Origin of the sequence: Streptomyces sp. NPDC006529, assembly GCF_040611795.1 — a bacterium.
Lineage (GTDB): Bacteria > Actinomycetota > Actinomycetes > Streptomycetales > Streptomycetaceae > Streptomyces.
In genome coordinates this window covers 1-50681 of record NZ_JBEXPB010000047.1, presented here as the reverse complement: position 1 = coordinate 50681, position 50681 = coordinate 1, and the positions used below count along the sequence as shown (strand labels likewise).

The 50681-nt window shown below is 72.4% G+C and carries 43 protein-coding genes and 1 riboswitch; of the genes, 28 read left to right on the top strand and 15 right to left on the bottom strand.

All coding sequences use genetic code 11. From position 1 onward, the window contains the following. Positions 1-24: 24 nt before the first annotated feature. From ABZY31_RS26090 to ABZY31_RS26080, 3 genes are read right to left on the bottom strand one after another with little or no spacing between them, the layout of a single operon-like run. On the bottom strand, positions 25-1338 hold the full coding sequence (locus tag ABZY31_RS26090) for a hypothetical protein (protein WP_356414587.1): 1314 nt from the start codon (positions 1336-1338) through the stop codon (positions 25-27). Further along, a complete protein-coding gene (locus tag ABZY31_RS26085; protein ID WP_356414584.1) occupies positions 1335-3074 on the bottom strand; it encodes a lipopolysaccharide biosynthesis protein in 1740 nt (579 codons plus the stop codon). Before ABZY31_RS26085 ends, ABZY31_RS26090 begins: the two co-directional genes overlap by 4 nt. Then, the gene (locus ABZY31_RS26080) at positions 3071-4276 is read right to left on the bottom strand and encodes a glycosyltransferase family 4 protein (protein WP_356414599.1); all 1206 of its coding nucleotides are present in this window, start codon (positions 4274-4276) and stop codon (positions 3071-3073) included. Before ABZY31_RS26080 ends, ABZY31_RS26085 begins: the two co-directional genes overlap by 4 nt. A 157-nt stretch (positions 4277-4433) precedes the next feature. On the opposite strand from ABZY31_RS26080, the gene ABZY31_RS26075 reads away from it, so the two are divergent. Continuing rightward, positions 4434-4931, top strand: coding sequence for an adenylyltransferase/cytidyltransferase family protein (locus tag ABZY31_RS26075; protein WP_356414581.1), 498 nt, complete (start codon positions 4434-4436; stop codon positions 4929-4931). On the opposite strand, the gene ABZY31_RS26070 is transcribed toward ABZY31_RS26075, so the two are convergent. Then, positions 4912-5634: a CDP-alcohol phosphatidyltransferase family protein gene (locus ABZY31_RS26070; RefSeq protein WP_356414578.1), complete on the bottom strand. Its 723-nt coding sequence runs from the start codon at positions 5632-5634 to the stop codon at positions 4912-4914. The genes ABZY31_RS26075 and ABZY31_RS26070 overlap by 20 nt on opposite strands. A 161-nt stretch (positions 5635-5795) precedes the next feature. Then, on the bottom strand, positions 5796-8126 hold the full coding sequence (gene glgX / locus ABZY31_RS26065; protein WP_356414575.1) for a glycogen debranching protein GlgX: 2331 nt from the start codon (positions 8124-8126) through the stop codon (positions 5796-5798). A gap of 156 nt (positions 8127-8282) precedes the next feature. Between glgX and ABZY31_RS26060 the strand changes: the two genes are divergently transcribed. The 8 genes from ABZY31_RS26060 (at position 8283) to ABZY31_RS26025 (ending at position 18064) form a co-directional block, all read left to right on the top strand. Beyond that, complete coding sequence (locus ABZY31_RS26060; RefSeq protein WP_356414572.1) at positions 8283-9512, top strand: Ig-like domain-containing protein; 1230 nt, start codon at positions 8283-8285, stop codon at positions 9510-9512. A gap of 133 nt (positions 9513-9645) precedes the next feature. Beyond that, a complete protein-coding gene (locus ABZY31_RS26055; RefSeq protein ID WP_356414569.1) occupies positions 9646-11841 on the top strand; it encodes a choice-of-anchor A family protein in 2196 nt (731 codons plus the stop codon). Between the two features lie 148 nt (positions 11842-11989). After that, on the top strand, positions 11990-12724 hold the full coding sequence (locus tag ABZY31_RS26050) for a L,D-transpeptidase family protein (protein WP_356414566.1): 735 nt from the start codon (positions 11990-11992) through the stop codon (positions 12722-12724). A 141-nt stretch (positions 12725-12865) separates the two neighbouring features. Continuing rightward, a complete protein-coding gene (locus tag ABZY31_RS26045) occupies positions 12866-14092 on the top strand; it encodes an Ig-like domain-containing protein (protein WP_356414596.1) in 1227 nt (408 codons plus the stop codon). An 82-nt stretch (positions 14093-14174) separates the two neighbouring features. Next, positions 14175-14942 carry an enoyl-CoA hydratase-related protein gene (locus tag ABZY31_RS26040; RefSeq protein WP_356414563.1) on the top strand — a complete coding sequence of 256 codons (768 nt, stop codon included), beginning with the start codon at positions 14175-14177 and terminating at the stop codon, positions 14940-14942. Between the two features lie 264 nt (positions 14943-15206). Then, the gene (locus ABZY31_RS26035; protein ID WP_356414560.1) at positions 15207-15710 is read left to right on the top strand and encodes an ATP-binding protein; all 504 of its coding nucleotides are present in this window, start codon (positions 15207-15209) and stop codon (positions 15708-15710) included. Between the two features lie 390 nt (positions 15711-16100). Further along, positions 16101-16880 carry a polysaccharide deacetylase family protein gene (locus tag ABZY31_RS26030; RefSeq protein WP_356414557.1) on the top strand — a complete coding sequence of 260 codons (780 nt, stop codon included), beginning with the start codon at positions 16101-16103 and terminating at the stop codon, positions 16878-16880. Beyond that, positions 16877-18064, top strand: coding sequence for a hypothetical protein (locus ABZY31_RS26025; protein ID WP_356414554.1), 1188 nt, complete (start codon positions 16877-16879; stop codon positions 18062-18064). Before ABZY31_RS26030 ends, ABZY31_RS26025 begins: the two co-directional genes overlap by 4 nt. A gap of 98 nt (positions 18065-18162) precedes the next feature. Here the strand turns inward: ABZY31_RS26025 and ABZY31_RS26020 are convergent, their stop codons facing one another. Beyond that, positions 18163-19395 carry a cytochrome P450 gene (locus tag ABZY31_RS26020; protein ID WP_356414551.1) on the bottom strand — a complete coding sequence of 411 codons (1233 nt, stop codon included), beginning with the start codon at positions 19393-19395 and terminating at the stop codon, positions 18163-18165. Further along, entirely contained in the window at positions 19376-20137 is a 762-nt protein-coding gene (locus tag ABZY31_RS26015; RefSeq protein ID WP_356414548.1) for a tRNA-dependent cyclodipeptide synthase, read from the bottom strand. Before ABZY31_RS26015 ends, ABZY31_RS26020 begins: the two co-directional genes overlap by 20 nt. A 253-nt stretch (positions 20138-20390) precedes the next feature. Between ABZY31_RS26015 and ABZY31_RS26010 the strand changes: the two genes are divergently transcribed. Then, positions 20391-20603, top strand: a complete 213-nt coding sequence (locus ABZY31_RS26010; protein WP_356414545.1) for an EF-hand domain-containing protein — start codon at positions 20391-20393, stop codon at positions 20601-20603. Between the two features lie 81 nt (positions 20604-20684). Here ABZY31_RS26010 and ABZY31_RS26005 read toward each other — a convergent pair whose 3' ends face one another. The 6 genes from ABZY31_RS26005 to gcvT all read right to left on the bottom strand — a co-directional run bounded on the left by ABZY31_RS26005 (position 20685) and on the right by gcvT (position 26510). Further along, positions 20685-21251: a PadR family transcriptional regulator gene (locus ABZY31_RS26005; RefSeq protein ID WP_356414542.1), complete on the bottom strand. Its 567-nt coding sequence runs from the start codon at positions 21249-21251 to the stop codon at positions 20685-20687. A gap of 379 nt (positions 21252-21630) precedes the next feature. Further along, positions 21631-21861 (bottom strand): hypothetical protein, encoded by a 231-nt coding sequence (locus ABZY31_RS26000; protein WP_356414539.1) that lies wholly within the window; start codon positions 21859-21861, stop codon positions 21631-21633. 127 nt (positions 21862-21988) lie between these two features. Next, on the bottom strand, positions 21989-23371 hold the full coding sequence (locus ABZY31_RS25995) for an L-serine ammonia-lyase (RefSeq protein ID WP_356414537.1): 1383 nt from the start codon (positions 23369-23371) through the stop codon (positions 21989-21991). Between the two features lie 238 nt (positions 23372-23609). Further along, positions 23610-24866 carry a serine hydroxymethyltransferase gene (gene glyA / locus ABZY31_RS25990; RefSeq protein WP_356414534.1) on the bottom strand — a complete coding sequence of 419 codons (1257 nt, stop codon included), beginning with the start codon at positions 24864-24866 and terminating at the stop codon, positions 23610-23612. A gap of 17 nt (positions 24867-24883) precedes the next feature. Beyond that, positions 24884-25267, bottom strand: a complete 384-nt coding sequence (gcvH, locus tag ABZY31_RS25985) for a glycine cleavage system protein GcvH (protein ID WP_356414531.1) — start codon at positions 25265-25267, stop codon at positions 24884-24886. A gap of 127 nt (positions 25268-25394) precedes the next feature. Then, the gene (gene gcvT, locus ABZY31_RS25980; RefSeq protein ID WP_356414529.1) at positions 25395-26510 is read right to left on the bottom strand and encodes a glycine cleavage system aminomethyltransferase GcvT; all 1116 of its coding nucleotides are present in this window, start codon (positions 26508-26510) and stop codon (positions 25395-25397) included. 194 nt (positions 26511-26704) lie between these two features. Continuing rightward, a riboswitch (glycine riboswitch) is annotated at positions 26705-26805 on the bottom strand. A gap of 199 nt (positions 26806-27004) precedes the next feature. Here gcvT and ABZY31_RS25975 point away from each other — a divergent pair. The 11 genes from ABZY31_RS25975 (at position 27005) to ABZY31_RS25925 (ending at position 39381) form a co-directional block, all read left to right on the top strand. Beyond that, a complete protein-coding gene (locus tag ABZY31_RS25975; RefSeq protein ID WP_356414527.1) occupies positions 27005-27745 on the top strand; it encodes an AAA family ATPase in 741 nt (246 codons plus the stop codon). Between the two features lie 61 nt (positions 27746-27806). Further along, positions 27807-28541, top strand: a complete 735-nt coding sequence (locus tag ABZY31_RS25970) for an enhanced serine sensitivity protein SseB C-terminal domain-containing protein (protein WP_356414524.1) — start codon at positions 27807-27809, stop codon at positions 28539-28541. Positions 28542-28623: 82 nt separating this feature from the next. Then, entirely contained in the window at positions 28624-29364 is a 741-nt protein-coding gene (locus ABZY31_RS25965; RefSeq protein ID WP_356414521.1) for an enhanced serine sensitivity protein SseB C-terminal domain-containing protein, read from the top strand. Between the two features lie 546 nt (positions 29365-29910). After that, complete coding sequence (locus ABZY31_RS25960; RefSeq protein WP_356414518.1) at positions 29911-30903, top strand: ABC transporter permease; 993 nt, start codon at positions 29911-29913, stop codon at positions 30901-30903. Positions 30904-30927: 24 nt separating this feature from the next. Next, the gene (locus tag ABZY31_RS25955) at positions 30928-32718 is read left to right on the top strand and encodes an ABC transporter substrate-binding protein (RefSeq protein WP_356414515.1); all 1791 of its coding nucleotides are present in this window, start codon (positions 30928-30930) and stop codon (positions 32716-32718) included. Positions 32719-32835: 117 nt separating this feature from the next. Next, positions 32836-33837 (top strand): ABC transporter permease, encoded by a 1002-nt coding sequence (locus ABZY31_RS25950; RefSeq protein WP_356414593.1) that lies wholly within the window; start codon positions 32836-32838, stop codon positions 33835-33837. Then, entirely contained in the window at positions 33834-34919 is a 1086-nt protein-coding gene (locus ABZY31_RS25945; RefSeq protein WP_356414512.1) for an ABC transporter ATP-binding protein, read from the top strand. The genes ABZY31_RS25950 and ABZY31_RS25945 overlap by 4 nt, the downstream gene beginning before the upstream one ends. Positions 34920-34933: 14 nt before the next feature. After that, positions 34934-35989: a dipeptide ABC transporter ATP-binding protein gene (locus tag ABZY31_RS25940; protein ID WP_356414590.1), complete on the top strand. Its 1056-nt coding sequence runs from the start codon at positions 34934-34936 to the stop codon at positions 35987-35989. Between the two features lie 148 nt (positions 35990-36137). Further along, complete coding sequence (locus ABZY31_RS25935; protein WP_356414509.1) at positions 36138-36794, top strand: trimeric intracellular cation channel family protein; 657 nt, start codon at positions 36138-36140, stop codon at positions 36792-36794. A 45-nt stretch (positions 36795-36839) separates the two neighbouring features. Then, the gene (locus ABZY31_RS25930) at positions 36840-37703 is read left to right on the top strand and encodes a thioesterase family protein (protein WP_356414506.1); all 864 of its coding nucleotides are present in this window, start codon (positions 36840-36842) and stop codon (positions 37701-37703) included. Between the two features lie 514 nt (positions 37704-38217). Beyond that, complete coding sequence (locus ABZY31_RS25925; RefSeq protein ID WP_356414503.1) at positions 38218-39381, top strand: cysteine desulfurase family protein; 1164 nt, start codon at positions 38218-38220, stop codon at positions 39379-39381. A gap of 68 nt (positions 39382-39449) precedes the next feature. On the opposite strand, the gene ABZY31_RS25920 is transcribed toward ABZY31_RS25925, so the two are convergent. Then, positions 39450-40076, bottom strand: coding sequence for an N-acetylmuramoyl-L-alanine amidase (locus tag ABZY31_RS25920; protein WP_356414500.1), 627 nt, complete (start codon positions 40074-40076; stop codon positions 39450-39452). 67 nt (positions 40077-40143) lie between these two features. Here ABZY31_RS25920 and mnmA point away from each other — a divergent pair, with 67 nt between their 5' ends. Further along, positions 40144-41271 (top strand): tRNA 2-thiouridine(34) synthase MnmA, encoded by a 1128-nt coding sequence (gene mnmA / locus ABZY31_RS25915; RefSeq protein WP_356414497.1) that lies wholly within the window; start codon positions 40144-40146, stop codon positions 41269-41271. A 38-nt stretch (positions 41272-41309) separates the two neighbouring features. On the opposite strand, the gene ABZY31_RS25910 is transcribed toward mnmA, so the two are convergent. Beyond that, positions 41310-42233: an NADP-dependent oxidoreductase gene (locus tag ABZY31_RS25910; RefSeq protein ID WP_356414495.1), complete on the bottom strand. Its 924-nt coding sequence runs from the start codon at positions 42231-42233 to the stop codon at positions 41310-41312. 122 nt (positions 42234-42355) lie between these two features. Here ABZY31_RS25910 and ABZY31_RS25905 point away from each other — a divergent pair, with 122 nt between their 5' ends. The 6 genes from ABZY31_RS25905 (at position 42356) to ABZY31_RS25880 (ending at position 50607) form a co-directional block, all read left to right on the top strand. Further along, positions 42356-43324 carry a helix-turn-helix domain-containing protein gene (locus tag ABZY31_RS25905; RefSeq protein ID WP_356414492.1) on the top strand — a complete coding sequence of 323 codons (969 nt, stop codon included), beginning with the start codon at positions 42356-42358 and terminating at the stop codon, positions 43322-43324. Between the two features lie 82 nt (positions 43325-43406). Then, entirely contained in the window at positions 43407-43751 is a 345-nt protein-coding gene (locus ABZY31_RS25900; RefSeq protein WP_356414489.1) for a DUF1330 domain-containing protein, read from the top strand. Positions 43752-43852: 101 nt separating this feature from the next. Next, positions 43853-44542, top strand: a complete 690-nt coding sequence (locus tag ABZY31_RS25895) for an SDR family oxidoreductase (protein WP_356414486.1) — start codon at positions 43853-43855, stop codon at positions 44540-44542. Beyond that, on the top strand, positions 44539-45525 hold the full coding sequence (locus ABZY31_RS25890) for a methionine synthase (RefSeq protein ID WP_356414483.1): 987 nt from the start codon (positions 44539-44541) through the stop codon (positions 45523-45525). The genes ABZY31_RS25895 and ABZY31_RS25890 overlap by 4 nt, the downstream gene beginning before the upstream one ends. Before the next feature lie 30 nt (positions 45526-45555). Further along, complete coding sequence (ligA, locus tag ABZY31_RS25885) at positions 45556-47832, top strand: NAD-dependent DNA ligase LigA (protein WP_356414480.1); 2277 nt, start codon at positions 45556-45558, stop codon at positions 47830-47832. Between the two features lie 399 nt (positions 47833-48231). After that, positions 48232-50607 carry an EAL domain-containing protein gene (locus tag ABZY31_RS25880; protein ID WP_356414477.1) on the top strand — a complete coding sequence of 792 codons (2376 nt, stop codon included), beginning with the start codon at positions 48232-48234 and terminating at the stop codon, positions 50605-50607. Positions 50608-50681 lie beyond the last annotated feature (74 nt).

The window sequence follows — 50681 nt, the reverse complement described above, 5'->3', positions numbered from 1 at the left end:
GCCGGTGGGGCCTCCGGCGGGCCCTCAATCGCCGGGCGGGCTGGATGTGGCGGGCCCAGGGGTTTGGGCGGGCGGGCTGGATGTGGCGGGCCCAGGGGTCTGGGCGGGCGGGCTGGGTGTGGCGGGCCCGAGGGTCGGGGTGGCGGGCTCCGGGGTCGGGAGGCGGGTGGCGCGGGTCCAGGCGGCCAGGGCTTTGAGGGCCGAGCCGGCCGCCAGGCCCCACGCGGCGCCCTGCGCACCCCCCACCCCGTACCCGCCGAGCATCAGCACCACCGACAGCACCGAGAAGACCACCTGCACGGAGAGCGTCGCCTTCGGCGCCAGCACCCGCAGGGTCAGCAGGGCGCAGGTGCCCAGCCCCATCGCCGCGTACTGCGCCCCGGTCGCCGGGAGCAGGGCGGCCGCCGAGGACCAGGTCTCGCCGAGCAACTGCCGCCCCAGCCGGTCCGGCAGCAGGTACAGCACCGCCGCCCACGCCGCGCCCAGCGTCGCCAGGACCAGCCCGAGCGCCCCCGTCGTACGGACCACCGCACGCTTGCCCCCGCGCCGCCCCAGCATCGGCGGCCCGAAGGCGTTGGCCGAGTTGTACAGGACGTTGAGCGGACCGAAGAGGGTGCTCGCACCGCGCAGCGCGCCCACGGCGAGCGGGGTGGCGAAGACACCGAGCCCGAGCACCGCGAGCTGGCTGGAGCCGTTGCCCACCGCGAACTCGACCACGAACCGCTGCCCGAGGTGCCCCCGGCGCAGGTACGGCCGCAGGTCGGCCCGCGCCCCGCGCACGTACGGCCGCAGCAGCCACAGCCCGAGCGCCAGCGCCGGAAGCGCCGAGACCCCCCACACGAGCACCAGCCGGCCCGGCGAGGCCCCCGACGGCTGGAGCAGCAGGGCGCCCACCACGCACACCAGCCGCAAGGCGTCGGCGGCCAGCGCCCGTTCGGGCGTGCGCAGCGCCGAGAAGCAGTACCGCAGCCCGTCCTGGACCAGGACCAGCGGCAGCACCGCGCCCAGCGCGAGGAACGCCCCCGCGGCCGGACCGGACAGGAGGAGGCCGACGACGGCGAGCGCGCCGCCCACGAGCACCGAGGCCGAGCCGGTGAAGGCCACCGCGGAGCGGCAGACCACCGCCCGCCGCTCCCCGTGCTCCAGGACCACGCTCTGGCCGACGTACGCCATGTTCAGCCCGAGCAGCACGCTGAAGGTCACGTAGACCATGGAGAAAGCGGCGAAACCGGCGGCCGAGGACAGGCGCGCGGCCAGCACCAGCACCAGGATGTTCGTGGCACTGGACGCCGCCTGGTCCAGGACCGAGGAGAGGGCGGCGAGACCGCGACGGCTCATCTGCGGCCCGTGCGGACCGTGCGCAGGGCGACCGTGTCGCTGCCGTCACCGGGGATCTGCTGGTCCGGCTCGGGCAGTTCGCCGCGGGCCGGGGCGGCGGGCGCGGCCGCGGCGGCCGGGACCGCCGACGCCGGCGCGGTCCGGGACGCGGACCGGCGGCCGGACCAGCCGCGCTTCTCGCCGGGCAGCGGCCCGTGCAGGACGGCGCCCAGTACGGTGCCGCCCGCGCCGCTGATCAGCTCGCGGATCCGGGTCAGGTCGGTGCGGTGCACGGCGCGCGGGTCGCAGACCACCAGGACGCCGTCGACCCGGTCGACCAGCGCGAGCGCGTCGGCGTAGGACAGGACGGGCGGCGCGAGCACGACCACGGTGGAGTTCGGGGAGTCGGCCTCCGAGATCAGCCGGGTCGCGCGCGGCGTGGTGAGCGCGCGGGCGACGTTGCGCACCCGCTCGCCGGGGATCAGGTCGAAGGCGCCGGACTCGCCGGCGTCCACGACGAGCTGGCGCCCGTCGGGCCACTCCGGCTCGGCGGGTCCGCCGGTCCCGCCCGGCGGCTGGCTCCAGCGGGGCCGCCCGCCCGCGTCGGTGGGCAGCTGGCTGGCGAGCAGCGGCGTCCGCAGGTCCGCCTCGATGAGCAGGACGTCCTTGCCGGTCTCGGCGAAGGACGCGGCGAGGTTCACGGCCACCGCGGCGGCGGTCTCGCTGCTGCCGCGCGGGGCGACCACGAGCAGGCGCCGGCGGTCGGCGAACCGGGAGTCGTAGGCGAGCCGGAAGGCCACGGACCGGTACTCCTCCGCGAGCCGCGGATCGGCCTCGCCGGCGGCGAGCAGCGGCCCGCCGCCGGTCTTGTCGCGGGGCAGGTTCCCGAGCACCGGGGCGCGCAGGGCCCGCGAGACGTCGCCGTCGGAACGCGGCGCCGGGTCGAAGACCAGCCGGACCCAGGCGGCGAGCAGGCCGAGGGCCAGACCGACGGCCGCGCCGAGCGCGAGCGACATGACGATGCCCGGGCCGTCGGGCCGGGTGGGCGGGGTGGCGGCGCTGGTGACCCGGCCGGGGGTCATGTCGAGCGCGTCGAGCTTGGCAATGTTGCCGTTGAGCTGGCCGACCTTGCTCTGCAGGTCGGTGCGGGAGGAGTAGGCGGCGTCGCGCGCGCTGCCCGCGGGCATGTTGGCTATCTGCTTGACCAGGTCGTCGAGCTGCTTGGCGACCGGGTCGCGCTGGTCCTTGTAGCTCTTGACCATCGCGTCCCGGGTGACGTCGAGGGCGTCGCGCCGCTTGAGCAGGTACGCCTCGGTCATCGCGTTGGCGCGCTTGGCGGCCTGCGCGGGGGACGCGGAGGTGTAGGTGAAGCGCAGCACCATGGTCTGCGGCGGGTTGGTGACCTGGAGCCCCGAACGCAGCGCCGCGAGACCGGTTTCGGGGACGCCGAGCTTCTTCGCGGCCTCGGCCGCGATGGAACTGCTGAGCGCGACCTGCCGCTCGGAGCCGATGTTGATCGCCTTGTCGGGCGCGATGCTCGGGTTGAAGGGGTCGTCGGTGGGCGTGCGCAGGACCACGTCGGCGGTGGCGACGTAGGTGTCGGCGGTCGAGACGCCCAGGTACACACCGCCCAGCAGACCGATACCGATGCCCGCGCCGATGAGCCTGCGGTAGCGCGTCAGCTGGCGGAACTGGTCCCTGAGGAGGTCGGGTTCGTCCTCGGCGGGGACCGCTGCCGGGCGGTTCGTCTCGATCACGGCCGGGGACCCCCAAGTGCTTCGTCCATCAGTGCGTCGATGCGGGCGAGGCCCGCCGCACGGCTCAGGTGAGCCGCCACGTGGCGCGGACCGGCCGCGCCGAGCGCGTCGGCCTCCCACGGGTCGTCGGCCAGCGCGCGTACGGCCTTCAGCAGCGCGCCCGGGTCCTCCGGCGTGACGAGCACACCGGCTCCCGAACGCTCCACCTCCTGGGCGGTACCGCCCCCGGCCGCCACCGAGGCGACGACCGGCCGGCCCGCCGCGAAGTAGGAGGTGAGCTTGGACGGCACGCTCATGTCGAGCACGCCCGCGTGCTGGGTGACCGCGAGCACGTCCGCCGCCGCGAGGATATCGGGGAACTCGCCGTCGGCGGCAGGGGGGATGATGTCCAGGTTGGGCACGTCGGCCGACAGGTCGGCCAGGGCCCCGCGCTGGCTGCCGTCGCCCATGAGGACGAAGCGGACGCCGGGGTCGAGGCGGGCCGCGTCGACGAGGACGTCGAGGCCCTGCTTGAGGCCCATGTTCCCGGAGTGCAGGACCACCGTCTGGCCGGGGGCCCAGCCCAGGTGGCGACGGGTCTCGTCGCGCGGCTTGGCGGGGGCGGGCACGTGCGACCAGTTGGGGACCAGGCGGATCCGCTCCGGGTCCACGCCCATGCCCACGACCCGGTCCACGAAGGTCTCGTGGATGACGCCGACCAGGGTGGCGCGCTTGAGGGCGTAGGCCTCGGCGCGAGCGGCGATCACGGCCGCCCGGTCGCCGCCGCTGATCCCGCTCTGCGCGGCGGCGGCGCCCATCAGGTCCTGGACTACCGGGACGAAGGGGACCTTCCACCGGGCCGCGAGCCGCGCCGCGAGCACGCCGCCCGCCAGGCTGGGCATCTGGGCGAGGACCGCGTCCGGCTTCGGCATCCGTGGCGGGGCCACCGCGCCGTGCAGCAGAATCGATCCTTCAAAAAGGGCCCGCTTGACGGCGGTCTGCCGCGCCGGGACGGTGTGCGCACGCCGGTGCACGGTCACCCCCGCGCGCTTCTCCGTGCGCCGGAGCGCCCCCTTGTACTCCGGTTCGAGCGACCAGGAGGGATAGTGGGGCATACCCGCGAGGACATGGGTATCGTGGCCGATATTCGCCCAGTGCTCCGCGATTTGTGTGGCGTACGGGCCGATGCCCGCGTGCTCGGGAGCGTAATTGGTGGATACCAGCAGCAGGCGCCGGTGACCGGATATGGACACTGAACGTCCCCTTCCCCCCAGGTCGATGCGCTGCACACCCTAATCGTTCACCCGCACGAGGTGGAACGCGCACGCTATTGTCTGCTGATCCGCCGCGCCGGGGGGCGCGGCTTCTGGGGGGTAACACATGACCGAGCAGGACACGTCCGCAGGGGGCGCGCCCGCACGCAGGCCGTACCGGGTCGGCTACGCGCCGGGCGCCTACGATCTCTTCCACATCGGGCACCTCAACATCCTCCGGCACGCACGGAGTCGGTGCGACTACCTGGTGGCCGGGGTGGTCTCCGACGAGATGGCGGAACGCGCCAAGGGGCGCCGCCCGATGATTCCGCTCGTCGAGCGGCTGGAAATCGTCCGCAGCGTGAAGTACGTCGACGCCGCTTTCGTCGAGACGGTCCCCGACAAACTGGAGACCTGGAAGCAGGTCCGTTTCGACGTGATCTTCAAGGGCGACGACTGGCGCGGCACGCCCAAGGGCCAACGGCTGGAAGAGGACTTCGCCACCGTCGGCGTCGACGTCGTCTACTTCCCCTATACCGTGCACACGTCCAGCACCCAGCTGCGCCGGGCCCTGGACGCGCTCGCCGCTCCCGCGCCGGGCCCGCTCAGCGCCGAACTGCGCTGAGTTCGCGGAACCACTTGGCGAGGAACGCCAGCAGGAACAGCGCGGCCACCGCGCCGAATCCCGCGTAGGCCCAGCGGAACAGCTCCCCGCCGCCGAGCAGCAGGAACACCAGGCTGAACACCCCGTAGTCCACGGGCAGCAGCGCCACCGCGCGCAGGGTGGAGGGCGCGGCGGCCGCGCTCCCCGGAGCCGGCCGCGGCTTGAGCTTCTCCGTCAACAGTCCGCCGAAGAAGGTCACCACGGCCGCGAACTGGAAGCCCAGCGGCACCAGCAGCCAGCCGTCCCCGGTGGTCCCGTAGGCCTCCGGGAAGCGGTAGAAGGCGATCAGCACGCAGGTGTGGAGCGCGGTCAGCTTGGCGCAGTCCACGACGTGGTCGAGCCACTCGCCCGCCGCGCTGCCGCCGCCCCGCAGCCGGGCGAGCTGCCCGTCCGCCGAGTCGAAGGCGAAGCCGACGGCGAGCGCCGCCCACACCGCGAAACCGAGCCCCCACGAGGGCCCGGCCAGCGCCACGGCGCCCACGGCGGCGAAGCTGAAGGCGGCGCTGACCAGCGTCACCTGGTTCGGGCTGAGCCCCAGCGCGTACGAACCGGCGGCCAGGTACCGCCCGGCGGGCCGGTTCACGAAGCGCGAGTACAGCGACACCCCCTTCGCCGACTTCTGCGCCCCGCGCAACTCCCCGAGCGCGGCCTTGACACTGGCCATCCGCACAGCCCCTTCGACGACCCCGTTGCCACGCGCGCAAGCGCACGCGTGTACGACGGCACATCATCGCAGGGCGCGCCGCGGCGGCCGCCGCCGCGGCCGGAAAGCCGCCACCGGACCGCCACCGCGCCGCCGCCACGCGGTCGCCACCCGACGCCCCCTCAGGACACCACCCGCAGCAGCACCACCGACCGCGCCGGAACCGTCATCGTCCGCCCGCCCCGGTACCGCACGCCCGGGGCCGCCTCCTGGTCCTCCCGCGAGGTGTCCAGCACCACCTCGTACTCCGCCGCCCACGGCGCCCCCGGCAGTGTCCACGCCACCGGCCGGTCCCCGGCGTGCAGCAGGGCCAGGAAACTGTCGTCCGTCACCGGGTGCCCCCGCTCGTCCCGCCCCGGGATGTCCCGCCCCGACAGGTACAAGCCCAGCGCGGCCGCGGGCGCGTACCAGTCCCGCTCGGTCATCTCCGCGCCGTCCGGGGTGAACCACGCCAGGTCCCGCAGCCCGTCCGCGCCCTGGGGCCGCCCCGAGAAGAACGCCCGCCGCCGTAGCACCGGGTGCTCCCGGCGCAGCCGCACCAGCCGCGCGGTCAGCGCGAACAGCTCCCGCCAGGCCGGGTCCTCCAGCAGGGACCAGTCCACCCACCCCGTCTCGTTGTCCTGGCAGTAGGCGTTGTTGTTGCCGCCCTGGGTCCGGCCGAACTCGTCGCCCGCCACCAGCATCGGCACCCCCGTCGACAGCAGCAGCGTGGTCAGCAGGTTGCGCAGCTGGCGCCGGCGCAGCGCCGCGATCCGCGGGTCGGTGCCCTCGGGCGGTTCCCCCTCGACCCCGCCGTTCCAGGACCGGTTGTCGTTGGTCCCGTCGCGGCCGTCCTCGCCGTTGGCCTCGTTGTGCTTGCGCTCGTAGGAGACCAGGTCGCGCAGGGTGAAACCGTCGTGCGCGGTTACGAAGTTCACCGAGGCGTACGGGCGCCGGCCGCCCCACGCGTACAGGTCGCTGGACCCGGACAGCCGGTAGCCCAGGTCCCGCACGTCGGGCAGCGCGCCCCGCCAGAAGTCGCGGACCGCGTCCCGGTACCGGTCGTTCCACTCGGTCCACAGCGGGGGGAAGGCGCCCACCTGGTAACCCCCCGACCCCACGTCCCACGGCTCCGCGATCAGCTTCACCCGCCGCAGCACCGGGTCCTGCGCGATCACCGCCAGGAACGGCGACAGCATGTCCACGTCGTGCATGGAGCGGGCCAGCGCGGCCGCCAGGTCGAAGCGGAAGCCGTCCACCCCCATCTCCGTCACCCAGTACCGCAGCGAATCGGTGATCAGCCGCAGTACGTGGGGGCGCCCGGCGTGCAGGGTGTTGCCGCAGCCCGTGTAGTCGGCGTAGCGCCGCTGGTCGTTCTGCAGCCGGTAGTAGCCCCGGTTGTCGATCCCGCGCAGCGACAGGGTCGGGCCCAGCTCGCCCGCCTCCGCGGTGTGGTTGTAGACCACGTCGAGGATCACCTCGATCCCGGCCGCGTGCAGCGCCTTCACCATCCGCTTGAACTCGCCGACCTGCTGCCCGGTGGTGCCCGAGGCGCAGTACCCGGCGTGCGGGGCGAAGTAGCCGACCGAGTTGTAGCCCCAGTAGTTGCGCAGCCCCCGGCGCAGCAGGTGGTCCTCGTGCGCGAACTGGTGCACCGGCAGCAGCTCCACCGCCGTCACCCCCAGCTCGGTCAGGTGCGCGAGCGCCGCCGGATGGGCCAGTCCCGCGTACGTGCCGCGCAGCTCCTCCGGGATCCCCGGGTGGCGCATGGTGAAACCGCGCACGTGCAGCTCGTAGATGACGGAGTCCGCCCACGGCGTCTTGGGGCGCACGTCGTCCGCCCAGTCGTCGTCGTCGTGGACGACCACCCCCTTCGGGACGAAGGGCGCCGAGTCCCGGTCGTCGCGCACGGTGTCCGCGATGTACTGCTGCGGCCAGTCCCGCACGTGCCCGTACACCTCCGGGGGCAGCGTGAAGTCCCCGTCCACCGCGCGGGCGTACGGATCCAGCAGCAGCTTCGCCGGGTTGTAGCGGGCTCCCGTCCAGGGGTCCCACCGGCCGTGCACCCGGAAGCCGTACCGCTGCCCCGGGCGCACGCCCGGCACGAAACCGTGCCAGATCTCGTGCGTCAGTTCCGCCAGCGTGCACCGGGTCTCGGCGCCGCCCTCGTCGAACAGGCACAGCTCCACGGACTCCGCCCCCTGCGCCCACAGCGCGAAGTTGGTGCCCGCGACCCCGTCGGGGCCGGTCCGGTAGCGGGCTCCCAGGGGGTGCGAGGAGCCGGGCCACACGGTCGGCCCGGGGAGCGGGCGGGCCCGTACCCGGCCCGCGACCGCCTTGGCGACCTGGGCGCCCACCTGCACGGACACCTGCCCGTCGGCGTATCCGCCGCCCCGGCCGTCCATGTGGCCGTCGGTCCTTTCGGGGGCGTGCGGAACGGATTCCACCGCCTCGTCCTCGGCTGCGCTCGTCACTGCCCGCCTCCACGGCTCCTCGGTACCTGCGGGGGGAGGGAAGGGGGCTGCGGCGTCCCGGCCGCAGCCCACCCCCGTCCGGTCCTCCCCACTGTTCTGCCCGGAACCTGGGCGGCACTCACGTTTCCCCTGGACGGGACGGTCGTTGGACGCACCGTGAGACTTGTGAAGAGGCGGGCGCGGGCCGGGATGGCCGCCGTGGCGGCATGGGCGGGCCTGATGGGCGGAGTCGGCGGATGCACCGAGGGGGGCGGCTCCCCGGTGGAGATCCAGCTCCCGGGGAAGGCCAGATCGCCGCAGGAAGCCATCCGGGTCACCCCGGAGGACAACGCCAAGGGCGTGCCCGCCGAAGGGCCGCTGACGGTGCACGTGCCCGAGGGGCGCCTGGAGCGGGTCGTGGTCACCAAGGTGGAGGACGCGCAGGAGGAACAGGTACCCGGATCGATCGATCCCGACGGCCTCGGCTGGCACCCCGACGCGGGCGCCGGACGGCTCGCGCTCGCCGCCAAGTACACGGTGGACGCCGTCGCGGTCGACGGCCACAACCGCCGCCAGGCCCGGCACACCAGCTTCACCACCTACGTCCCCGAGGAGCGGTTCATCGGCTACTTCAAGCCCGAGAACCGCTCCACCGTCGGCACCGGCATGATCGTCTCCTTCACCTTCAACCGGCCCATCAAGAACCGCGCCGAGGTCGAACGGGCCATCACCATCACCGCCGACCCCGCCGTGGAGGTCACCGGCCACTGGTTCGGCGACGAGCGGATCGACTTCAGGCCCAAGGAGTACTGGAAGCCCGGCACCGAGGTCACCGTGGACATGAAGCTCCGCGACGTCGAGGGCGCCCCCGGCTCGTACGGGGTCCAGAGCAAGCGCGTGAGCTTCACCGTCGGCCGCCGGCAGATCTCCACCGTCGACGCGGCCGCCCACACCATGGAGGTACGCCGCGACGGCCGGCTGCTCTCCACCCTGCCGATCAGCGCCGGGGCGCCGAAGAACACCACCTACAACGGCAAGATGGTGGTCAGCGAGATGTTCGACGTGACCCGGATGAACGGCCAGACCGTCGGTTTCGGCGGCGAGTACGACATCCCCGACGTCCCGCACGCCATGCGGCTCACCGCCTCCGGCACCTTCCTGCACGGGAACTACTGGGCCAGCCCCGACACCTTCGGCGCCAGCAACACCAGCCACGGCTGCATCGGCCTGCGCGACGACAAGGGCGGCGGCTCGGACACCCCGGCCGGCTGGTTCTTCGACCGGACCCTGGTCGGGGACGTCGTCGAGATCGTGAACTCCCAGGACAAGACGGTCGCTCCGGACAACGGCCTGAGCGGCTGGAACCTCTCCTGGCCGGACTGGGTCGCGGGCTCCGCCCTCGGCTGAGCGCGGACCGATCGAGTGATTGTCCGACCGGGATGGCCCTGGCCGGGAGTGTCGGTCCGCGCGGCTCGCCGGACCCCGCGTCCAGCCTGTCAGCGCACACAGCGCCGACAGCGGCAGCAACGGACGGAGCGTCATGTCAGCAAGGAAGTGGACCCTCGGGCTCGCGATCGGGGCCGTACTGGCCGCCGGGGCGCCCACGGCCCTGGCGGCCGGACCCGGCGGTTCCGGGGGCTCCGGCGGCGCCGCGGGCGAGCGCCCGTCGGCCGCCGTGCGGGCACCACTGCCGGGCGGGCTGGGTCCGTGCGTACCGGGCGACTGTCCGGACCCGTACCCGCCCATCGGTGTCGACGGCGTCGCCAAGGGCCGCGACAACGGCGTCAACATCTTCGTCGGCGGCGACTTCCTGGTCCGCGAGCGCGCCGCCGAGGCGGAGGGCCGGGTCGTCGTCCTCGGCACCTTCGACCAGGACAAGGCGGCCGGGGCGAGCAGCGCGTACAACATCGGCGTCGTCGGGGCCGGTTCCCTCGTCCCGCCGCCGGTCGGCGCCGACTTCCTCACCACCGGCCGGGACGTGCACATCGCCGCGGGCGAGCGGCTGATCTCGGACGGCGGCGTGGTGCGGCATGCGGGCGCCGCGCCCGGCCCCGGCACCATCACCGGCCCGACGGTCCAGGACCCGGCCGCCGCGACCCCGTACGCCCCGCTGCGCGACCGGCTCACCGCCGCCAGTACCTGTTACGCGCACCCCGGCGGGCAGCGCCGTCCCGCCACCGGCACCGTCCGCAATCAGAACGGCACCTTCGTCTTCACCGGCGACGACACCTCGGCCCTCCAGGTCTTCGAGGTCGACGCCGACCTGGTCGGACGTAACAACGGCGCGATCGGCGTCCGCTTCGCGCGGATCCCGGCGGGCGCCACCGTGCTCGTCAACGTGTACGGCACGACCCGGACCATCAGCACCTTCAGCGGCAGCATCAACGACACCGGCCCGGGCGCCGACGCGTGGAACGCGCTGCGCACCCGGCTGCTGTGGAACTTCCCCGACGCCACCGCCGTGCACCTGAACGGCAGCGGCCAGTTTCAGGGCAGTGTGCTGGTCGGCGCGCAGGCCTCGGCCACCGAGGTCACCCTGCCCGGCATGAACGGCCGGTTCTTCACCACCGGCGACCTCACGCACACCGGGATCCGGGGCGGGGGCGGCGGTCAGGAGTTCCACGCCTATCCCTTCGACGGCGACCTGCCGGACTGCGCGCCCCCGGTGGTGCGCGGCGCGACCTCCGTCCTCAAGCAGGACGCCGACGGCAAGCCCCTGGCCGGCGCGGCGTTCGAGCTGTGGCACGAGACCAACGGCCGCCCGGGCGCCCAGTTCACCGGCCCGGACGCCGACACCAAGGTCGAGGAATGCGTGACCACGAGCACCGGGCTGTGCGAGCACACCGGCCCGCTGGGCACGTACTACTGGCGCGAGACGGCCGCGCCGGCCGGCTACCTGCTGCCCGCGAACCCGGTCCACCCGGTCCGGCTGACCCCGCAGAACGCGCAGGACGGCGTCCGGGTCACCGCGGTCAACGAGAAGGAAGCGGTACCGCCCGCCACCGTCAAGGTGGTGCTGCGGAAGACCGACGAGGACGGCGGCGCGCCCCTGCGCGGCGCGCGGTTCGAGCTGTGGAAGGAGACCAACGGACGCCGGGACCTCCAGACCACGGCCGCCCAGGGCACCGGACCCGACACCAGGCTGCCCGGTGAGTGCGTCACCGACGCCCAGGGCGGCTGCACCGTCGAGCTGCCCGTCGGCGCCACCTACTACTGGCGCGAGACCGGGACGCCCGAAGGCTACGAGCGGCCCGCCGAGCCGGTCACCGCCTTCGCCCCGGACGAGGGGGACGTCAAGGACGGCCTCGTCGTCAACGTCCCGAACCGCAGGGTGCCCGACCCGCACACCGGCACGATCAAGGTCGTGAAGCTGGACGAGAAGACCGGGCGGCCGCTGCGCGGCGCGGTGTTCGAGGTCTGGAAGGAGACCAACGGCACCAAGGGCCTCCAGCACCGCGGCATCAACGCCGACCGGCGGGTCACCGAAGGCTGCGCCACCGACCGCGACGGCGTCTGCACCTTCCCGCGGCTCTCCGACGGCTACTACTACCTCGTGGAGACGGACGTCCCCGAGGGGTACAAGGTGCCCCGGAACCGGGTGACCGGCCCGCTCCACGTGGACGGGCGGACCCCGGACCACGTGTACGTCCAGCGGCTGACCAACGCGCGCGACCACCACGGCAAGGGCGACGGCGGCAAGGGCCGCGGCCCGGACCGCCGGAGCCCGCGCGGCTGACCCGGAGCGGGCGGCCGGACGGCTCCCGGATGCGCCGGTGGGGTGACCCCGTCACCGCATCGGCGCATCCGCGCGCGCCGGGACGGGCCCGCCGGGGTTGGCTGGCACTGCGAGCCCGGCCCGCGGGCCGGCGGGGTCAGGAGGCGGCATGGCGACAGGCGCGATACGCGGGGCGGCCGCACTGGCCGCGGTGCTGGCCCTGGCCGGCCCGGCCCGGCCCCCGGTCACGGAGCACCCCCCGGAGGCGGCGGCCGTCGCCTTCCCGGTCGCGCAGGGCGCGCCCGAGGCTCCCTGCACCGCCCGCACCGGCCCCTACCAGCGCGAGCTGGAGGCGTACCTGCACCGGCCGGTCGACGGCGTCCAGAGCCCGGCGGACTGCGCCGCCATCCGCACCTTCCAGCGGGCCCAGCGGCTGCGGCCCGCCGACGGCTACCCGGACCTCGGGACCTACCGCACGATGGTCGCCGTCCAGGCCCGGCCCGACCCCAACGCGCAGGGCCGCTGCCCGGTCCGCCCGCACCGCGTCACCTGCGTGGACATGGACCGCCAGCTGCTGTGGGTGCAGCGCGACACCGAGGTCGTCTTCGCGCCCGTCCCGATCCGCACCGGCCGCGACAGCGAGGAGACGCGGCCCGGCTGGCACGAGGTGTACTGGCGCAGCGAGGACCACCACTCCACCCTGTACGACAACGCCCCCATGCCGTACGCCCAGTTCTTCGACGAGGGGCAGGCCATCCACGGCCACCGCGGGAACCTCTACAACTACAGCGGCTCGGCGGGCTGCGTGAACCTCACCGTCCCCGACGCGGCCCGCCTGTGGGACCTGCTGACCGAGGGCGACGCCGTCTACGTCTGGGGCACCAAGCCCGGCACCGAGGACTGACCGCTCCTTTTCCCTGTTCACAGGCGTTTGGGACGGAACGGTGACACATCCGTTTCCTCATCCCGTCCCGCCGTGTGATTCCATTTCGCCCAGCGCGCGACTGTCCGCGCGTCGGGGACATGGGGGAGAACAAGAGTGAACCTGCAGCCGATTCGCGGCCGCTTCCGCACCGGCCTGCCGGCCCTGCTGCTCGGGGCGGCCCTGCTGCTCACCACCGGGTGCAGCGGCGCGGGCGACACCACCGGAGGCGGCGGCGGGGACAACGGCAAGGGCGGCGGCGCGAACGGCAGGACGGGTACCGAGGCCTCGCAGGCGACGGTCACCATAAAGCCGGACGACGGTGCCAAGGAGGTCGCGACCAGCGGCGTCCTGAAGATAACCAGCACCGGCGGCAAGCTCACCACGGTGACGGTCGCCGATACGAAGGGCAACGCGGTCGAGGGCAAGATGGCCCCGGACGGCGCCAGTTGGGAGCCCGCCCGCAACCTCGGCTCGGCCACCGAGTACAAGGTGCACGCGGTCGCCAAGGACGGCGCCGGGCGCGAGTCCGCGAAGGACATCGCCTTCACGACGCTCACCCCGACGAACACCTTCGTCGGCCACTACCTGCCCGAGGACGGCGACACCGTCGGTGTGGGCATGCCGGTCTCGATCAACTTCAGCCGCGGGATCACCCATCCCGAGGCCGTGGAGAAGGCCATCACGGTGACCGCCGAGCCGCCGGTGCCGGTCGAGGGCCACTGGTTCGGCAACGACCGGCTCGACTTCCGCCCCGAGAAGTACTGGGCGGCGGGCACCAAGGTCACCGTCAAGATCGCCCTGGACGGCGTCGAGGGCCGCCCCGGCGTCTACGGCAAGCAGACCCGCACCGTCTCCTTCAAGGTCGGCCGCTCCCAGGTCACCACGGTCGACGCGAGCGCCCACCAGATGCAGGTCGTGCGGGACAACGTGGTCCTCAAGGACGTCCCGATCACCGCGGGCGCCCCGGCGACGACCACGTACAACGGGCAGATGGTCATCAGCGAGAAGTACAAGGTGACGCGGATGAACGGTGCCACCGTCGGCTTCGGCGGCGAGTACGACATCTCCGACGTCCCGCACGCGATGCGCCTGTCGAACTCCGGCACCTTCGTGCACGGCAACTACTGGGCCTCCTCGGACACCTTCGGCTCGGAGAACGTGAGCCACGGCTGCGTGGGCCTGCGCGACGCCCGCGGCGCCGGTGACGACGACATGCCGGCCGCGTGGTTCTTCAACGAGTCGCTGATCGGTGACGTGGTGATCGTGAAGAACTCCAAGGACAAGCAGATCGCTCCGGACAACGGCCTCAACGGCTGGAACATGGACTGGGCGGAGTGGATCAAGTAGCGCGTACGGAATGAGGAGTGGCCCGGTGCTGTGATCCACGGCACCGGGCCACTCCTCGTTAACCCCCGCTAACCTTCGCCGTATGACCCTCACTCTCGAAGTCTCGGCAGGCGTCGGCACCATCCGCCTGGACCGTCCGCCCATGAACGCCCTGGACGTCGCCACCCAGGACCGCCTGCGCGAGCTGGCGGCCGAGGCGACGGACCGCGCGGACGTGCGCGCGGTGATCCTCTACGGCGGCGAGAAGGTGTTCGCCGCGGGCGCCGACATCAAGGAGATGCAGGTGATGGACCACGCGGCGATGATCGCCCGGTCCCGCGCCCTGCAGGACTCCTTCACCGCCGTCGCGCGGATCCCCAAGCCCGTCGTCGCGGCCGTCACCGGCTACGCCCTGGGTGGCGGCTGCGAGCTGGCGCTGTGCGCGGACTACCGGATCGCCGCCGACAACGCCAAGCTCGGCCAGCCCGAGATCCTGCTCGGCCTGATCCCGGGCGCGGGCGGCACCCAGCGGCTGTCCCGGCTGATCGGTCCCTCCAAGGCCAAGGACCTGATCTTCACCGGGCGGATGGTGAAGGCCGAAGAGGCCCTGGCGCTGGGCCTGGTGGACCGCGTGGTGCCCGCTGCCGAGGTGTACGAGCAGGCGCACGCCTGGGCCGCCAAGCTCGCCCAGGGTCCGGCGATCGCCCTGCGCGCCGCCAAGGAGTGCGTGGACGCCGGCCTGGAGGCGGACATCGACACCGGCCTGACCATCGAGCGCAACTGGTTCGCGGGGCTGTTCGCGACCGAGGACCGCGAGCGCGGCATGCGCAGCTTCGTCGAGGAGGGCCCGGGCAAGGCCACGTTCCGCTGAGCACGCGGGCCGCGGTGGGGGGCGCCCGGTACGGCGTCCTCCCTGCGGGTGGATTAGCCAGGCCTTAAGGGAACCTTAAGAACCTGTGGAGATCGACTCTGGGTGATGATCTCGCAGCGGTAAGTCATCGCAGGTGGGGAGCGTGTAACCACGCTCCGCTTGCCGTCGGCATATGACGGGACGCCCTCCGGAATGAAGCATTCCGAGGGGGCGTTTTCGCGCGGAACCCCACCGGGGGAGGGCTCGGCCCTTCATGATGGACGCATGGCGGGCCTGGAGGGTGTGGAACAGCCGCGGCAGCGCAGCAGCGCTCCCGCCGTACGACCGACGGCGGCTCTGGAGGACGAACAGGGCCTGAAAGCAGTGGAGTTGTACGGCAGTCCGGCCGACGGGGAGGTGACCCTGCCCTCGCTCCCGGAGTCCGCGGCCCTCGCCCGCCGGCTCACCCAGCACGTGGCGTCCCGGCTCTGGGCGCTGTCCCCGCAGACCGCCGAACACGCCGTGCTGCTCGTCTCCGAGCTCGTGGGCAACGCGGTCCGGCACACCGGCGCCCGCTCCTTCGGTCTGCGGATGCTGCGCCGCCGCGGCTGGATCCGGATCGAGGTGCGCGACCCCTCGCGCGGGCTGCCCTGCCTGATGCCCGTCCACGAGCTGGACACCACGGGCCGCGGGCTCTTCCTGGTCGACAAGCTCTCGGACCGCTGGGGCGCCGACCTCTTACCGCGGGGCAAGACCACCTGGTTCGAGATGCGGGTCCTCGACCGCTGAGGCCGCGGACCGCTCCCGGCAACGCAGAAGCCCCCTGTCGCCGTAGTGCGGCGCTTCGGGGGCTTCATGGGTGAGCCGAGGATCGAAGGGGGTGTGATCCTCGGCTGCGACTTCGCTCGGGTCAATGGGGAAGCCGTGGTTCCGACTATGGCAGACGAGGGGCCGAACGCCAAAACCCCCAACTCGGACATAAGTGTGTATATCCTAAGACTTTCTATCTAAATCCTAGGTGAGGTGGGCCACTCACCTCGTAATCAGTGAATAAATATCGACCGCTCCGCGTGAATCGTTGATCACATAGCGGACAGTCCCCCTTCGGTCCCGCTTCGGTCACCATCCCGAATTGGGTCAATCATTACCTATCGGGCCAATCACCCCTTAAATGGGCAGGTGCTCTGTTACCCAGACCGTCGTACGGCCCTGCGCGCCGGAGCGGCGGTCGCCGCCGGGGCCCTCACCGCCGCCTGCGGGACGGGCCGCCCCGCCGCCCCGCCCGCGGCGCCGCCCCCCGCCACCCGACCGGCCGCCGCGCACGCCCCGGCCCCCGCCCCCCGCCGGTTCCCCGGACAGCCCGTCGAGATCGTCCACGGGGCCCGGGACAGCCCGGCGGTGGCGCTCACCTTCCACGGGAACGGCGAGCCCGCCATCGCCCGCGCGGTCCTCGCGGAGGCGGAGAAGGCCGGGGCGCGGGTGACCGTACTCGCCATCGGCAGCTGGCTCGACGCCCACCCGGAGCTGGCCCGCCGGATCCTGGACGGCGGGCACGAACTCGGCAACCACACCCAGCGCCACCTCGCGATCAACGCCCTGCCCGAGGCGGAGGCGTACGCCGAGATCACAGGGTGCGCGCAGCGGCTCAAGCGGCTCACCGGGTCCATCGGCACCTGGTTCCGCCCCTCCCAGACCCAGTACGCCAGCCCCCTGGTGCGCACCCTGGCCCAGCGGGCGGGATACCCGCACGTCCTCTCCTACGACGTGGACTCCCTCGACTTCACCTCACCCGGCGCCGCGGCCGTCATCCGCAACGTCACCGGGCCGATCCTCGGCGGATCGGTGGTGAGCCTGCACTTCGGCTACGCGGACACGGTCGACGCGCTGCCACCCCTCCTCGAAGACCTCGCGCGCCGCAAACTGCGCGCGGTGACCACCACGGAGCTGCTGACCTCATGACGACCCACCGCCTTCCCCGGAAAGCCACCGTGCTGCTCGCCGCACTGGCCCTCACCGCCCTGGCGGGCTGCGGAGCGGCCGACAAGGGCGAGCCCGAGGCGCTCGGCTCCCGCGGGCCGGCCCGCCCCGTGAAGGCCGTTCCGGCCGCCCCGCCCGGACTGGCCGGAATGCCGCCGCTCCTCGCGCCCGACGACGTGTACGCGGCCGACCGGCCGAACCAGCTCTCGCCCGTCGTCAAGAACTTCCCCTCCCGCGTCTACGTGCCGAACACCAGCTCCAACACGGTGTCCGTCATCGACCCGGCGACGTACAAGGTGATCGAGACGATCCCGGTAGGCGTCCAGCCGCAGCACGTCGTGCCCTCCTGGGACCTGAAGACCCTGTGGGTGAACAACAACCGGGGGCACACGCTCACCCCGATCGACCCCGCCACCGGGGAGGCGGGCAAGCCCGTCGAGGTGCACGACCCGTACAACCTCTACTTCACGCCGAACGGCAAGTACGCCATCGTCATGGCCTCGATGGACAAGGAGCTGGTCTTCCGCGATCCGCACACCATGGACCGCGTCAAAACCGTCCCGGTGACCTGCTTCGGGGTCAATCACGCCGACTTCTCGGCGGACGGCCGGTACTTCATCGTCTCCTGCGAGTTCTCCGGTGAACTCCTCAAGGTCGACACCGAGAAGATGGAGGTCATCGGCCAGCAGAAACTGCCTTTCGAGGGCGCGATGCCGCAGGACGTCAAGGTCTCCCCGGACGGAAAGACCTTCTACGTCGCGGACATGATGGCGCACGGCATGTGGGTCCTCGGCGGCGATGCCTTCGACACCCCCAAGCTGCTGCCCACCGGAAAGGGCTGCCACGGCCTGTACGTGAGCCGTGACTCCAGGGAGATGTACATCTCCAACCGCGGCGAGGGCAGCATCTCGGTCTTCGACTTCAAGCAGAACCGGCTCACCAAGAAGTGGGACCTGCCCGACGGCGGCAGCCCCGACATGGGCGGCGTCTCCGCCGACGGCAAGGTGCTGTGGCTCTCGGGCCGCTACAACTCCGAGGTCTACGCGATCGACACGGCCGACGGCCACCAGCTCGCCCGCATCCCGGTCGGCAGCGGCCCGCACGGCCTGGCCGTCTACCCGCAGCCCGGCCGCTACTCGCTCGGCCACACCGGCATCTTCCGCTGACCCGGCGCCGCCCGGCAGGACCGGGCGGGGCGGCGGCGCGGCATGACGGTGCCCCGGGGATCCGCCGATCCCCGGGGCACCGTCACGTCCCGCAGCGGCTACCAGGCGACCGGCAGCCGCTCCGGAAGCCGCTTGATGAAGCCCGTGCGCCACACCAGGTTCTCGGTCGGCACCGCGAGGCGCAGCGCCGGCAGCCGGTCGACCAGCACCGACAGCGCGATCTCGGCATGGGCGCGGCCCAGCGCCGACGCCGGGCAGAAGTGCCGCCCCGCGCCGAAGGCCAGGTGGGCGTTGGGCGAGTCCCGCTCCAGGTCCAGCTCCTCGGGGCGCTCGAAGGCCTCCGGGTCGAAGTTCGCGCCCTCCAGCAGGACGAGGACCAGCTCGCCCTCCCTGACCAGCACGTCCCCCAGCCGCACGTCCGCCAGGGCGATCCGCGGCAGGCCGTCCCCGACCGACAGGTTCCAGCGCAGCAGCTCGTCCACCGCCTTGCCCATGCGCTCCGGGTGGGCGCGCAGGTAGCCGATCAGCTCGGGCCGCTGGAGCAGCGCGAGGACCGCGAGCACCAGGAAGGCCGAGGTGGAGACCGCGCCCGCGCCGAAGAGCGAGACGGCCACCGTCGCGAACATGTCGTCGCTCAGGTGCGCCGACTCCGGGTCGGCCTCCCTCAGCTCCGCGAACCGGCCGAGGAGCCCCGTACGCTCCTCGGCGGGCAGCGCGAGCTGCGCCCGCAGTGCGTCGGCGAAGTACCCGACGTCCTTGTACCAGTTGAGGGCCGAGTCGGCGAAGGGTTCGCGCGCGGTCATGAACGCGACGTCCAGCCCCGACATCAGCCGCCGCCGGTCCGCGAAGGGCACGCCCAGCACCTGGCAGTGCAGCGCCGCCGAGAAGGGGTCGGCGAACCCCGCCCGGAGGTCGGCCGGGCCGCCTTCGGCGACGAGCCGGTCGATCAGCTCGCCGGCCGTGGCGGCCAGCCAGTCCTGGAGTCCCTTCTGGCGCGGGTTGAGCGCCTTCATGACGGCGTTGCGCAGCCCTGCGCTGTTGATGTTGCCCATGTTGTCGACGACCTCGGGGGGGATCGTCAACGCGTATTGGCGGGGCGCCCCGGCGTTCGCGGTGTCCTTGAGGCTGAAGCGCTCGTCCTCCAGGACCTGCTTGGCCAGGGCGTAGCTGCTCACCAGCCAGGCCGGGTCGCCCGTGAGGGTACGGACCCGGGCGACCGGCGCCTTCTCGCGCAGCCATCCGCACTCCTCGGGCAGCACGTCCCCGCGCCGGGAGAGGGGGAAGTCGAGGACCGCCGCGTCCTGCGCGCCCTCAAGCTGCTCGACGCTCATCGACGGTCCCTTCGGTCGGTGCGGTGTGTGCGCTGTGCGTGGTGCTCGGGACGGCCTCGGGCCGCACGACGGCGCAGGCCTGGTTGCGGGTCGCCCGCAGGCCCCCGCCGCGTGCGTAGAGGACATCGGTCAGCGGCATCTTGACGTGGTAGGCCGCGACGGAGGACGGCACTCCGAGAATGCTTGGGGTGTCGAGGAAGAACGGCAGTTCCGCGGCCATGTAGTCGAAACAGACCCGCAACTGCTCATCGGTGATGGATTCGCCCTCGGCGAGCTTCGAGCCGACGAAGTGGAGTGCCATTTCCTCGCACCCCTTGCGGAATTCATCATCTGTTTCCAGAAAATGCAGCACGCGTCGGTGCAGCAGCTCGTATACCGGGTTGCCCTGGAATTCGGAGAGTGCCCTCACCCGGATCTCGGCGTCCTGGGGGCCGGATTCCGCGACGCCTTTCAGGATCCGTCGCCGGACCGCCTTGATCTCCTTGGCGGCACGCTTGCCCGCGTGCTCCGCGGTGTAGCCGAAGGCGGCGAACATCCGGTCCACGTGGAGATCCGCGTAGACGAAGTCGACCTGCGCGAAGCGGGTCGTGGCCCATCGGGAGAGGCTGCTGATGCGCTCGGCGGTGAAGTAGCTGTTACCAGGACTCACGCCGATCAGCACATGGTCGCCGTCTTCCCAGATGTGGCGGCACGTACGGGTGAAGGGCAGAACTTCGAATGATGCGTCAACTGTGATCGTCACCTGTGTGATCGCCCTTGTTGCCGCTTGTCCCTGGGAGCCCTGCGCTCCTGGTGTGGCGGCAATGCCGGTACGTTATGCCGTGATCCCGGAGCGTGACAAGTGGGGGCTTGATTTCTTGGCCGGAATTATTGCTTCCGCCGTACTCCGGGGTAATCGCATTTCTATCGACCGCTCGATCGGGCCCCCCGGCGGGAGACCGCTCCCGGGGCCGCTACCCTGAGCCGGTCAACAAGCACCAAGAAGGGGTGGACCCATGGCGGACATCGAGAGCGCGCGGGCGACGTTCGGCCGCTTCGACGCGGACGGCGACGGCTTCGTCACGGCCGACGAGTACAGCGCGGCCATGAAGGCGATGGGTGACGCGTACGTCACCGGTGCGGTCGCTGACGCGATCGTCGCGAGCAAGGACGCCAACAAGGACGGCCTGCTGAGCTTCGACGAGTTCTGGGCCTCCCTGAACAAGTAGTCCCGCACCCGCCTCCGCCCCACTGCCGGGGCGGAGGCGCGTCAGCCGCGGCAGGGGCCCGTCCCGGCGGCCCAGCACCCCTCAGCCGCCGTCCGGCGCCTCCCGCGGCGGGTCGGCCAGCCGGTCGACCTCGGCCACGGCCTCCTCCAGCCAGCGCAGCCAGAACGTCTCCAGGCCGAGTCCGCCGTGCAGCACCAGCCGCCGCAGCCGGTCCTCGTCGGCGTCCCGGCCCGGCGGGAAGTCCCGCTGCTCGATGGCCTCGTACTCCGCCAGCTGCCGCCGGTGCAGTTCCAGGTGGCGCCGCAGCTCCGGCCCCAGCCCGCGCACCCCGACGACCCCGGCCGCCCGGACCCGCAGCAGCAGGGGATCCCGGACGGGCTTGGGATCCTGGCTCTCCCCGACCCAGCGCGCCAGCTCGGCGCTCCCGGCGGCCATGACCTCGTACTCCTTGCGCCGGCCGCGCACGGGCTGCTCGCCGGGCAGCGCCCGGATCAGCCCCGTCTCCTCCAGCCGCCCCAGCTCCCGGTAGATCTGCTGGTGCGTGGCCGACCAGAAGTACCCGATCGACTTGTCGAAGCGCCGGGTCAGTTCCAGCCCCGACGAGGGCTTCTCCAGCAGCGCGGTGAGAATGGCATGCGGCAGCGACATGCGGCCATCCTAGGTTCGCACGTCGCTGCCGGTCGCCCGAGGTGAACGCCCCTCAGCAGGTGTTCGGGTGGGCGATGTCGACCACGAAGCGCTCCGGGGAGTGCAGCGTGGAGGTGGTGAACTGCGGCGCGGTGTCGAAGGCGGCGCCGAAGGAGACGTACCCCTCGAAGTCACCGGTGAAGGCCAGGCCCTTGAGCTTGGGGAGGTAGATCTTCTGCAGCTTCGGGCCGGTGTAGACGGACTGCCCGGCCTCGTCGTGCGCGGCGGCCGGATGCAGCCGGATCGCCAGGAAGTACGAACCGGCGAGCGGGACCGGCTTGCCCGAGCCGTCGTAGACCAGCTCGGAGACGGGCGTGACGGTGACCCCGGGGACGGAGCCCTAGAGGTCGATGACGATCCGGTCGTAGGTGCAGTGACCGCCCCAGCGGGCGTTGGTCACGAGCGTCGTCGTCGCGGCGGATGCCGAGGCCGGGACGGCCAGGCCGAACCCGGCGGTGAGCAGGACCCCGGCGGTGACGGCGGAGAGCCGCCGCCGGTGGGCGGAGCCGGGGCGGGCGCCGCCCCGGACGGAGCGTATGAGGTGGTGGATGCGGTTGAGGTGATGGCGCATGACGTCCCCCGATTCTTCGGATGTGGGGACAGTAGTGTCACTGGTGAAGACACGCCATACGGCCTCGCGGTTGCATCCGCCGCGCGTCCGGGGAGGGGCGCCGGCTCGGCGCCCCTCCCCGGACCGGTCAGCACTCGATGACGTTGACCGCGAGACCGCCGCGCGCGGTCTCCTTGTACTTCACCTTCATGTCGGCGCCGGTCTCCTTCATGGTCTTGATGACCTTGTCCAGGGAGACCTTGTGGGTGCCGTCGCCGCGCATCGCCATCTTCGCCGCGGTGACCGCCTTGACGGCCGCCATGCCGTTGCGCTCGATGCAGGGGATCTGCACCAGGCCGCCGACCGGGTCGCAGGTCAGCCCGAGGTTGTGCTCCATGCCGATCTCGGCCGCGTTCTCCACCTGCTCCGGGGTGCCGCCCAGCACCTCGGCGAGGGCGCCCGCCGCCATCGAGCAGGCCGAGCCGACCTCGCCCTGGCAGCCGACCTCGGCGCCGGAGATCGAGGCGTTCTCCTTGAACAGCATGCCGATCGCGCCGGCCGACAGGAGGAAGCGGACCACGCCGTCCTCGTCCGCGCCCGGCACGAAGTTCATGTAGTAGTGCAGGACCGCCGGGATGATGCCCGCGGCGCCGTTGGTGGGCGCGGTGACGACCCGGCCGCCCGCCGCGTTCTCTTCGTTGACGGCCATCGCGTACAGCGTCGCCCACTCCATGGCGTGCGCCTGCGGGTCGCCCTCGGCGCGCAGCTGGCGCGCGGTGCCCGCGGCGCGGCGCTTGACCCGCAGGCCGCCCGGCAGGATGCCCTCGCGGGACATGCCGCGCGCGACGCAGGCCTGCATGACGCGCCAGATCTCCAGGAGGCCCTCGCGGATCTCCTCCTCCGTGCGCCAGGCCTTCTCGTTCTCCAGCATCATCGAGGAGATCGACAGGCCGCTCTCCTTGGCGAGGCGCAGCATCTCGTCACCGGAGCGGAAGGGGTACTTCAGCACGGTGTCGTCGAGCTTGATCCGGTCCTCGCCGACCGCGTCCTCGTCCACGACGAAGCCGCCGCCGACCGAGTAGTAGGTCTTCTCCAGCAGCGGGGTGCCCGACTCGTCGTAGGCGAAGAGGGTCATGCCGTTCGCGTGGTACGGCAGCGACCGGCGGCGGTGCAGGATCAGCTGGTTCGGCTCGTCGAAGGCGATCTCGTGGCCGTCACCTATCTCCGCGCCCAGCAGGCGCAGCCGGCCGGTCCGGCGGATGCGCTCGACCTCGTCGTCGGCGCTCTCCACGTTCACGGAGCGGGGGGAGTGGCCCTCCAGGCCCAGCAGGACCGCCTTGGGGGTGCCGTGACCGTGCCCGGTGGCGCCGAGCGAGCCGAACAGCTCGGCCCGTACGGAGGAGGTCTGGGCGAGGACACCGTCCTTCTTCAGCCGGTTCACGAACATGCGTGCGGCGCGCATCGGGCCCACCGTGTGGGAGGAGGAAGGACCGATGCCGATGGAGAAAAGGTCGAAGACGGAGATGGCCACGGTGGCGGACTCCCTTGTCTGCTCGTGGGGTGGAGGGGGCAGGAGAGGCGGATTGTTCGGATTTTGTCCGACAGCCGAGCTTAACGCGGTGAGGTGAACGGCTCAGCGGCCGGACGCGTCACCCGGGGGTCGGGCGGGCGGACGTGTGACAGCTCACGCCCCCGCCCGCCCGTCCCCCCGTTCGCGCGAGAGGGCCCGGTCCTGTGGAAAACAGGCCCGGGCCCTCCGTGGGCGCTCCCTAGAGCGACGGGTACAGCGGGAACTTCGCGGCGAGCGCGGACACGCGCGCCTTGAGGTCCTCGGCGTCGAACTCCGGCTTCAGCGCGGCGGCGATGATCTCGGCCACCTCGGTGAAGTCCTCGGCGCCGAAACCGCGCGTGGCCAGGGCCGGGGTGCCGATCCGCAGGCCCGAGGTGACCATCGGCGGCCGCGGGTCGTTCGGGATGGCGTTCCGGTTGACCGTGATGCCGATCTCGTGCAGCCGGTCCTCGGCCTGCTGGCCGTCCAGCTCGGAGTCGCGCAGGTCGACCAGGACCAGGTGGACGTCCGTACCGCCGGACAGCACCGAGACGCCGACCTTGGTGACGTCCTCGCGCACCAGGCGCTCGGCGATGATCTTCGCGCCCTCCAGGGTGCGCTCCTGGCGCTCCTTGAACTCGGGCGAGGCCGCGACCTTGAAGGAGACCGCCTTGGCCGCGATCACGTGCTCCAGCGGGCCGCCCTGCTGACCCGGGAAGACCGCGGAGTTGATCTTCTTGGCCAGTTCCTGCGTGGACAGGATCACGCCACCGCGCGGACCGCCGAGGGTCTTGTGCGTAGTGGTGGTGACGACGTGGGCGTGCGGCACCGGGTTGGGGTGCAGGCCCGCGGCGACCAGACCGGCGAAGTGCGCCATGTCGACCATCAGGTACGCGCCGACCTCGTCCGCGATGCGGCGGAAGGCGGCGAAGTCCAGCTGGCGCGGGTAGGCGGACCAGCCCGCGACGATCATCTGCGGCTTGGACTCCTTGGCGAGGCGCTCGACCTCGGCCATGTCCACGCGGCCGGTCTCGTCGACGTGGTACGGGACCACGTTGTAGAGCTTGCCGGAGAAGTTGATCTTCATGCCGTGGGTCAGGTGACCGCCGTGGGCCAGGTTCAGGCCCATGATCGTGTCGCCCGGCTTCAGCAGCGCGAACATCGCGGCCGCGTTGGCCTGCGCACCGGAGTGCGGCTGCACGTTCGCGGCCTCGGCGCCGAACAGCGCCTTGATCCGGTCGATCGCGATCTGCTCGACCACGTCGACGTGCTCGCAGCCGCCGTAGTAGCGGCGGCCGGGGTAGCCCTCGGCGTACTTGTTGGTCAGGACCGAGCCCTGGGCCTCCATGACGGCGACCGGAGCGAAGTTCTCCGACGCGATCATTTCCAGGGTGGACTGCTGGCGCACGAGCTCGGCGTCGACGGCGGCGGCGACGTCGGGGTCGAGCTCGTGCAGCGGGGTGTTGAGAACAGACATCAGGATCCCCTGGGGTGTCAGTTGTCGGAGTGGGTGAGCGCGGCGTACTCCTCGGCGGAGAGCAGGTCGGCCGGCTCGTCCGTGATGCGCACCTTGAACAGCCAGCCACCCTCGAAGGGAGCGGTGTTGACCAGCGCAGGGTCGTCCACGACGTCCTGGTTGAACTCGACGATCTCGCCCGTGACGGGGGAGTACAGGTCGCTGACCGACTTGGTCGACTCCAGCTCGCCGCAGGTCTCGCCCGCGGTCACCTGGGCGCCCGCCTCGGGCAGCTGGGCGTAGACGACGTCACCGAGCGCGTTGGCCGCGAACTCCGTGATGCCGACCGTCGCGACGCCGTCCACGGCGTCCGACAGCCACTCGTGCTCCTTGCTGTAACGCAGCTGCTGGGGGTTGCTCATGACCTGATTCTCCTGGATGCGGGGGAGTGCTGATGGACAGGGGTCTCACGGGGTGGGACGTGCGGTGCCCCGTGCGCCGACGTGTGTTCCGCGGGCTGCGCTGCGGGCTTCCCGGTGGGGGGAAGCGTCACTTCTGACGCTTGTAGAAGGGCAGGGCCACGACCTCGTACGGCTCATGCGTACCGCGAATGTCCACTCCGACGCCGGAGGTGCCCGGTGCGGCGTGCGACGCGTCGACGTACGCCATCGCGATGGGCTTGCCCAGCGTCGGGGACGGGGCGCCCGAGGTGACCTCGCCGATGACCTGGCCGCCGGCCACGACCGGGAACCCGGCGCGCGGGACGCGGCGGCCCTCGGCGATCAGGCCGACCAGCTTGCGCGGGGCGGCGGAGGCGGCGCGCTCGGCGGCGGCCTCCAGGGCGGCGCGGCCGACGAAGTCGCCCTCCTTCTCGAACTTCACGACCCGGCCCAGACCCGCGTCGAAGGGGGTCAGCGCGGTCGTCAGCTCGTGCCCGTACAGCGGCATGCCCGCCTCCAGGCGCAGCGTGTCGCGGCAGGACAGACCGCACGGGATCAGGCCGGCACCCTCGCCCGCCTTGGTCAGCGCCTGCCACAGCTCCACGGCGTGCTCGGGGGCGACGAACAGCTCGAAGCCGTCCTCGCCGGTGTAACCGGTGCGCGCGATCAGCGCGGGCACCCCGGCGACCGTGCCGGGCAGACCGGCGTAGTACTTCAGCCCGTCCAGGTCGGCGTCGGTGAGCGACTTCAGGATGGCCGGGGACTGCGGTCCCTGGACCGCGAGCAGGGCGTAGGCGTCGCGGTCGTCGCGGACCTCGGCGTCGAAGCCGGCGGCGCGCTCGGTGATCGCGTCGAGGACGACCTGGGCGTTGGAGGCGTTGGCGACGACCATGAACTCGCTCTCGCCGAGGCGGTAGACGATCAGGTCGTCGAGGATGCCGCCGTCCTCGCGGCAGATGTGCGTGTACCGGGCCCGGCCGACGCCCACCGTGGAGATGTTCCCGACCAGCGCGTGGTCCAGGGCCTTGACGGCCTCGGGGCCGGTCAGCGTGATCTCGCCCATGTGGGACAGGTCGAACAGGCCGGCCCGGGTGCGGACGGCGTTGTGCTCGTCGCGCTCGCTGCCGTAGCGCAGCGGCATGTCCCAGCCCGCGAAGTCGGTCATGGTCGCACCGAGCGAACGGTGCAGCGCATCGAGGGCGGTCAGGCGGGGGGCAGTGCTCATGGGTGTGGCTCCCAAGGTCCCGGGGCATCGACAGGGCATCGACATGACATGACGAGGAGGATCCTCCCCATCTGTCATCGGAACCTGAGAGGTTCGCCGGGAGTTCCTCGATTCGCACCGAAGTTCCCCGACTTGCACCTTGGGTGGAGCGCGCACCGCCCAAGGGGCGGTACGGACTCGCTTTTCAGATCTGCCTCATCCACGCGGTACGGGGCCTGAGAGATTCAAGGGAGGGTCTTGCTCCTTCGGCGCCCGGGGTGCGCAGCAACTCCCGGGACTCTCCCGCGCGGATTCAAGCGGCCTTTATGCAGTTGGGTCCAGATGGCGCACATCATTGCACGGCCGGGGCCCGCATGGGCGTGCGGGCCCCGGATCGGGCCGCCGGACCCGCACCCGGTCCGACGACCCGACCGGAACCATGTCCACCGCATTACCGTCTCTTTACACTCAGGGGGCAAGGGTCCTGGTGACCCGATCCGGGGGAGGCGATCACTGTGCGCAGATTCGGTGCGGCGGCGGGGACGACGGCGGCGGGAGCGGTGGCGGCGCGGGTGCCGGGAGCGCGTGCGGCGGCGGGCGGCGCGGCGGGCCGGCCGGAGCGCCGGCCGCGGGAGACCGCCGGCCCCGGACCCGCGGCCCCGGCGGCCGTACGGGACCTGCGCGGCCGGGGCCCGGTCCGCGGCGGCCCGGCCCGCCTCCGCTTCGCCGAGGGCGACATCGTCGTCGTGTCCGGCCTGCCCGGCGGCGGCAAGAGCACCCTCATCAAGCGCGCCGTCGCGGGCGGCGGCATCGACTCCCAGGACGCCCGCGAGCGCTGGGAGCACCGGATGCCCCGCGCGCTGCCCTACGCCGCCTACCGGCCCCTGGTGCGCGCCGCGCACTACTGGGGGCTGTGGCGCGTGCTGCGCTCGGGGGACTCCGCCGTCGTCCACGACTGCGGCACGCAGACCTGGGTCCGGGCGCTGCTCGCCGGGGCCGCCCGCCGCCGCGGCCGCGACCTGCACCTGGTGCTGCTCGACGCCACCGCCGAGGAGGCCCTGGCCGGGCAGGCGGCCCGGGGGCGCGGCGTGTCGGCGTACGCCTTCGCCCGGCACCGCGGCGCGGTCGCCCGGCTGGTGCGCGAGGCCGAAGCGGGCCGGCTCCCGGCGGGCTGCGCCTCCGCCGTCCTGCTCGACCGGGCGGCGGCGGCCCGGGTGACCCGGATCGGCTTCGGCGCGGGCCCCGCGACGCACTAGCCTCGGCGGTGACCGGTCCCCCGCAGTGACGGGACCGGCACGGACACGGGGAGACACGGGCATGCAGGGCAGCGGCTGGCCGGCCAACGAACTGGAAGCGGTCCTGGGTACGGCGATGGGCGACCCGGGAGCCGGGCCGCGGATCCTGGAGACCCTGGCCCGCAGCGAGGTCTGGGTACCGCTCCCCGCGGGCGGCGGCCCCGGCTCGGCGGCCCTGGACCTGCCCACCATGGACATCGGCGGCGCCGCCTACGTGCCCGTCTACAGCTCCGAGGCCCAGTTCCGGGCCTGCGTCGGCCCCGGCATGGACTTCGCCGTCGCCCCCGCCGTCGCGTTCGCCCGCGGCCTGCCCCCACAGCTCGGCATCGCCGTGAACCCCGAGGGAGCCGTCGGCGTCCCGCTGCCGCCGCCCGCGGTGGCCCTGCTCTGCCGCGCCGGGCGCAGCCCCCTGGACGGCACGGCCGCCGGCGGCCGGGTCCGCCTGTACGAGCCCGACTGGCAGCAGGACCCGGTGGACTTCCTGGCCGCCGCGGCCGAGGAGTTCCGGGCCGACGGGGTGGTCGCCTCCGCCCACCGCTGCCTGGCGAGCGTCGAGGGCGGGGAACCGCAGCTGTACGTCGGTGTCCGCCTGACGGGATGGGAGCCGGAGCACCGCAACGCGCCGATGGACGCCCTGGGGCGGGCGCTGGGACGGGTCCGGCCGCCCTGGCCGGTGCAGCTGATCCTGCTCGACGCGGTGGAGGACCCGGTGGCCGTTTGGATCCGTGAGCGCGTGCGCCCGTTCTACCTGCCGTAGTCGCGCTTAAGCTGTCCGCATGGCCCGGCCGCACGCGCGGCGGGGTGCGCGGGGACGACGGGCGGACGAGGAGGGGTACCGGGTGAGTGCGTCAGGCACGGCCGCGGCCGGACAGGTCGAGCACATGCTGCGCCAGGTGACACCCGGGCGCTACGACAGCTACGAGCAGCTCCTCCAGGGGCTGGCCGAGGGCAGGCTCTGGATGCTGCTGTGGCACGGGCAGCCCGGATCGCCGGACGCCCAGTACGGCGGCATGGAGGTCGAGGGCCTCGGATACGCGCCGTGCGTGACCTCGCCGCAGGAGCTGGCCGCCAGCGGCTGGAACCGCGGCTACGAGGTGGTCACCGGCCGCGACGTGGCCCGCGCCCTCTACCCCGACCGCTGGGGCCTGTGGCTGAACCCGCACGCCCAGGGCGGTGGCCTGGGCATCCCATGGGCCGACCTGCGCCGGATCGCCACCGGCCTCGACCGGATGCCGGCGGGGCCGCTGCGGCTGTCCGAGCCTTCGATCGAACTCCCGCAGTTCTACGGACTGCTCACCCAGCACGCCCACCGCACGCCCGCCGTGCGCTCGCTGCGCCGCGCCTGGGTACAGCCGGTGATCGGGTCGCCCTACCTCGCCGTCGGGCTGGACCTCTACGACGCCTCCGCGCCCGCGCTGGAGTCGGTGCGCGAGATGATGCGCCAGTCCGTGGGGGCCGTACCCGAGGGCGTGCCGGTGTGCACGGTCGCGCTCGCGGACGAGCACGACCCGGTCGCGATGTGGCTGCGCGCCCAGGCGCGCCCGTTCTACGACCGCGAGGGCCAGGCCCCGGCCTACTGACACGCACCGGACACCTCTCAGGGCCGCACGGAACCGCGTTCCGTGCGGCCTTCGCGCTGCCCCGGCCGGTCCGGCCGGACCGGCCGCCCGTGCCCGAATAGCGCACCGGAAACGGCAGTTGGGCTGCATGTCCGTTTGCGTACCGAACGTACGGTCTTGCTCCGCTGAGGAGTCAGTGCAGTCCGGATAGCGGGTCACGGCTCGCCACATCACGGTTGCGCATCCATTCATCTGCGGGTCTGGCGGGTGATCGAGGGCCCCATGAAGACTCCCCACCCAAGAGCCGGTCAGTCCTGCTGAACCCGGCTCGGCATCTGCATTTCACTCTGCACTTCACCTTGCACTTCCTGCGGTTCCTGCACCTCACGCACCACGCAGCACGCGCCACCGAAGTACCGCACCGAAGCGAACGCAGTCCCACGCACCTCCCGCACCTCCCGCACTTCCCGCACCTCCCACGCTCTCCGAGCGCCACTCCGCACCAACGCCGCCACAGCGGCGGGCATGGGCCGGCTCACCCGTCGGCCGAGAGGGGTCCCCACCACGATGACGGCACCACTGCATGACACGAGCGCGGAAACACCCGCTCCCGTGTCCGTAGCCGACGTCCCAGCCAAGGCCATCGAAGGCCGCTCACCCGGCCGCATCGCCTGGATGCGGCTCAAGCGCGACAAAGTCGCGCTCACGGGCGGCATCGTCGTGCTCCTCCTGATCCTGGTGGCGGTGTTCGCGCCGCAGATCGTGAGCCTGCTGGGCCACCCGCCCAACGACTTCCACGAGGACCTGATCGACCCGAACCTGGGCACACCGATCGGCTCCTACGGCGGAATGAGCTCCGACTTCCTGCTCGGCGTCGAACCCACCAACGGGCGCGACGTGTTCAGCCGGATCGTCTACGGCGCCCGCATCTCCCTGACCGTCGCCTTCCTGGCGGCCATCGTCTCCGTGGTCCTCGGCAGCCTGCTGGGCACGCTGGCAGGCTTCCTCGGCGGCTGGATCGACGGAGTCATCAGCCGCGTCATGGACCTGCTGCTGGCCTTCCCGCAGCTGCTGTTCACCATCGCGCTCGTGTCCGTGGTGCCCAACTCCCTCTGGGGCTTCGAGGGTTCGGGCGTCCGCATGGGCGTGCTGGTCATGGTGATCGGGTTCTTCGGCTGGCCCTACATCGGCCGCATCGTGCGAGGTCAGACGATCTCGCTGCGCGAGCGCGAATACGTGGAGGCAGCCCGCAGCCTCGGCGCCGGACGGGTGTACATCCTGTTCAAGGAGCTGCTGCCGAACCTGGTCGCGCCGATCCTCGTCTACTCGACGCTGATCATCCCGACCAACATCCTGACGGAAGCGGCCCTGAGCTTCCTCGGCGCGGGCGTCAAACCGCCCACCGCGTCCTGGGGAAAGATGCTCTCCGACGCCGTCCCCATCTACCAGTTCGACCCCATGTACATGGTGGTCCCCGGGGTGACGATCTTCATCACCGTCCTGGCGTTCAACCTCTTCGGGGACGGTCTGCGCGACGCGCTCGACCCCAAGGGCAACTGATCCGAGTCCTCGACTCATCCACTCATGTCATCCACTCATGGAGGTTGGACAAACGTGATCCGCAGAAAGCAGGCAATAGCGATCACCGCCGTGGTCGCAGCCCTGTCGCTGACCGCCGCGTGCGGGGGCAAGGGCGATGAAGGCTCGAAGGACAAGGCCTCGAACGGCGCGGCCTTCGACGCCGCGACCAAGGGTGTCGTCAATGCGTCCGACAAGAAGGGCGGCGAGCTGAAGCTCTGGTCGCCCCAGGACGTCGACTACCTCGACCCGGCGCGCGCCTACTACGGCTTCGTCTGGAACATCCAGCGCCTGTACATCCGCCAGCTGCTGGCCTACGACAGCAAGCCGGGCAAGGACGGCACCAAGCTGGTCCCGGACCTCGCCGAGTCCCTGCCGGTGCTCAGCAACGACGGCAAGACCTACACGCTGAAGCTCAAGGACGGCGTGAAGTTCGAGGACGGCACGCCGATCACCTCGAAGGACATCAAGTACGGCGTCGAGCGCGTCTTCGCGCAGGACGTCCTCTCGGGCGGTCCGACGTACCTGATCGACCTGCTGGACCAGGGCCAGAAGTACCCCGGCCCGTACAAGGACACCGACCCCAACAAGATGGGTCTCAAGTCCGTCCAGACGCCGGACGACAAGACGATCGTCTTCAACCTGGCGAGCGCCAACTCGGACTTCAGCTACCTGCTGGCCATGCCGTCCTCCTCGCCGGTCCCGGTGGCCAAGGACGAGGGCGCCAAGTACACCAACAAGCCCGTCTCCACGGGCCCGTACAAGATCGAGTCCTTCACCTCGGGCAAGGGCGCCACCCTCGTCCGCAACACGAACTGGGACCCGAAGACCGACAAGGTCCGCTCCGCGCTGCCGGACAAGGTCTCCTTCACGGTGACCACCAACCCGGACGACATGGACCAGCGCCTGCTCTCGGGTGACATCGACCTCGCGGTCGACGGCACCGGTGTCCAGCAGGCCGCGAAGAACAAGATCCTCCAGTCCCCGGACCTGAAGAAGAACGCGGACAACCCCTTCACGGGCTACATCCGCTACATGGCCTTCCCGCAGACGGTCGCGCCGTTCGACAACATCGAGTGCCGCAAGGCCGTCATCTACGCGGCCGACCCGAAGTCGCTGCAGACCGCCCGCGGTGGCCCGACCAGCGGTGACCTCGGCGCGAACATGCTGCCGCCGGGCGTGCCCGGAGCCGACAAGTCCTACGACCCGTGGGGCCTGACCGCCGGCAAGCCGCAGATCGACAAGGCCAAGGCCGCGCTCGCCGCCTGTGGCCAGCCCGGGGGCTTCAAGACCACCATCGCGGTGCGCAACAACCGCGCCCCGGAGGTCAAGACCGCCGAGTCGCTCCAGGCCGCGCTGAAGGCCGTGAACATCGAAGCCTCCATCGACCAGTACGACGGCAAGCTCTCCTCCTCCACGATCGGTTCGCCCGAGAACGTGAAGAAGAAGGGCTACGGCATCATCATCATGGGCTGGGGCGCCGACTACAACAGCGGCTCGGGCTTCCTCCAGCCGCTGGTCGACGGCAAGTTCATCCTGCCGAACGGCAACAACAACTACACGATGCTGAACGACCCCGAGGTCAACGGGCTGTTCCAGAAGGCCGCGGCCGCCGCGACGCCGGAGGAAGCCGCTCCGTTCTACACGGACATCAACAAGAAGATCATGGAGAAGGCGCTCTACCTTCCCATCAACTTCGACAAGGCGCTGATCTACCACAACCCGCGCCTGACGAACGTGTACTTCAACGACTCCATGGGCCGCATCGACCTCGCCACCCTCGGCGTCGTCAAGTAACAGTCGGCACGTGCCTTCACCGCACATGCGCTAGCTCGAAGGGCAGGTGAAGGCCGTTAGGCGGTGGCTGCCGTCCCCACGAGGGACGGCAGCCGCCCGCCGGAGCGGCCGACTGCAGTGCTCGTCTACCTCCTCAGGCGGCTTTTCAACGTCGTCGCCACGCTGCTGGTGGTCTCCGTGGTCACCTTCGGCATCTTCTTCGCGGTGCCGAAGATCACCGGGTCCGACCCGGCGCTCATGTACGCCGGCCGCGAGACCAACGAAACCGCCTTGGCGGGCATCCGCGTGAAGATGGGCTTCGACAAGCCCATTTCCGAGCAGTACTTGCTCTTCCTCAAGGGAGTCGTGGCCGGTCGCGACTACGACTCCGGCGTCGAGCAGACGCACTGCCCCGCCCCCTGCTTCGGCTACTCCTTCAAGAGCGAGGCCCCGGTCTGGCAGCTGATGACCAGCCGCATGCCGGTCACCCTCTCGCTCGCCTCCGGAGCCGCCGTCATCTGGGTGCTCGCGGGCGTGGCCACCGGCGTGGTCTCGGCGCTCAAACGCCGCACGGCCATCGACCGAACGGTCATGGTCGGCGCGCTGGCCGGTGTCTCGCTGCCCATCTTCTTCACCGGCATGGTGGCCCCGGCCGTCCTGGTCTACGGCCTCGGCTGGCTGGACGTCTCCAACTACCGTCCGCTGAGCGAGGATCCGGCCGCCTGGCTCAACAGCATGATCCTGCCCTGGATCACCCTCGCCTTCCTCTTCGCCGCCACCTACGCCCGGATCACCCGCGCGACGATGCTGGAGGTCATGGGCGAGGACTACATCCGTACCGCCCGCGCCAAGGGCCTCACCGAGAGCGTGGTCATCCGCAAGCACGCCCTGCGGTCCACGCTCACCCCGATCGTCACGATGTTCGGCCTCGACCTCGGCGGACTCCTCGGCGGCGCGGTACTGACCGAGACGACCTTCAACTTCCAGGGTCTGGGGACGGCGGCCGTCGCCGCCATCGGCCAGGGCGACCTCCCCGTGATCATGGGGATCACCCTGCTCGCCGCGCTCTTCGTGGTGATGGCCAACCTGATCGTGGACATGCTGTACGCCGTCATCGACCCGCGCGTGAGGCTGACGTGACCGAGACCCCTTCCCTCGTACCCGAACAGGCCGGTCCCCGGGACCCCGCCCGTTCCTTCCTCTCGGTCCGCGACCTCAAGGTCCACTTCCCGACCGACGACGGCCTGGTCAAGTCCGTCGACGGGCTCTCCTTCGATCTGGAGCGCGGCAAGACGCTCGGCATCGTCGGCGAGTCCGGCTCCGGCAAGTCGGTGACCTCGCTGGCCATCATGGGCCTGCACCGCACCGGCAACGCCCGCAGCCGCCCGCACATCTCCGGTGAGGTGCTGCTGGACGGCGAGGACCTGGTCCGGGCCGATGCCGACGACGTGCGCAAGCTCCGCGGCCAGAAGATGGCGATGGTCTTCCAGGACCCGCTGTCCGCGATGCACCCGTACTACTCGGTCGGCAAGCAGATCATCGAGGCCTACCGGACCCACCAGGACGTCGACAAGAAGACGGCCCGCAAGCGCGCCGTCGAGATGCTCGACCGGGTCGGCATCCCCGAGCCGGACCAGCGGGTGGACTCCTACCCGCACGAGTTCTCCGGCGGCATGCGCCAGCGCGCGATGATCGCGATGGCCCTGGTCAACAACCCCGAACTGCTCATCGCGGACGAGCCGACGACCGCCCTCGACGTCACCGTCCAGGCGCAGATCCTCGACCTGATCCGCGACCTGCAGAAGGAGTTCGGCTCGGCCGTCATCATGATCACGCACGACCTGGGCGTGGTCGCCGAGATGGCCGACGAGATCCTCGTGATGTACGGCGGCCGCTGCGTCGAGCGCGGCACCGCGGACCAGCTGTTCTACGAGCCCCGGCACCCGTACACCTGGGGCCTGCTCGGTTCCATGCCGCGCATCGACCGGGACCAGACCGAGCGGCTCATCCCGGTCAAGGGCTCGCCGCCCAGCCTCATCAACATCCCCAGCGGCTGTGCCTTCCACCCGCGCTGCCCGTTCGCCGACGTACCCAAGGGTGGCATCACCCGCACCCAGCGGCCCGAACTGGCCCTGACCAGTGCCGGACACTGGTCCGCCTGCCACATGTCGCAGGAGGACCGGACCCGGATCTGGACCGAAGAGATTGCGCCGAAGCTGTGACCGATACGACGGACATGAAGAAGACGGCGGACGCGGCGGCGGACGGCGCCGGGCAGGCCGAGGAGCCGCTGCTCAAGGTCACCGGCCTGGTCAAGCACTTCCCCATCCACAAGGGGCTGCTGCGCCGCGAGTCCGGGGCCGTGAAGGCCGTCGACGGCATCGACTTCGACGTCCGCCGCGGTGAGACCCTCGGCGTCGTCGGCGAGTCCGGCTGCGGCAAGTCGACCATGGGCCGGCTGATCACCCGGCTGCTCGAACCCACCGGCGGCACGGTGGAGTTCGAGGGGCGGGACATCACCCACCTGGGCGTGGGGGCGATGCGGCCGTTGCGCCGCGACGTCCAGATGATCTTCCAGGACCCGTACGGCTCGCTGAACCCGCGGCACACGGTCGGCACGATCATCGGCGCCCCCTTCAAGCTCCAGGGAGTGCAGCCGCAGGGCGGGCTCAAGGCCGAGGTCCAGCGGCTGTTGTCGCTGGTGGGCCTCAACCCCGAGCACTACAACCGCTACCCGCACGAGTTCTCCGGCGGTCAGCGCCAGCGCATCGGCATCGCGCGCGCCCTGGCGCTCAAGCCGAAGCTGGTCGTCGCGGACGAGCCGGTCTCGGCGCTGGACGTCTCGATCCAGGCCCAGGTGGTGAACCTGCTGGACGACCTCCAGGAGGAGATGGGCCTCACCTACGTGATCATCGCCCACGACCTGTCGGTCATCCGGCACGTCTCGGACCGGATCGCGGTGATGTACCTCGGCAAGATCGTCGAGCTGACCGACCGCAACTCCCTGTACGCGAGCCCGATGCACCCGTACACCAAGGCGCTCCTGTCGGCCGTCCCGGTCCCGGACCCGCGCCGCCGGGGCGCCAAGAGCGGCCGCATCCTGCTCAAGGGCGACGTCCCCTCGCCGATCTCCCCGCCCAGCGGCTGCCGCTTCCACACGCGGTGCTGGAAGGCCACGGAGATCTGCGGCAAGCAGGAACCGCCCCTGGTCGCCCTGAAGCCCGGCCACCAGGTGGCCTGCCACCACCCGGAGAACGCCGACACCCCGGCGGCAGCGGAAGCCGCGGTCTGACCCGCAGGGCGGGGCCGGTCCTCCGGCCCCGCCCGGGGCATTGCAAGCCCCTCCGGCGTTTGAGGAGCGGGGTCCGGGGCGGAGCCCCGGGCAGTGACCCGCACCCACACCGGACCGCCCGCCGCCAGGCGCCCGGCACAATGACCCCGTGCCCCATGATCTCTTCGCGCCCGGTGTCCAGCATGCCCTGGACCTCGCGGGCATCTTCGTCTTCGCCACCGCGGGCGCGCTGCTCGCCGTACGCAAGAACTTCGACGTCTTCGGCATCGCCGTCCTCGCCCTCGTCACCGCCCTCGGCGGCGGGCTGCTGCGCGACCTCGTCATCGGCGCCGTCCCGCCGGCGGCCTTCGGCGAGCTGAGCTTCTTCGTCACGCCGCTGGTCGCCGCCGCCCTGGTCTTCTTCCTGCACCCCGAGGTGCAGCGGATCAACCGGGCCATCAACGTCTTCGATGCGGCGGGGCTCGGTCTGTTCTGCGTATCGGGCACGACGAAGGCCTACGAGTACGGGCTCGGGCTGACCGCTTCGGCCGCGCTCGGACTGGCGACGGCGGTGGGCGGGGGCGTGCTGCGCGACGTGCTGGTCAACGAGGTGCCGTCGCTGCTGCGGGACCGCGAGATGTACGCCGTGCCCGCCATCATCGGGGCCGCGATGGTGGCCGTCTTCATCTCGCTGGGCATGCTCAGCACCGTGACCAGCGGCATCGCCATCGTGACCACCTTCGTCCTGCGGCTGCTGGCGATGCGCTACCACTGGCGGGCGCCGCTGGCGTGGAACCGGCGTTCCTCGGTCCCGGAGGAGCCGTAGAGAGAAAAGCTACCGCTTAGTAGGGTCCGGGGTTACCCTCGTTCCATGTCTCAAGCATCAGCGTTGGCCGCCATCGGCGAGAGCGAGTTCGACCGCGACACCGCCGTCATCGAGCGCGCGGGCGAGCCCGGCGTGTACGACGCGGAACTCTCCGGCGGCTGGACGATCATCACCGCCGTCAACGGCGGCTACCTGCTCGCCCTGGTCGGACGGGCACTGTCGGCCGCCCTGCCGCACCCGGACCCCTTCACGGTGTCCGCCCACTACCTGACCTCCTCGGTCCCCGGCCCCGCCGTGATCCGCACCGAGGTCGTCCGCGCCGGGCGCACGCTCTCCACGGGTCAGGCCTCGCTGTTCCAGTACGACGAGAACGGCGCCGAGGTCGAGCGCATCCGCGTCCTCGCCTCCTACGGCGACCTCGCGGCCCTGCCGGACGACGTCCGTACGACGGCCACGCCGCCGGTGATGCCCGCGTACGCCGACTGCCTGGGCGCGGAGGCCGGTCCGGCCCCGATCCCCGGCAGCTCGGCCATCGTCGACCGCCTCCGGCTGCGGCTGGATCCGGCCACCGCGGGCTGGGCGGTCGGCGCGCCGTCGGGCAAGGGGGACATGCGGGCCTGGTTCGAGCTGGCGGACGGCCGGGACGCCGACCCGCTGTCCCTGCTGCTGGTCGTGGACGCGCTCCCGCCGACCTCCTTCGACCTCGGCCTCATCGGCTGGACCCCGACGCTGGAACTCACCACCCACGTCCGCCGCTTGCCCGCGCCGGGCCCCCTGCGGGTCGCGATCACGACGCGGAACCTGGCCGGCGGCATGCTGGAAGAGGACGCGGAGGTCTGGGACTCCGCGAACCACCTGGTAGCCCAATCCCGCCAACTGGCCCGAGCCCCCCGCGTCTCCCCTTCCTGACCCACCCGGCCGCTCCTTCCGGCCTGCCGGCCCATCCGAGCCCGCCCCAGGCTCCCGGCCATCCTGCCCGCCCGGCCGTCCCGCCCATCCCGCCGGGACGGCCCCCTCCTGCCCGCCCGGCCATCCCGCCCGGGCAGGCCATCCCAGCCCGTCCGGCGTTTGAGGACCCGCCGGAGGCCGGGCAGACCGGCAGCCGGGGAACCAAGGGCGGGGGCCCGCCCCGCCGCCCCCGCCCCGGGCGGCCCATCCCAGCCCGCCCCTGGACCCCGGTCCACCCGGCCATCCCAGCCCGTCCGGCGTTTGAGGACCCGCCGGAGGCCCGGCCGGCCGGCAGGCGGGGAATGAGGGGCGGGGCCCCCGGCCCGGATCCAGCCCGTCCGGCGATTGAGGACCGGCCCCGGCCCACGACACGGACGGGTCGGCCCGGTTTCGCCCGGTCCGCCGACCGAGGACCACGGCCGGGCCCGCCGACCCGGTCCGCACCGCGCCGGGGGACTCGTAGAATCGGGGAATCATGGCCTACCTCGACCACGCCGCCACCACGCCGATGCTGCCGGAGGCCGCCACGGCGATGACCGCGCAGTTCGCCGCGACGGGCAACGCATCCTCCCTGCACGCCGCCGGCCGCCGGGCCCGCCGTACCGTCGAGGAGGCCCGCGAGGCCTTCGCCGAGGCACTCGGCGCGCGCCCGAGCGAGGTGGTCTTCACCGCCGGCGGCACCGAGGCCGACAACCTCGCCGTCAAGGGTCTGTACTGGGCCCGCCGCGACGCCGACCCCGCCCGCACCCGCGTCCTCGCCAGCCCCGTGGAGCACCACGCCGTTCTGGACGCCGTCCACTGGCTGGGCGAACACGAGGGCGCCCGCGTCGAGTACCTCCCGGTCGACGGCCACGGCCGCGTCCACCCCGAGGCGTTCCGCGAGGCCCTCGCCCGCAACCCGGACGACGTCGCCCTCGCCACCGTCATGTGGGCCAACAACGAGATCGGCACCGTCATGCCGGTCCCCGAACTGGCCGCCATCGCGCGCGAGTTCGGCGTCCCGCTGCACTCCGACGCCGTCCAGGCCATCGGCCAGCTCGACGTCGGGTTCGCCGACAGCGGCCTCGCCTCCATGGCGGTGAGCGGCCACAAGATCGGCGGCCCCTACGGCATCGGCGCCCTGCTCCTCGGCCGCGACCAGAGCCCCGTCCCCGTCCTGCACGGCGGCGGCCAGGAGCGCCACGTCCGCTCCGGGACCCTCGACGTGCCCGCCATCGCCGCCTTCGCGGTGGCCGCCGTACTGGCCACCGAGCGCCGGGAGACCTTCGCCCGCGAGGTCGGAGCCCTGCGCGACGAGCTGATCGCGGCCGTGCGCGCGGCCGTACCGGACGCCGTGCTGGGCGGTGACCCGGACGACCGCCTCCCGGCGAACGCCCACTTCAGCTTCCCCGGCTGCGAGGGCGACTCCCTGCTCCTCCTCCTGGACGCCCAGGGCATCGAGTGCTCCACCGGTTCCGCCTGCACCGCGGGCGTGGCCCAGCCGAGCCACGTGCTGCTGGCCACCGGCACGGACCCGGACCTGGCCCGCGGCACCCTGCGCTTCTCCCTCGGCCACACCTCCACCAAGGAGGACGTCGCCGCCGTCGCGGCCGCCATCGGCCCCGCGGTCGACCGCGCCCGCACCGCCGGCCTCAGCTGAGCCGGACGCTGGGACCGCGCCGGACGGCTTCGCCCGCGGCGGACGCTCCGGCCACGGCGGAGGACGGATCAGCGCAGCAGTTCGCCGACCAGGCGCAGGTAGCGGGTCCAGTCCCAGTGCGGCCCGGGGTCCGTGTGGTCGGCGCCCGGGACCTCGGAGTGGCCGATGATGTGCTCGCGGTCGGCGGGTATCCCGTACCGGCGGCAGACGTCGGCGGCCAGCCGCGCCGAGGCGGCGTACATCGCGTCCGTGAAGTCCTGCGGGCGCGTGACGAAGCCCTCGTGCTCGATGCCGACGCTGCGCTCGTTCATGGAGCGGCTGCCCGCGTGGAAGGCGACGTCCAGCTCGCGGACCATCTGCTCCACGTGCCCGTCCTGGCGGACTATGTAGTGGGCGGACGCCTTGTGCCACGGGTTCTGGAAGGCCTCCACCGACGAGGCGAAACCGCCCTGGGTCACATGCACCACGATCCGGTCGATGCGGTGGTCGGCCGGGCGGTCGGCTAGGCGCCAGTTCGCCGGCGACGCGGCGGACCAGCTCGCGCCCGCGTGATCCAGCGCACCCTCCTCGCGCGGCTTGCTCACACCCGGGAGCAGCCACCAGGCCCGCTCGATCTCCTCCCGGCCCGCCACCGCACCGGCCGCGACCAGCCCGAGCCCTCCCAGCAGTACCGCCCGGCGCCCTCTGGAACCCATCCGAACCACCCCCCGCACCGATAACGCGCGGTCACCCGGCCCGGTTCCCCGTACCCTGGACGGTGCTATGACTGAGAACCTGCCGAGCACCCGCCCCCTTCGCGTCCTGGCCGCCATGTCCGGCGGCGTGGACTCCGCCGTCGCCGCCGCCCGCGCGGCCGAAGCCGGGCACGAGGTGACCGGTGTCCACCTCGCGCTCTCCGCGAACCCGCAGTCCTTCCGCACCGGCGCCCGCGGCTGCTGCACGATCGAGGACTCCCGCGACGCCCGCCGCGCCGCGGACGTCATCGGCATCCCCTTCTACGTGTGGGACCTGGCCGAACGCTTCCGCGAGGACGTCGTCGAGGACTTCATCGCCGAGTACGAGGCCGGGCGCACCCCCAACCCGTGCCTGCGCTGCAACGAGAAGATCAAGTTCGCGGCACTGCTCGACAAGGCCCTCGCCCTCGGCTTCGACGCCGTCTGCACCGGCCACTACGCCACCGTCGTGCTGAACGAGGACGGCAGCCGCGAACTGCACCGCGCCTCCGACATGGCCAAGGACCAGTCCTACGTCCTCGGCGTCCTCGACGAGAAGCAGCTCGCCCACGCCCTCTTCCCGCTCGGTGACACCCTCACCACCAAGGAGGAGATCCGGGCCGAGGCCGAAGCGCGCGGTCTGGCCGTCGCGAAGAAGCCCGACAGCCACGACATCTGCTTCATCGCCGACGGTGACACCCAGGGCTTCCTGGCGGGCCGCCTCGGCAAGGCCGAGGGCGACATCGTGGACGAGTCCGGCGCGAAGCTCGGCACCCACGAGGGCGCCTTCGGCTTCACCATCGGCCAGCGCAAGGGCCTGCGCATCGGCCACCCGGCACCCGACGGCAAGCCGCGCTACGTCCTGGACATCTCGCCGGTGAACAACACGGTCACCGTCGGCCCCGTCGAGGCCCTCGACGTCGGCGCCCTCACCGCGATCCGCCCCCGCTGGTGCGGCTCCACGGCCGCCGCCCCGGGCACCTACACCGCTCAGCTGCGCGCCCACGGCGGCGAGACCGAGGTCTTCGCCGAGGTGGTCGACGGCGAACTGCGCGTGCGCTTCGCGGAGCCGGTCCGCGGCGTGGCCCCGGGCCAGGCGATCGTGCTCTACGACGGCACGCGCGTCGTCGGCTCCGCCACCATCGCCACGACCGAGAAGGCCGCCGCGGCCGTCTGAGGCCCGGCCGCGCGGCCGCACCGCCCCGCGCCCGCCCCCTATACCACCGTCAGGACGATCTTGCCGGTGGTCCGGCCGCGCTCGCCGATCTCGTGGGCGCGCGCGGCCTCGGCCAGCGGCAGCACCGTGTCGAGCTCCGCGCGCAGACTGCCCGCCTCCACCAGCGCGGCGATCGCGGCCAGCCCCGTGTGGTCCGGCTCGACCAGCAGCCAGCCCGTGTGCACGCCGGGCGCGTCCGCCGGCACGTCGTCGGGGCCGGGCAGGGTCACCAGGTGCCCGCCCGGCTTCAGGACGGCCAGCGAGCGCTGCCCGTAGTCGCCGCCCACGCTGTCCAGGACGATGTCGACCTCCCCGGCCGCCTCCGCGAAGTCGGCCGCGTGGTAGTCGATCACCTCGTCCGCGCCCAGGGAGCGCAGCAGCTCGTGCTTGCCCGCGCTGGCGGTGCCGATGACGTACGCCCCGTACGCCTTGGCGATCTGCACCGCGAGGTGGCCCACGCCGCCCGCCGCGGCGTGGATCAGCACCCGCCGGCCCTCCCGGACGCCGGCCGTGTCCACCAGGGCCTGGTAGGCCGTCAGGGCCGCCAGCGGCAGCGCTGCCGCGCCCACGTGGTCGACGTTCGCGGGCTTGCGGGCGAAGTGCCGGGCCGGAGCCGTGACGTACTCGGCGTACGCGCTCGCCTGCCGCGGGAAGCGCGGCATGCCGAAGACCTCGTCGCCCACGCGGAAGAGGGTCACGCCGGGCCCGACGGCCGCGACCGTGCCGGAGACGTCCCAGCCGACCGCCGGGACCGCGTCCCAGGCGATCAGGCCGCCGGTGGCGCGGGTCTTCCAGTCGACCGGGTTCACCCCGGCCGCGTGCACCTTGACGAGGATCTCGGCCGGGCCGGGCTCCGGGCGCTCGACCTCGGTTTCGACGAGGACCTCGGGTCCGCCCCACTCCTTGACGACGACCGCGCGCATGACTGCTCCTTCTGTTCCATCCGCCGGGCCCGGCGTGTCCGGACCCGCTGACAGCACCAGCCTGACGGCCGCGGGCCCCGCGCGGTGCTGGCCGTTCGGCCACCATGTGACAGAATCCGGCCATGCACCGTATCGCCGTACTCGCCCTCGAAGGCGTGCCCCCCTTCGAGCTGGGCATCCCCTCCCGCGTCTTCGGGAATGCGTTCGACGACGACGGCCGCCCCCTCTACGAGGTCACCGTCTGCACCGCCGACGGGGCCCCCGTGACCAGCGACGCGGGCTTCACGATCGGCGTCGGCGCCGGCCCCGAGGCGCTGGTCGCCGCCGACACCGTGATCGTCCCGCCCACGCACGCCATGGACGACCTGGCCCGGGGAGCGGCCCTGCCGCCCGCCCTCGCCGAGGCCATCGCCGGCATCCGGCCCGGCACCCGGCTGGTGTCCATCTGCACCGGCTCCTACGTCCTGGCCGCGGCCGGGCTGCTCGACGGCCGGCCCGCCACCACCCACTGGGCGCACGCCCCCGCGTTCCAGCGCGCCTTCCCCCGCATCCTCCTCGACGAGGACGTGCTCTTCGTCGACGACGGCGACGTCCTCACCTCCGCCGGGGTCGCCGCCGGGGTGGACCTCTGCCTGCACCTCGTGCGCCGCGACCACGGCAGCGCCGTCGCCAACCGGGCCGCCCGGCTCTGCGTGGTCCCGCCCTGGCGCGACGGCGGACAGGCCCAGTACATCGACCGCCCCGTCCCCGAGGCCACCGTCGCGACCACCACCGCGACCCGCGCCTGGGCGCTGGAGCGGCTCCACACCCCCCTCTCGCTCACCGAACTGGCCGCGCACGCGCGCATGAGCCTGCGCACCTTCACCCGGCGCTTCCGCGACGAGGTGGGGGTCACGCCCGTCCAGTGGCTCACCGCCCAGCGCCTCGAACTGGCCCGCCAGCTGCTGGAGTCCAGCGACCTCCCGGTCGACCTCGTGGCCCACCGGGCCGGCTTCGGCTCGGCCAACTCCCTGCGCCAGCACATGCGGACGGCCCTCGGGGTCTCCCCGATCGCCTACCGGCGCACCTTCCGGCCCGCCGCCGCGGCATGACCCCGTAGGTCATCGACGGCGTGCGTCCGGCCGGGCAGGATCGGAGCCGACAGCCGCTCCCGCCACGGAAGAAGAGGCCGCCATGACCGCCTACGCGATCGCCCACATACGCCCCGAGACGATGAACGACGAGATCCTGCGGTACATCGAGGAGATCCAGGCCACCATGGACCCCTTCGGGGGCGAGTTCCTCGTGCACGGCACCACCCCGGAGGTCATGGAGGGCCCCTTCCCCGGCGCCGTGGTCCTCATCGGTTTCCCCGATGTCGAAAGCGCCCGGGCCTGGTACGCCTCGCCCGCCTACCAGGAGATCCTCCCGCTGCGCACCCGCCACATCCCGGGCGAGGTCGTCCTGCTCGACGGCGTCGCGCCCGGCTACGACGCCGCGAAGACCGCCGCGGCGCTGCGCGAGGCCGCCGGCCTCTGACGGGACGCCGCCGGGCGGCCCGGACCGGACGCGCCGGGCATCCCCGGGCGGGCCGGGGCGGGCGGCCCGGGAGGGGCGCACGGGGTGCGAGCATGGGCGGTATGGCTACTCACCTGATCACCGGCGCCGGGTCCGGCATCGGCGCCGCCGTCGCGCGCCGCCTGCACGCACGCGGCGACGACCTCGTCCTCATCGCCCGCGACGCCGGCCGCGGCAAGGAGCTGACCGCGCGCTTCCCCGGCTCCCGCGCGCTCGTCGCCGACCTCGCCGACCCCGACCGGATCTCCTGGGCCTTCGGCCAGCAGGCGCTGCCCGACCGGCTGGACTCCCTGCTGCACATCGCCGGGGTCGTCGACCTCGGCCCGGTCGGCGAGCTGCGGCCCAAGACCTGGCACCAGCAGCTCAACCTCAACCTGATCGCCCCCGCCGAGCTGACCCGCCTCACGCTGCCCTCGCTGCGCGCCTCCCGCGGGCACGTCCTCTTCGTGAACTCCGGCGCCGGACTCACCGCACACGCCGAGTGGGGCGCGTACGCCGCCTCCAAGCACGGACTGCGCGCGCTGGCCGACGCACTGCGCGCCGAGGAGAAGCCGAACGGCGTCCGCGTCACCTCCGTGTACCCGGGACGCACCGCCACCCCGATGCAGGCCAAGGTCCGCTCCCAGGAGGGCGAGAGCTACGACGCGGCCGACTGGATCGACCCCGAGTCGGTGGCCACCACCCTCGTGATGGCCCTGGACCTCCCGCGCGACGCCGAGGTCACCGACCTCTCCGTGCGGCCGGGACGATGACGGCGCCCGGGGCGACGGGGATCGGTTCCCTGCCCGGCGGCGACGCCCGCGAGGCCGCCAAGACCGTCACCGGCTCCTTCGAGGACTTCCCCTACCTCGCCGAGCTGCCCGCCCGCGGGCCCGGCGCCGACATGACCGGCCGCTCCCTGGGCCTGCTCGTCGACATGTACGCGCACGTCGAGCCCAGCGGCTGGCGGCTCAGCGACCGGCCCGGCCGCGACACCAAGCGGGCCCGCTCCTGGCTCGGCGAGGACCTCGACGCACTGGAGGAGTTCACCCAGGGCTACCGGGGCAAGCTCAAGGTGCAGGTGGTCGGGCCGTGGACGCTCGCCGCGGCGCTGGAACTGCACGGCGGCGAGGCCGTCCTGCGGGATCCGGGCGCCTGCCGCGACCTGGCCGGTTCGCTCGCCGAAGGGCTGCGCGAGCACCTGGCGGACGTCCGCAAGCGGATCCCCGGCGCCGACATCGTGCTCCAGGTCGACGAGCCCTCGCTGACCGCGGTCCTGCGCGGGCACGTCCGTACGGCCAGCGAGTACCGCACCTACCGCGCCGTCGACCGGCAGGTGGCCGAAGGGGCGCTGCGGGACCTGTTCGCCGTCCACGACGGGGACACGATCGTGCACTCCTGCGCGCCCGACGTGCCCTTCGCGCTGCTGCGCCGGGCCGGCGTGACGGGCGTGTCGTTCGATTTCTCTCTGCTCACCGAGCGCGAGGACGACACCATCGGCGAGGCCGTCGAGGACGGCATGAAACTCTTCGCCGGAGTGGTGGCGGGCACCGACGGCCCGTTGTCGGACCCGGGCGGTAGCGTCATGGGTGTCAGGAAGCTTTGGCGCAGGCTGGGGCTGACTCCGGGGACCCTCGCGGAGTCCGTCGTGGTCACCCCGTCGTGCGGTCTGGCGGGTGCTTCGCCCGCCTACGCCCGCGCGGCGATGGCGCACTGCGTCAAGGCGGCGAGGTCGCTCGCCGACAACCCTGAGTGACGTAGAGACGGGCCCACGGGAGGACACGGCATGGCAGCCGAACAGAAGCACGGTGACGGCACGGCGGCGGCCGGCACGGGCGCGGCGGCGGCGGCCGACGCTCCGGCGGCGGTCCTGGAGCATCACCAGCTGCTAGCCGAGCAGATCGAGGAGCACCGCTTCCGGTACTACGTGAACGACCAGCCGGTCGTCACCGACGCCGAGTTCGACCGCCTGCTGCGCTCGCTGGAGGCCCTGGAGGAGCAGTACCCGCAGCTGCGCACCCCCGACTCGCCCACCCAGAAGGTGGCGGGGGCCTACGTCACGGACTTCGCCTCCGTCCAGCACCGCGAGCGGCTGCTCTCCCTCGACAACGCCTTCGACGACGAGGAACTGGCGGCCTGGGCCGAGCGGGTGGCCCGGGACGTCAACACCTCCGACTACCACTACCTGTGCGAGCTCAAGGTGGACGGCCTCGCCGTCAACCTCACCTACGAGAACGGCCGGCTGACCCGCGCCGCCACCCGCGGCGACGGCCGCACCGGCGAGGACATCACGCCCAACGTCCGCACCATCGCCGAGATCCCCGACAGGCTGGCCGGGGAGCGCATCCCGGCGCTCGTCGAGATCCGCGGCGAGGTCTACTTCCCGATGGAGAAGTTCGAGGAGCTGAACGCCCGCCTCGTCGAGGCGGGCGACAAGCCCTTCGCCAACCCCCGCAACGCGGCCGCCGGTTCGCTGCGCCAGAAGGACCCCAAGGTCACCGCGACCCGCCCGCTCCACATGGTGGTCCACGGCATCGGCGCCCGCGAGGGCTTCGACATCGACCGGCTCTCGCACGCCTACGAACTGCTCCGTGAGTGGGGCCTGCCCACCGCCGAGCACAACAAGGTCGTCACCTCCCTGGCGGAAGTACGGCAGTTCATCGCCCACTTCGGCGCGAACCGGCACTCGGTCGCCCACGAGATCGACGGGGTCGTCGTCAAGCTCGACGAGATCCCGCTCCAGGGCCGGCTCGGCTCCACCGCGCGCGCCCCGCGCTGGGCGATCGCCTGGAAGTACGCTCCCGAAGAGGTCAACAGCAAGCTGATCGACATCAAGGTCGGCGTCGGCCGGACCGGCCGGGTCACCCCCTACGCCCAGGTCGAGCCGGTCACCGTGGCCGGGTCCGAGGTCGAGTTCGCCACCCTGCACAACCAGCAGGTGGTCAAGGCCAAGGGCGTCCTCATCGGGGACACCGTGGTCCTGCGCAAGGCGGGCGACGTCATCCCCGAGATCCTCGGTCCGGTGGTGGACCTGCGCGACGGCAGCGAGCGCGAGTTCGTGATGCCCGCCGACTGCCCCGAGTGCGGGACCCCGCTGCGTCCGATGAAGGAAGGCGACATCGACGTCCGGTGTCCCAACGCGCAGACCTGCCCCGCCCAGTTGCGCGAGCGGCTCTTCTACCTCGCGGGCCGGGAGTGCCTGGACATCGAGAACTTCGGCAAGGTCGCCGCCGCCGCGCTCACCAGACCGCTCGAACCGGCCGTCGCCCCGCTGCTCGACGAGGGCGACCTCTTCGACCTCACCATCGAAGAGCTGCTCCCCATCAAGGCGTACGTCCTGGACGCGGACAGCGGGCTGCCCAAGCGCGACCCCAAGACCGGCGAGGAGAAGATCGTCACCGTCTTCGCCAACCAGAAGGGCGAGCCCAAGAAGAACGCTCTGGCCCTGCTGGAGCACGTGGCGGCGGCCAAGAACCGGCCGCTGGCCCGCTTCATCAACGGCCTCTCCATCCGGCACGTGGGACCCGTCGCGGCGGCCACGCTGGCCCGCGAGTTCCGCTCCATCGACCGCATCGAGGCGGCGACGGAAGAGGAACTGGCCGCCACCGAAGGGGTCGGCCCCATCATCGCCGCCGCCCTCAAGGAATGGTTCGCCGTCGACTGGCACCAGGAGATCCTGCGCAAGTGGCGGGCCGCCGGGGTGCGGCTGGAGGAGGAGGCCTCCGCCGACGAACAGGGCCCGCGCCCGCTGGAAGGCCTCACCGTCGTCGTCACCGGCACGCTGGCGAGCCACACGCGCGACGGCGCCAAGGACGCCCTGCAGAGCAGGGGCGCCAAGGTGACCGGCTCCGTCTCGAAGAAGACCTCCTTCGTCGTCGTCGGCGACAACCCCGGTTCCAAGTACGACAAGGCCGTCCAGTTGAAGCTCCCGGTCCTCGACGACGCGGGCTTCGCCGTACTGCTGGACGAGGGGCCCGAGGCGGCCCGCGCGGCCGCCCTGCCGCCGGCGGAGCCCGCCGCCGCGGACGCCGCCCCCCTGGACGCCGACGCCGGATCGGAGTAACGAAGGAGCGGGGGCCGTTCGAGGAGGGGAGCGCGGTCGGGGGCGAAGCCGAACGGTTGCGTGGTGTGCGGCCGTACGGGCGGGCGCACGCCGGGCGCGCGAGACGGTCGCGAACGGCCGGTACCCGCCTAGCGGCAGGGCGTTGACCTGTCGGATCATCGCAAGGGTGACCCGTCCTTCATGGTCCGGTCTCACCCGTTCGGCGGATACCGTACTGATGAGGATGGCTGGGTCGTATTCGGGCAACCGCCGCCGACCGCTGCCCTTCGGAGCCCCTCGCGTCCTACTGTTGAGAGGTGCGCCTGTCGTGCACGGTTGCGGGACGCGAATCCAGCCGTGATGGCATGACAACGGGGCCATCACGAGGCAACGGCATCGCCGGCTGTGAGAGGGACGGGCATGAAACCCATCGAAAGCGCCGACCCGCCACCGGATTTCGGCGGGACGGGCGGGGAGCTGCCGTCGCTGCGGACGGACCGGAGCGACCGGACGGACCGGACGGACCGCAGCGCGCGGGCGGACCGCAAGGAGCGTGACCGTGGCGAGCGTGCGGACCGGGTGGCCCGCACCGCCGCACGGGGCAACCGCGCGGGCCACGCCCGCCGCGACGGACGCCCTTCCCGCACGGAGCGCACGCCCCGCCCCGAGCGCCCCGTGCGCCCGGAGTGGCCGGCCCCGCCCGAGCACCCCGTCCAGGCCGCCCGGTACGGCGTACGGAGCACCCGCACCCTCCCGGCCCGCCCCCTCGACACCGGGGCCGCGGCCGGCCCCGGCGGCGTGGCGGGTGCGCGGGACCGGGGCCGGCGCGTGGCGCTGCCGTTCGCCCTCGTCGGCCTCTCCCTCGGCGTCCTCACCGCCGGGATCGCCCGCGCCCTGAGCGAGCGGCACGCCCTCTTCCCGGGCGGCGCCGCGGGCTGGGGCCTCGCCCTGCTCACCGGCATCATCGTCGGCCACCTCGTCGCCCTCGGCCGCGACCGCTGGTGGGGCGGCACCGGTTCCGGCGCCGCCCTCACCCTCGGCGTGCTCATCCTCTACGGCTGGGTCCCGGCCGGACTCGTCTCGCTCGCCGTGGTATCCCTGGTCGGCGCCGCCCGCAGACACCGCTGGCGCCAGGGCCTGCTGCACGGCTGCGCCGACATCCTCGGCATCGGCGCGGGAGCGCTCGTACTCGCCGCCTTCGGGCAGGCGCCCAGCGTCGAAGTGCCCTGGCAGCCCACCGGCTGGGGCCCCGGGGCGATCCCCGTGATCACCCTCGTCGCCGTCGCGTACCTCCTGGTCACCCGGGTCCTGCTGTGGTTCGCCCTGTCCCCGCCCGGCTCCGGGCTGCCCACCGTCGCCCGCGCCGCCCTCATCCGGCAGGCGTTAGTCGCCGCCGCCCTGCTCGGCATCGCCCCGCTGATCTGCGTGGTCGCCGTCACCCTGCCCGTCCTGCTGCCCCTGTTCGCCGTGCCGCTGATCGCCCTCGACTCCACCCTGTGGATCGCCCGGGCCCGCGCCGAGGAACAGCTGCGCGATCCGCTCACCGGACTGCCCAACCGGCAGTGGCTGCTGGAGCGCGCCCGGCGGGCCCTGGACGAGGCTGAACGTATCGGCACCCGCTCCGCCCTGGTCCTCATCGACCTCGACCGCTTCCGCGCCGTCAACGACACCCTGGGCCACCTCGCCGGCGACCGGCTCCTCCTCCAGATCGCCGACCGGCTGCGCCAGGCCCTGCCCCGGGACGCCGAGGCGGCCCGGCTCGGCGGTGACGAGTTCGCCGTCCTGCTGCCCGTCGCCGACTCCACCACCAGCGCCCAGCGGGTCGCCCGCCACCTCGTCGCCGAACTCAGCTCGCCCCTCGACCTCGACGGGCTCACCCTCGTCCTGGAGGCCAGCGCGGGCCTCGCCGTCTTCCCCGACCACGCCCTCGACGCCGAAGGGCTGCTGCGACGGGCCGACGTGGCGATGTACCAGGCGAAGCGGGACCGCACCGGAGTCGAGGTCTACGAGTCCAAGCGGGACAGCAACACCCCCGACCGGCTCGGCCTCCTCGGCGACCTGCGGCGGGCCCTCGACGCGGGCGAGGTGGAACTGCACTACCAGCCCAAGGTCCGCTTCGACGGGCAGGTCGCCGGGCTGGAGGCGCTGGTGCGCTGGGTGCACCCGGAGCGCGGGCGGGTCTCGCCGGACGAGTTCATCGCCATCGCGGAGACCTCCGGGCTGATGCCGCACCTGACGGAGTACGTCCTGGAGACGGCGCTGGCCCAGGTGGCGCGCTGGCGGGCCCAGGGGCTGAAGGTGCCGGTCGCCGTCAACGTCTCGCCGCGCGACGTGCACACCCCCGGGTTCGCCGGGGCCGTGGCCGCGCGGCTCGCCCGGCACGGGGTGCCGGCGAGCGGGCTGCAGCTCGAAATAACGGAACACGTCCTGCTGGAGGACCCGCAGCGGGCCGCCGACACCATGGCCGGGCTGACCGGGCACGGCGTGAAGATGTCCCTCGACGACTTCGGGACGGGCTACTCGTCCCTGGTCCACCTGCGGCGGTTGCCCGTCAGCGAGCTGAAGATCGACCGGTCCTTCGTGGCCCGGCTGGCGGTCGACGCGCAGGACGCGGAGATCGTCCGCTGCACGGTCGACCTCGCGCACTCGCTCGGCCTGCTGGTGGTGGCCGAGGGCGTCGAGGACGACGAGACGTGGGAGCGGCTGCGGGACCTGGGCTGCGACGCGGTGCAGGGGTGGCTCGTGGCGGCCGCCATGCCGCCCGCCGAGGCCACGGCGCCGCCGGGCGGCCGATGAGTACGAGGCCTGGCGGGCGCGGAACCCGGACGCGCGCCCGTGGATCCGTACCGCGGTGTGGCAGGTGCCGCTGC

What these genes read in the sequence shown, in the direction of transcription:
- ABZY31_RS26090 (WP_356414587.1), bottom strand. Translation starts at nt 1,338, where the DNA reads ATGAGCCGTCGCGGTCTCGCCGCCCTCTCCTCGGTCCTGGACCAGGCG.
- ABZY31_RS26075 (WP_356414581.1), top strand. Translation starts at nt 4,434, where the DNA reads ATGACCGAGCAGGACACGTCCGCAGGGGGCGCGCCCGCACGCAGGCCG.
- ABZY31_RS26070 (WP_356414578.1), bottom strand. Translation starts at nt 5,634, where the DNA reads ATGGCCAGTGTCAAGGCCGCGCTCGGGGAGTTGCGCGGGGCGCAGAAG.
- ABZY31_RS26055 (WP_356414569.1), top strand. Translation starts at nt 9,646, where the DNA reads ATGTCAGCAAGGAAGTGGACCCTCGGGCTCGCGATCGGGGCCGTACTG.
- ABZY31_RS26050 (WP_356414566.1), top strand. Translation starts at nt 11,990, where the DNA reads ATGGCGACAGGCGCGATACGCGGGGCGGCCGCACTGGCCGCGGTGCTG.
- ABZY31_RS26040 (WP_356414563.1), top strand. Translation starts at nt 14,175, where the DNA reads ATGACCCTCACTCTCGAAGTCTCGGCAGGCGTCGGCACCATCCGCCTG.
- ABZY31_RS26035 (WP_356414560.1), top strand. Translation starts at nt 15,207, where the DNA reads ATGGCGGGCCTGGAGGGTGTGGAACAGCCGCGGCAGCGCAGCAGCGCT.
- ABZY31_RS26025 (WP_356414554.1), top strand. Translation starts at nt 16,877, where the DNA reads ATGACGACCCACCGCCTTCCCCGGAAAGCCACCGTGCTGCTCGCCGCA.
- ABZY31_RS26020 (WP_356414551.1), bottom strand. Translation starts at nt 19,395, where the DNA reads ATGAGCGTCGAGCAGCTTGAGGGCGCGCAGGACGCGGCGGTCCTCGAC.
- ABZY31_RS26010 (WP_356414545.1), top strand. Translation starts at nt 20,391, where the DNA reads ATGGCGGACATCGAGAGCGCGCGGGCGACGTTCGGCCGCTTCGACGCG.
- ABZY31_RS26005 (WP_356414542.1), bottom strand. Translation starts at nt 21,251, where the DNA reads ATGTCGCTGCCGCATGCCATTCTCACCGCGCTGCTGGAGAAGCCCTCG.
- ABZY31_RS26000 (WP_356414539.1), bottom strand. Translation starts at nt 21,861, where the DNA reads ATGCGCCATCACCTCAACCGCATCCACCACCTCATACGCTCCGTCCGG.
- glyA (WP_356414534.1), bottom strand. Translation starts at nt 24,866, where the DNA reads ATGTCTGTTCTCAACACCCCGCTGCACGAGCTCGACCCCGACGTCGCC.
- gcvH (WP_356414531.1), bottom strand. Translation starts at nt 25,267, where the DNA reads ATGAGCAACCCCCAGCAGCTGCGTTACAGCAAGGAGCACGAGTGGCTG.
- gcvT (WP_356414529.1), bottom strand. Translation starts at nt 26,510, where the DNA reads ATGAGCACTGCCCCCCGCCTGACCGCCCTCGATGCGCTGCACCGTTCG.
- ABZY31_RS25970 (WP_356414524.1), top strand. Translation starts at nt 27,807, where the DNA reads ATGCAGGGCAGCGGCTGGCCGGCCAACGAACTGGAAGCGGTCCTGGGT.
- ABZY31_RS25960 (WP_356414518.1), top strand. Translation starts at nt 29,911, where the DNA reads ATGACGGCACCACTGCATGACACGAGCGCGGAAACACCCGCTCCCGTG.
- ABZY31_RS25955 (WP_356414515.1), top strand. Translation starts at nt 30,928, where the DNA reads ATGTCATCCACTCATGGAGGTTGGACAAACGTGATCCGCAGAAAGCAG.
- ABZY31_RS25940 (WP_356414590.1), top strand. Translation starts at nt 34,934, where the DNA reads ATGAAGAAGACGGCGGACGCGGCGGCGGACGGCGCCGGGCAGGCCGAG.
- ABZY31_RS25930 (WP_356414506.1), top strand. Translation starts at nt 36,840, where the DNA reads ATGTCTCAAGCATCAGCGTTGGCCGCCATCGGCGAGAGCGAGTTCGAC.
- ABZY31_RS25925 (WP_356414503.1), top strand. Translation starts at nt 38,218, where the DNA reads ATGGCCTACCTCGACCACGCCGCCACCACGCCGATGCTGCCGGAGGCC.
- ABZY31_RS25920 (WP_356414500.1), bottom strand. Translation starts at nt 40,076, where the DNA reads ATGGGTTCCAGAGGGCGCCGGGCGGTACTGCTGGGAGGGCTCGGGCTG.
- mnmA (WP_356414497.1), top strand. Translation starts at nt 40,144, where the DNA reads ATGACTGAGAACCTGCCGAGCACCCGCCCCCTTCGCGTCCTGGCCGCC.
- ABZY31_RS25910 (WP_356414495.1), bottom strand. Translation starts at nt 42,233, where the DNA reads ATGCGCGCGGTCGTCGTCAAGGAGTGGGGCGGACCCGAGGTCCTCGTC.
- ABZY31_RS25905 (WP_356414492.1), top strand. Translation starts at nt 42,356, where the DNA reads ATGCACCGTATCGCCGTACTCGCCCTCGAAGGCGTGCCCCCCTTCGAG.
- ABZY31_RS25900 (WP_356414489.1), top strand. Translation starts at nt 43,407, where the DNA reads ATGACCGCCTACGCGATCGCCCACATACGCCCCGAGACGATGAACGAC.
- ABZY31_RS25895 (WP_356414486.1), top strand. Translation starts at nt 43,853, where the DNA reads ATGGCTACTCACCTGATCACCGGCGCCGGGTCCGGCATCGGCGCCGCC.
- ABZY31_RS25890 (WP_356414483.1), top strand. Translation starts at nt 44,539, where the DNA reads ATGACGGCGCCCGGGGCGACGGGGATCGGTTCCCTGCCCGGCGGCGAC.
- ligA (WP_356414480.1), top strand. Translation starts at nt 45,556, where the DNA reads ATGGCAGCCGAACAGAAGCACGGTGACGGCACGGCGGCGGCCGGCACG.
- ABZY31_RS25880 (WP_356414477.1), top strand. Translation starts at nt 48,232, where the DNA reads ATGAAACCCATCGAAAGCGCCGACCCGCCACCGGATTTCGGCGGGACG.